Genomic DNA, 50,388 nt, shown 5'->3' on the forward strand with positions numbered 1-50,388 from the left:
GGACGTGCGTCCCGAGGGCGATGTCCCGGCGGATCGCCTTGACCGGGACGCCGCGGAACAGGCCGGTGATCTCGTCGCGGACGGTCATCACGCCCCCGCCAGTTGGCCGATGGGGACGCGGATGAAGTTGACGAGGATGCCCCACACGCCGCCTGCGGTGCCGTAGGTGACCGAGGCGGCGATGCCGAACAGGGCGGGCCAGATCATCCTCTTGCCGCGGCCGGCGAACGCGCACAGCGTGAGGAACAGGGCGATGCCGCCCTGCTTGGGGTCGCCGAGTCCGCTGGAGGCGGAGAAGGCGGAGGTGGGGAGGCTGTTGATGGTGGTGGCCAGGTCGGCCCAGGTGCCTTGTGCCGCCATGCACAAGGTGCCGGTGACGATGCCCCACCACGCGGCCTTGTCCCTCGTGTCGATCTTGATGCGGGTGGAACCGCGCAGGCCGAGGATGAGGGCGGTCACGGCGCCCAGGGCCAGGCCGGACACCGAGATGGTGCCGAGGAACTGTCCGCCGTTGATGCCCCCCACGGTGGCGGGTGCGGCGAGGATCGGGTGCACGGTGGGGCCTCTCAGACGGTGTTGCCGGGGGCGTACAGGGCGGTGGCCAGGACGACGGAGGCCAGGGGGATGCGGGCGAGCCAGCGGGCGCCCCACCACCAGTTGGCGGCGACGGTGCGGCGGTCGATCAGCCACCACAGGCCGAAGGCCAGGCCGCCGCAGGTGAGCAGCAGCGAGACGGCGTGGGCGTCGAGGCCGTACCGGGTGCCGTACCGGTCGGGGTAGGCGACGGCGACGGGGGCGAGGCGGCGGGCGATCTCGGCCGCCACGGCGGTGACGATCGGCCGGGTGACCTGGGCCATGGGCAGGTAGTCGCGGACGTACGGGATGCGGGTGAAGCGCCACACCGCGACGGCGGCGAGCAGCGCCAGGACGGCGGCGATCGTGCCGGTGGCGGACTGGGCCGAGGCGGGGAGGTAGCGCTCCAGCCGGGGCACCAGGCCGAGGGCGTACCCGGCCCCGGCGGCGGTGCCGTTGAAGAACAGGAACCGCAGGCGGCCGTCGTCGGCCAGGTCGGAGTGTGCCCACCGTGCGGCCACGCCGGGCCGCTTGGTCACGTTCACCGGCGCGCCCGGTGCCGCCTCGCCGTCGTCGTCGGCGGCCTCGTCGACCGCGAGCTCGGGCGGCAGCGGCGCGGAGGCCGGCACGGGCGCGGCCTTGAGCAGCCGCAGGCGTCGGCGGCTCTTCGCGGGTTGCTCCGGTCCGGCCGCGTCCGAGGTGTCCGCGACGGTGTCCGCCGTGTCCGGGGCCGCGACGTCCGCCATGTCCGCCGGGGTGTCCGTGGCGGGCGGAGGCGGGGCGTCGGTGGGGGCCGCAAGGGTGATGTCCGCGAGGTCGCCGCGGCGCCAGTCCGGGTACCGTCCGCCGCCGCGCTGGACGCCGTCCGGGCGGGCGGACGCCCGGCGGACACGGGCGGTTTCCAGGCGGCGGACGGTGGCCTGCCCGCCGTGTCCGGTGCCGGTGTCCGCCGCGGGGGCGGCAGGCGGCGCGGGAGCGGCCGCAGGGACAGTGTCCGCCCGGGTGTCCGCCGGGGTGTCCGGGTGCCCGGCCGCGTGTCCGCGTGCGGCGTCGTGCGCGGTCGGCCCGTCCACGAGGCGGCGCAGGCGGCGGCCGATGCGGCGCTCGTCGTCACCGAGGGGGGTCACGGGTTCCTCCGGGTGTACGGGGGCAGCAGGCGCTCGGCCTGTGCGGTGAGCTGGGGGTGAGGGACCGGGCCGGGGTCGGCGCCGAGGTCGCGCAGGAGCGAGCACAGCCGGTCGGCGGGGATGATCAGGACGCCGTCGTGGTGCAGCTCGCCGTACTCGACGGGCGCGCCGTCGATGACCGCGACGGGAACGACGGGGACGCCGAGGAGTTCGGCGACGGCGGCGGCCTCGTACCGCAGGCCGGCCAGGCGGCGGGTGACGTCGAGGTTGCCGTGCAGGACCCGGCCCCGGACGACCCGCACGCGGAACCGGGACGACCACCGCTTGGAGTCGGGGACGAACACGGCGCCGCCGGGGGCGATGGCGAGGTGGTCGACGTTGGCGCGCGAGGCGGGCAGGGCGCGGTCGTGGAGGATCGTCCACCCGTCGCGCTCCAGCTCGGCCAGGCGGACGGCGGTGCGGCGCTCGCCGTCCGCGCCCGCCCGGTACTGCGCGGCCTGGCGGCCCCGGGCGGTGTTGATGCCGGCCAGCTCGGCCAGCCGAACCAGCGGGGTCCGCAAGGCGCGGGCGCGGGCCGCCGCCGACGCGCCGGGACCGGGGCGGTTGGACAGGCGGCGGCGGACCAGGACGACGACCACGGCCACGGCGGCGAGTGCGAGCAGGGTCATGACGCGTTCCCCCGCCGGATGCGGCGCAGGGTGCGCGCGACGGTCTTGTCGAGGGTGTCGCTGTCGCCGTGGACCTCGCGGACGCGGGCGATGACGTCGGGCGTCTCGCTGATGCCGTGCGCGAGGCAGTCGCGGATGGTATCCGCGATGGACGGGCTGCCGGTGTCGAGCCGGGTCACGTTCGACGGCATCGGGCCGGGGGCCGGGGACGGCGGAACGACCGGCGGAGCCGGAGGCGCGACCGGTGGGGCCGGGGCTTCGATCGGCACGGGCTTGGCCGACGGGTCCAGGTCCGCGCCCGTGGTCGCCTGTGCAGCGGACGCGGCCAGGTCCCCGAACACCGCGCGCGAGTACGCCTCGTCGGCCGCCAGGCGCCGCAGCTCGCCCGACAGGGCGCGCTGTGCGGTGACCTCGCGGCGGCGCAGCAGCAGCCACCCGCCAACGCGCTCTCCCAGCGGCACCGAGTAGTGCCGCAGGACGACGACCCACAGCCCCTTGGCGATGACGGAGACGGCCGCGCCGACGCTGCCTCCGACCGAGTCGCCGACGTCGACGCCGTGTGCGACGACCGCAGCGACGGCGATCACCAGCGCGGCCCACCCCGCGCCGCGAGCGACGTTGGCCCGCTTGGGGTCGTACCGCTCCAGCCACTCCAGGGCCTGGCAGCACAGCCACGCCAGATCGAACACGCCGGCCACGCCGTAGGCGATGACGTCGGGGACGACCGGAGCGAGCAGCGCGCCGATCCCGGCCGTGGTCCACGCGACCGACAGGCCGGTCACGAGCACGGCCGCGCAGGTGACCGCGCGCAAGATGATCCGGTCCATGTCCCGGGGAGGCACGGGCACGTCGACCTGGTAGGTCTCGGGGACCAGCCGGGTCTCTCCGTTGACGGTCTCGGGCACCAGCCGCTCACGGGTCTCGGTGCGGTACCGGACCCCGGGGATTCGGGGCTGCGGGGTGTCCGGCGAGGTGCCGGGGGTGCTCATCGCGGTTCCTCCGTGACGGTTGCGGGCGGGTGGTCGAGCGGCCGGGGCCGGAGTCGATCCGGCGGCATCACGCCCGGGGCGCGGCCAGGTTGGGACCGGGCCCGCGAAGAGGCGCGGGCCCGGCCGGTCAACGGAAGGTCAGGAGCAGTCGGGGCAGCGCTGGGACGGCGTCTCGCTGGTGAACCAGGCGCCACACACCGAGCACTGCCAGTCGTTCGACGCGCGCGTCACCGCCCGGGCAACGGTGCGTGCGGCGCGGCGCAGGCGGGCGGTCATCGCGGCCCCCGGTTCGCCTGGGCGGCCTCGGCGCCGGACGCGCGGGCGTCCGCGTCGGGGCGGGCCTCGGTGGTCCGCTGGGCCGCGCCCCTGGCGTAGTCGTCGCGGGCCTTGGCCTGCTCGTCGGCGGCGCTCATCCGCGCCTCCCCGGCTGGTAGAACCCGCGGCACCGCGAGCACACCCACTGGACGCCGTCCCGGGTCATCGGCCGGCCGCAGCACTGCGGCACCTCCTCCGAGGCGCGCGGGCCGGGGATGACGGGGATGACGCGGTCGTTCGCGTCGTCGCCCCACATCACGCACCGCCCGTCTTCTGGGTCGGCAGCGGGTGCTCGGCGAGGTGGCGACGGGGCGCGGCCTGCGACGGGTGCCTCACCTGCGAGCACAGCGGGCACGTCTTCGGGTCGTGGACTCCGGGGCCGTTCATCGCGCACCGCCCGTGGTGGTGGTGACGCTGCGGCCGCCCTCGGGCGTGATCGTGACGGTGGTGGCGCGGCCGTCCGCCAACTTCCGGACGAAACCGATCACGGCGAGACGGCGCGTCGGGTCGCCGGACTGCGGCGAGGTCGAGGTGGAAAGATGCTGCACGGTCAGCCTCCTGGTAGCTCAGGTTTGTGCTGGCTGGCCCCGGTCGGTGTGTGAGAGCCCGGCCGGGGCCGTTGTGTCACAGGAGGCGGTTCCGTCGACCTCCCGTGTGGGGTACCCTACACGTGCAGGGTACCCCACACAAGCGTGTCGCGAAACCGCGCTCATGGTTCCGAAAGGTGCGAGCGTGGACAAATCGGGCAGCGAGAGAGACGAGGAGGTGGAGGCCTTGCTGGAAGCGATCAAGGCGCTCGGTTCGACCGAGCCGGCCGCCGTGCGAGCCCGTCAACTGACCCAGTTGCTCGACGAGTGGCCAACGCTGCACAGCGAAGTCCGCGCGCTGCGGCAGGAAGCCGTCGCGGAAATGAAGAACGATGGCATGAGCCTGCGGGCGATCGCCGCGGAGTTGGCGATCAGCTTCGGGCGCGTCCGGGACATCCTCCAAGGCGTGACCAAGCGGCCGAAGAAAGACGACGCGCAACAGCCCTGACGGCGGGGCGCGTTGCTCCCCGTGTGCCAATCTCGGCGTTCCGGCATCCTGGGCGGGACGCCTCGCTACCGTGGAAGCACAGCCCGCGCCGTCCGGCGTCGACGGACCTCGGCGGACGCAGCGATGTGCTCCCCGCACGGGCGGGGGTGAACCCATCAGCGGGATGACGCCGTGGAGCGCGGCCCCGTGCTCCCCGCGCGGGCGGGGATGATCCCGTGACGCCGAACGGAACGGTCATCCGGGCACTTTGCTCCCCGCGGTCGCGGGGATGAGCGTGCAGAAGCCCCACCCGTCAGAATCGGGTGGGGCTTCCTGCTGTGCCGTGGCCTGTCTCGCCGGGGTCGAAGCTACCTCGTGATCACGACCAGGACGACGACCAGCACGGCGAAGAACGCGATGGTGGCGAGGCGCTCGGCGCGGGCGTTGGCGGCCGAGGCGGCGCGGGCCTTGGCGTGCTGGCGGCGCTGGCCGGCGGCGGCGAGGTCGGCGAAGGCGCCGCGGGCGAGCTGGCCGAGCATGCCGGGGACGGCTTGGATCGAGTCGGCGGGGCCGTGGCCGAGGCCGCTGGGGGCGAGGCCGTGGTGGGCGCGGTCGCGGTGCGCGGTGCGGTCGCTGACGGCGTCGGCCCGGGTGATCCGGGGGTCGCCGATGACGCGGCAGTTGGGGCACTCGTAGACATGTCGCACGGCAGCAGGGTAGCGACTCAGCGCACCTTTTATGTGATTGATCAGTGATTGGTAGGTCAACGCTGAAGTCGTGGCGTCACGTTCGGAGTGATTCGACGCGAACCGATCACGAGGGGGCGGGGTGTTCCGCTACCTTCTGTGCCTCCTGGTTCGCTTCCTGGAGGTTTCGCGTGTCCCGTCCTGTTCGTCTCGCTTCCGTGCTCGCCGTTGTCGCGGCGGTGTCGCTGACCGCGTGTTCGTCGTCCGGTTCGTCGGGAGGGAAGGACGCCGGCGCGCCGCCGAAGGCCTCGGCGGTGTCGTCGGCGGCCCGGCCGAGTTCGCCGACCGGCCACGCCGCGCCGGGGGCGGCGGCGGACGTGCGGATCGTGAAGGCCGGGTTCGAGGACGATCCGTACTTGGGCCCGCACATGTACTTTGTGCACTACGCGATCACCAACCACGCGACGGCGGCGGCCGATTACTACGTCGAGGTGGAGCTCCTGGACGCCGACGGGGACCATCTGGGCACGATGACGTTGTCCGCAGAGAAGCTCTGGGTGGGCAAGACGAAAACCAGCGAGGAGCGGGCGACGGAGCTGAACGTCGAGAACGGGAAGATCGCCGACATCCGGTCGGTGCGCGTGTCGGAGGTTCAGCGGACCCCGGCGGCGTGACCGGTCGCGGTTGCCGGACCCGTCGGCCCCGCCTGCGGCGTGGGTACGGCCAGACCGCCCGGCCTGCGGGCGGCAGCAGCATGTTGGAGTGATCATGCGGAACGCCTTCGACCCCGGCTACACCGACTGTGGCGCCTGCACCGAGCAGGAGGTCGCCGGTATCGAGAACGAGGTCGAGACCGGGGCCATCAGCGAGACGGACGCCCGTTACCGGATCGCTCAGCTCACGGCCGACGACTGAGACAGTCCAGTACGGCCGTCCGGGCGCACATCGGTTCGGAGGCGGGGTCGTTGTGCCTGGTGAGCGAGAGGGGTGGTTCACGTGGCGGGTACGACGGCGTTCGTGTTCGTGCTGCTGGGGGCGGCGGTCGTGGCCGTCGTGGCGGTGATCGCGCGGGCCAAGGTGGAGATCGCGCGTATCAAGGCCGGGGCGAAGACCGGCAAGGCGTGAGGGGGATTGTGCGGCCGGTGCCTGGCGGGTGAGCTGGGCGCCGGCCGCCGTGGTGTCAGGGCTCGGGGTGGGCGTCGGCCAGGTGGCCGGTGATGGCTTCCTGGATCCGGGCGTGCAGTTGCTCGGCGCGGGCGTCGGCGCGGGCGGTGAGTGCAGCGGTGACGTCGTCGGGGGTCGGGTCGGCCGGGACCACGATCCGGAGCGGGGCGCCGTCGTCGGTGGGCTCGTCGTGGAACCAGCCGCATCCGCGCGGGCAGGCGTAGCGGGCGGCAGGGCACGCCAGCCACGGGCGCGAGGGGTCGCGGGGGAACGTGGGGGCCGGGATCACGTCCTCGGGCGGCTGCGGGGCGCTGGTGGCCGCGCGTTGGGCGGCGAGGAGCGCGGCCAGGTCGACCGGGGGAGCTGCGCGGTGGCGGCGTCCAGGAGGGCGTCGATGTCGTCGAGGCCGGGCGCGGCCGGGACGGCGGTCACGCGGCGCGTCCGGTGAGGACGAGGGACGTCGGCAGCGGCGGCCGGGCGAAGGCGCGGGCGAACTCGGCGACCATCGCGGCCACGGGCAGGCGGGCCTGGAGCTCGGCGCACTCGCGGACCCGAAGATCCGCACGAAGAACCGCCGGGCGCTCCTGGCCTGGTGGGCGGACGTGAAGGCGACCTCCAGCGTGCGGGACTGGCACTCGATGGCGCAGGGTGACCCGCAGCCGTCCGAAGGCGCGCTGGTCTCCCGCGACCTGCTGCGTCTCATCCGCGACCCCGGGGGCAGCGTCGAGCCGCAGAAGATCGCCGTCGCGATCGACCCGTCCGGTGGCGGCCGGGACGTCGCCGGCGTCATCGGTGGCTTCCTCGGCGATGACGGCCGCGTGTGGGTCACCCACGACGTGTCGAAGGCCATGTCGTCGGCCGAGTGGTCCACCGCGGCATGCCTCCTGGCGTACGAGACGAACGCCAGCGTGATCTACGTGGAGTGGAACTTCGGCCGCGACATGGCAGTCCTGGCGCTGGAAACGTCGTGGGAGGCGCTACAGCGCGACGGGGTGATCCCCAAGAAACACCTGATGCCGCTGATCGACCCGGTGCGCGCCAAGCAGGGCAAGTTGCTGCGTGCGGCGCCCGTTGCCCAGCAGATGGTCCAGGACAAGGTGCGGCTGCGCGGCGCTTTCGTGGACCTCGAAAACGAGTGGGCAACGTGGCAGGACACCGACCCCGACAGCCCCGGCCGGATCGACGCCTCCTGCATCCTCGTCTACGGCCTGATCCCGGGAGCCAATCAAGGTGCCATCGTCCACGCCCCGCTGCCGACGTCGCCGGCGTCCCGGCAGCCCCCGCCGTCGGCCGGACCGTACGGGCGGAGGATCGGGAAATGACGTACAGGGGCGGCCGGGCCCGCTATCATGGAGATCAGAAGCCGGGCTTCCCGGCGATCTCCACGCTGCTGGTTGCGGGCCGGGCGGGAGACAACTCCACGGAGCTGTCATGCCCCTTGATGTCCCCCTCGGCGGGTCTCACCGCGCCTACATCCGAGCCGTCGCCGCAGCACTCACCCAAGCCGGTATCTCCGTCGCCGACGTCGACTTCCTGGAAGACTTCTGGGACGACGGTGACCCGATCCGCTGCGCCCACATCGTCCTCGCCCGTCTCGCCACCATGCAGGTCTACGGCGACCGGCAGGTCTTCCTGTCGTGGACAGAGGAGAGCGGCTGGGATTTCCACGCCGACGCCCGCGACAGCCTCTTCGCCGGCCTGGCGTACCCGCTGTGCGACCAGCTGCTGCCCGCCCCGGCCGAGTTGCTCACCGACGTCCAGGCCGCGCTCGGCGAGCTGCCAGAGGCGACCGGCCGCCCTCGCCCGAGCTACCGGTTCTATGGTGACCACGACGAGACTCTTGAAGAGCAGCTCGATACCTACACGACACAGGAGGCCCGGCCATGACCGCTGGGCTTTGGACGATGCCCGAATCATCGGCAAGGCCATCCGGCTCGGCGGCTCCCGCGAAATCATCGCCGCCCTGGACGCTGCGCTCACCGAAGGCCCGCTCACCCCGGACCGGATCGAACGGCTCGCGCATCCCGACTGGGACCGCGTCGCGTTCGAGGAAGAGGCCAGCGAGCCGGTATCCGAGGGTGCCGAGGCGGTCGGCCTGGCCCGCCTGTACGGGCCCGAGCAGACCAGCGCCCGAGGGCGCATCGCCGGACGCCCGCCCTCGTGGGGCGTGGCCGCGTCCTGGTACGGATGGCTGCCCGGCATGTACGAGGACCGTACGGCGGCGCTCCTGGCGTACGGGTACGTCCTCGGCGGCGAGGGCGCGGGGCCGCTGGAGGAGCTGCGCAACCGGATCAACCGGGGCGAGCGCCGGCCGATCGGCACGAGCGACTTGGTCGTGTTCGCCGAGCGAGGTGCGCTAGACGCGTGAGCGATGCCTTCGACTACATGATGAAGACCGGTCTCTACAAGGAGATCGTCCACACGCTCGCCTGGGCGCAGACGCAGTCCTCCAGCGACGACATCGAGATCTTCCTCAACCCCGACGACGCCGCCCACCTCACAGAAGACGTCGAGGACATTTCCGGCTTCACCGTCCTCGGCAGGCCGCTGCACCGGTCCGTTGGCGTGCCGCTCGGGAAATGCATGCTCTTCGACCGGACGCGCGGAAAGTACATCCGCCGCGACGAACCGATCGCTGACTAGGCAGCGGCACCGTACGGGCAGAGGATCGGCAAATCCCGAGCGTCCTCGACCAGTGGCCGACTGACCCGGTTGCCCGGTCTGCTGTACGCGGCAGGCCGGGCTTCGTCACACTGGTTTGCGTGAAAATGCCCCGCGTCGAATGTCCGAACTGCACCCGGTCGATCGCGGCCGGCATGGTCGCCGGTCGCCTTAGCAAGGGCCGGATCTGGCGGCACGACGCCCCCGACGCCCGCCGCGACGCCCACGGGCACCTGCTGTCGTGCGCCGGATCGCTGGAGATCGTGGACCTGCCCAACGGGCAGATGGAGTTGCCCATCCCCGAGCCCGAGCCCGCCCCGGAGCCCGACCAGGAGCCGGCCGACGCGATGGCCCTGTTCTGACCCCGGCGTGTTTTTGATCTAAAACCGGCCCTGACCTGCACGGATCTCGCCGGACACGCGACGCGCCGGCCCGCCCCGCGGGTGCACACGGGCTGTCCGTCCTCGAGCGCATGGGCGTTGCGGGGGTGGTGGCACATTGGGCACGGGGCGATGCCGGGGTGACGGAAGATCTGGCGGCGGGCACGGTCGACGTCGAGGTGGTGGCGGCGCGGGCGGTAGCTCATAGCGGACATTCTGACGGGTGCGCGGCTATCGGTCGTCGCCGAACGGCGGCAGGTCGGCGGGCGACAGGTCGGGGCGCAGCCGGGTCCATCGCACGCTGTGGCGCCAGGTGTCGCCGGACAGGCGGGAGACGTCGACGCTGACCTCGGCGACCGTGTCGGGTTCCACCAGGCGGACCGTCAGCTTGTCCTTCGACCCCCAGGAGGCGGCGAAGGTCCAGCCTTCCCAGGGGTGGCCGGGCGAGGCCGGCCGGAGCGCGGCGGCCACGGATCGCGCCTGGTCTTCGGCGAGCCGCGCGGTGCGGCCGAGGTACCGCAGTTGTCCGGCCTCGTCCCAGCGGCCGAGAAGGACGATGCCGGGCCGTCCGGGTGGGCCGGTCACGGCGGCGATGATGGCTTCGCGGGAGTCCCGCAGCCTCCATTTCAGCCACCCGCCGCGGTGCCGTCCGGGGCGGTAGCTGCTCCGGGTGGGTTTCAGGACCAGGCCTTCGACGTTGTCGGGCCCCCACTGCTCCAGCCACCCGCTCGCGGTCGACTCGTCGGTGGTCGACGGGCACAGGTTCAGCGGGGGGCGGGCACGGCCGGAAGCGAACAGGGCCTCGATCACGGCGCGCCGGGCGCGGTACGGGCGGGCGTGATGCGGCGTGCCGTCCAGGTGGAGGACGTCGAAGACCATGAGGCTGGCCGGCTCGCGTTCGGCGAGCGCGGCGACGGTGCGGGGCGAGCGGTTCAGGCGGGCCGAGAGCCGGTCGAAGGAGATCCGGCCGCCGGACCACACCAGCAGCTCGCCGTCCAGCAGGCTGGCGGGCGCGAGCTGGGCGGCGAGGGCGGCGGCGATGTCGGGGAAGTACCGGGCGAGGTCGGTGCCGGTGCGGGAGCGGATCACGGGCGTGCCGTCGTCCAGGAGGCCGGCAAGGGCGCGGAACCCGTCCCACTTCGGCTCGGCGGCCACCGAGCCGTCCGGGGGCAGGGCCCAGGTGTGGGTGGGCGCGGCGAGCATCGGTTCGTCGGGGAGGTCCACGGGTCCAGCGTGGCCGGTGGGTTGCTCGTCGCGGTGGCCGCGTGGCCGTGGTGTGGGCCAGCTGGCGCACGCGACCGCGCCGCGCCCCGGGGGTGGGGGTGCGGCGCGCGGGGCGGGCCGGGTCAGGTGACGGTGTGGCGGGCGTTCCACAGCAGGTAGGCGGAGACGAGAAACCCGAGCCAGAAGCCGGGGCCGTTCATGGAGTCGCGGACGAGGTCGACCAGGTCGCGGAAACGGCGCATCGGGGGGCCTTTCAGTGGGTGTTGATGTGGGCGGTGGTGCAGGTCGGGCACGGCATGCCGTGGCAGTGCCAGCACCGGGACGGCGGGGAGTAGCGGGCGGTGGAGGGGAGGAATCCGCGGGTGCAGGTGCACGTGTGGAGGCAGGGTTCGGGCGGGGCGACGTACCCCGGTGGGGCGGGGATGATCGCCACGAGGGCGGCGGCGTCCTCGGGGACGTGCGGGAAGGTGACGACGGCCGGGCCGGTGTAGCCGTTCATCCACGCGGCGCACGGAGCGCAGTCGGGGCGGAACGGGCCGGGCTGGGCGACGTATGGGGCGGCGATCCAGTCGCCGTGGCGAAGGTGTCCGGCGCGGCCGGCGCGGGCGCCGAGGTCGCCGACGACCAGGTCTCCGGGGCGGAGCTCGGCGGCGGGGACGAAGGTAAGGCGGGCGGCGTCGTAGGGGGCGGGGATGGGGCGCATGCCGTCGACGGTGGGGCGGGTGGTGGCGACGGCCAGGGCGAGGGTCACGGGGGTGGGCACGGGTTGCCTCCGGGGCGGTAGGTCGGGGGTGGGGCCGCCCGGCGTGGGGCGGCCCCGGGGTGAGGGAGGGTCAGACCTTGTCGGCGCACACGGGGCCGATGCCGCGTTCGATGCTGGCGGGGTCGGTGAGGGTCTTGCCGCACACGCAGCACGCGCCGATGCGGCGGCTGTAGGCCTTGGCGTCCTCGGCGGACATGCGGTGCTCGGGGCGCAGGTGGCGGATGGCGCCGGGGGCGAACTCGAAGCTGGGCGGGGTGTCGTCGTCGCCTTCGGCCCAGACCTTGGCGTACAGGCGGCCGGCCTCGGAGAGCACGACGCGGTAGACGCGGCCGTCGCGGGCGTACATGCCAGGCTCCAGGGCCGCGGCGGCCTTGGCTGCGGCCTGGTCGTTGGCGGCGCGGGCGGCGGCGGCCTCGGCGCGCAGCGCGCGGGCGGCGGGGATGAGGCGGTCGAGGTACGTCGACGCGAGGCGGAACGTCATGTCGTGGTTGGCGAGCAGCAGGCGGGCGTTGTCGCGGTGCGTGGCGGCCTCGCCGGTGGCGTCGGCCAGCTCGTCCAGGAGCCGGGCGAGGGTGGTCATCTGGCCCACGGTGGGAAGGTCGCGGCGGGCGGCGTCGACGGCCTCGACGGTGTCGACTACGTCGTGCAGCGCGGCCATGAGCGGGGAGGCGCCCGCCAGGCTGATGGAGTACGCGCGGTCTTCGGCGGCGCGGATGCACCGGCCGCAGTGCTCGTAGCCGAGCGTGGCGGCCTCCTCGACGTCGGTGTAGCGGGTGATCGCCTTGCCGCACAGGGTGTCGTCGGTGGCGGAGTAATGGATGCGCTTGCCCTTGCCGACCACGGCGAGGCGGGTCTCGGCCCGGCGGTACAGGGGGGCCTCTTCGGTGGTGGCGGGGGCGGTGATGGTGGCGGTCATGTTGTGCTCCCTTGCTCCGGTGGGGCGGTTGGTTCGTCCCGACACCTCGTATATTACCCAAGAGAACTTGGCCAAACTGAATTGGCCAAGAAGGTCTTGAGGGTGTGTCGTGCCCTACTCCGATCGAGGCGAGGTTCGGCCAGCCGGGCTTGGCCAAGCCGTTTTGTGTCATGCTCTCGGTATGAGCACTGAGAACGCCGAGGAGGCGCCGGCCGCGTACGCGCCGAGCGAGCAGCTGCAGGACGCGCTGAAGGAACTGGGCAAGGCCGAGGAAGCAGTCGCGGCGGCCCGCACCGCAGTGCGGGCCGCCATCGCCGCGGATCTGCGCGCCTTCCCGTCGGTGACAACTGACGAGATGGCCGCGCACGTGCCGTACAGCAACGAGACGGTGCGCGGGATCGCGCGGGAGTACGACGTGCCGCGCAAGAGAAAACCCACCGTGCGGTCGATCGCGGAGCCGGAAAAGAAGTCATAGCGGCCTGGCCGGCCCGGACCGGGCAGTTTCACCTCTGCGGCGGCCTGTCTCAGCTCAGGTGCAGCGGCGAGCCAGGGCGACTAGGTCCGGCACCAGGTGTGGGTGGGCGCCGCGGCTGGCTGCCTGCAGCAGCTCGGTGGCCACGACGAGGAGGGCCTGTCGTCCGTCCGGGCTGTCGAGGATCTTGAACTCTTCGAAGATCCGCGCCGCTGTTTTCGGGGCGGTCAGGCTGTAGGCGTACAGCGTGGCGGCGTCGTAGCCGGCCGGCGCCATGCCGAAACCCTCCCAGTCCAGGATGGTGCCGTCTTGGGTCAGATTGGCCGGGTGGAAGTCGCCGTGCGCACACTGCCACGTGCGGATTTGCGGCGCCTCCTGGCTTGTCATCAGGGGGACCACGCGGTCGATCCACTGCTGCCGGACCGCGACGCGATCGGTCACGGCCTGGTTGACGGTCCGCACGTCGGCGTGCAGCTGCTCGAGGAACTCCGGCGCGAGATCGAGTTCGGCGCTGAGTACCGGATCGGGCGAGAGCACGGGGGAACTGGTGTAGGCGGTGAGTTCCGCGCGGTATGCGATGCCGTCCGTCTGGTGGTCGTAGACGGCGTGCAGTTCGGGCTTGTGGACGGGGAAGAGAGGCCGGCCAGGGCGTTGCCCTCCCACAACTTTCCGTTGGCCCGTTCCGGAGGGGCGGACAGCAACCGTAGCCAGCACTCCCCGTGCGTGGGGTGCACGGCGCGGCGGCCGACAGTACGGCCGTGCCAGCCCCAGGTCATCTGTCCTGTCGGGGCGACGCCAAGGGCGGATGCCGCCGCGGAGTGCGCGGCGATCATCCGCCTGGTGTCTGTGTCATTCGACGGTGGCGAGTACATCGAGCGTCTTTCGTAGGGCGGAAGCGGCGACCGGCTCATCGACGGCCGTCAGGGCTTCCGCCCAGTGTTTCGGATCTCCGGTCGACATCAGCACCTTGGAGAGTCCAGGGCAGTTCGCCACCGCCGTGATGCACGCCGCCGGGATGCTCGCGCCCGGCTGGATCAACTCGGCGAGTTCCGGGGTAGCGAGGGCCTTGAGCTCGCCGCCGTGCAGCGGCGCCGAAGCGTGGACTTCCCACCCCTGCCAGCCGGCCTGGACGATCGGGCCGGTCCCCCGCAGCGCCATGTCGAAGGCTTCGGCCATGACGAGGCTGACGGGGAGCTGGATGGCGCGAAGATGGTGGGTGTCGCTACCTGCGGCTTCCCGGGCGAGCCGATCGAGGACGGACACGCTGAACGCGCCCTCGCTGAAACCTGTCCAGGTGGCGATGCCGTACGCCGCGATGTGCCCGGCGTCCGCCTCCTCCTCCAGGACGGTGAAGGCGTCCCGCAGTTCTGCCCAGAGCTCGCCGGGGCGGGCGGTGCGCTCCGGGTTGTGGAGGAACAGCATGTCGAGGCAGTCACGGCCGAGGGCAGCGCGGTTGTCCTCCGTCTGCCACCGGACGTAGGCGGCCCCGATGCTGTGCCGGGCGATCGCGTCTCGGCTGTCGATGACGCCGGCAGCTTCGGCGACGCGTGCGCGGGCCGAGTCCATGTAGCCCACCTTCGTTGCTACTCGGAGAGCGGGGTACTCCGCCAGCGCGGGGGCGAGCAGGCGGTGCGCGCGGCCATAGCAGTAGTTCGGGGCCGTGTCGATCCAGGCCGCCGGGGAGCTGGCGGCGCGCCGTGCGGCGTCCGTCAGGTGCTCCCCGGCGATCCGGTAGGTGCCCAGTGCCAGCGTGGGTTTCACGCGGCCTCCGTCCGCACGGAGGCGGCTTTCGCCGCCAGAAGCTCCGTGACGACGGCGGCGGCCTGGCCGACGCTCACCTGCGAGGCGTGCGCGAGGTCGCCGAGACTCCACCAGCCTCCGCTCACCAGGCATTCCAGCATCGGCGCGGCGGCGGGGGCGAGATCCACCTCACTGCCGGCGGCGGCCAGGCGCACCAGATCGTGTCCTTCGTCGGTGACCGTCCGCAGCCTGGCACGCCCGCTGGTCAGCCGGACCTTCAGGTCCGGGTCGGCAGGCACGCCGTTGACGTACGGCAGGGACGGACGCAGCCGGCCGATGTCCTCCGCGTCGCGGGTCGCGGTGTACCAGTCCAGCGTGGCGGGGTCTTCGAGGACCCCGGCCACCTCGCCGGCCAGGCTGGCGAGGTACGCGCGCTTCTCGTCCGGTCCGGCGTGGATCGGGAGGTCGGAGCGGACGACGTCGCTGACGCGCAGCATCTCGGACATGAACCCGAGCAGGGCCGCTCCGGTGTGCGGGGTGATGCCGCACGTCAGGTGCAGGGAGTGCGTGCCCTGGTCCGCGGTGACGGCGTGCCACCAGCCGCGCGGCAGGTAAAGGATGTCGCCTGGGTCGAGGACGAGTTCGGCGACCGGGGTGTCCGGCGGGTCTTCCGGGGTTGCGACGTCCCGGAACATCGGCTTGTGCCGGGTCGGGCCGAAGATCTTCCAGCGCTTCGAGCCCTCGATCTGGACCACGATCACGTCGTGGTCGTCCCAGTGCGTGCCGAATCCCTCGGTTGCGGTCCAGGAGGCGTAGGCGTTGACCTGGACGCTGGTGCGGAGCCAGCCTTCCAGCTCGGCGGCCAGGTCGCCGATCGGCTCGTGCAGCTCGTCGATCGCGTCGACCACGAGGGACGCACCTTCGGCGAGGCGCTGGTGCAGGTCCTCGGGGTGGACGCGCTGCCACACGGTGTGGCGCCGGGTCGTGACCGGCGCGGCGTATCGGTAGGGCGGGATCGGGTCGCCGTTCTGGTGCAGCCGCAGCCGAGGCGACTCCAGGCGGGCGGTGCCGATCACGTCGTTGAGGGTGTCGAAGGACACCAAGGCCCCCGGGTCCTTCACGGCGCCGGGGACGTGCAGGTAATCGCGGTTGTACGTCTGGGCCAGGAACGTGTCCTGGCCCAGACGCTCCGCGATGATCACTCGGGTCATCGCAGCTTCACCAGGTTCCGACTAGTCGTTGCCGTCGCCCTTGCCGGTGGACCCGCCGTCGGACGGGGTCGCGCCGCGCGTGCGGGCCGCGGCGATCTGCCGCCGGGCGACGACCAGGCCGGAGTCCGGCCCGTTGGCGGAAGCGTTCTCGATCCGTTCGGTCATTGCTGCCTCCTGCGAGGTGATCCGAAGCACGGCCACGGCTGCGGCCGTAGGGCAATCTCAGCGCCTGCGCCGTTGCGCCGGAAGACGCGAACGGTTGCTCTCGGTTGCTCTCGGTTGCTCTCGGTTGCGGTGGGTTGCCGTGGTTGCTCCGGTTGCTCCGGTTGCCTTTCCCGTTCCGATCACGCCCCCGGGTCGACAACACTGTGATTCCAGCCGTTCGGAGGTTCTACGGATGCACAACACCCACCCGCTCACGGTGCTGCTGGCGCAACGCGGTTGGACGTCGGAGTCCTATCTGCGGAGAGTGCGGGCGGAGTACATCCGGAGGGGGTACGGGCAGAACTTCGCCACCCGCAAGGAGAAGGTCAGCCGGTGGACCGCAGATGCGCGCCCGCAAGTGCCCACCCGGCCGACCCAGCTCGCGATGGCCGCCGTCCTTGGGATCTCGCCACGCGAGGTCCAGGCGCAGGGGTGGCCGAACTGGCTGCTGGCCGGACTTCAACAGAACGACGGTTTATGGGAGTTGCCGTGGACAGCTGCGGGAACCATTCAGGCACTGGACCATGACGGAGGACCCGTGGACCGACGCCACATGCTGATCGCCTCGACCGGAACGGTCGCTGCGGTCATCGCCCAGTGGGCCACGGCTCACCCCTCGGATGCGCAGTCGGCCGGGCAGCGCATCGACGCGTCGTCGGCCGCCCGGATTGACGACAGGCTCACCGCGCTCCGGCATCTTGATGACGACCTGGGTGCCGACGTTGTCTACGACGCGGCCGTGGCCGAGATTCGTCTCGCCCGCCGTCTGCTCCGCGATTTCACGTACAGCGAGGACGTCGGCCGACGCCTGTTCGCCAGCGCAGCGGAGGCAGCGCGCCTCGCCGGGTGGTGCGCCTACGACAGCGGGAGGCTGCAGCAGGCCGAGCGCCACTACCACCAGTCGCTCCGGGCCGCTGGCAGCGCCGGAGACCGGACGGCGGGTGCGGTGGCCGCCGCGTTCTGGTCGATCGTCCGATACTCCGGGACCAGCCAGGACTCCAGCAGCGCCTTGGACATGCTCGACAACGCCCTGTCGTACCGGGGCTCGATCACCTCGCCGCGGGTCGTGACGCTGCTCTACATCAGGCAGGCCCGCGCGCATTCGGTCGCGGGGAATTCGGCGGCTGCGTACCGGGCGGTCGACGCCGCGCTGTCCGCGTACGACCGCGGCGGTCCTCCTTCCGAGGACCTGGAGCGGATGTACTGGGTCAACGCCGGGGAGATCTTCCAGGCCGCTGGGTCTGCCGCACTGACGGTGGGTGATCCGCGGCGAGCGCTGGACTACTTCGATGCGGCGCTGACCCACGCCGACCCGTACGACGCCGGGTTGGAGAGGCGGGGCACCGCAATCTACGAAGCACGCCGAGCGGCTGCCTACCTTGCGCTGGGCGACGTCGATGGCGCGGTGGAGACTGCCGAGCGGGCTGTAGAGCTGATGGGCGGGGTCTCTTCGGCTCGGGCCAGCGGCACGCTGGCCGGTCTGCGGAGGGACTTGGCCAGCCATCGGCGAACGCCGGTCGTCGCGGAATTTCTCGCTTCCACCGGCTGAGGAGCTGGCGGCCGGGTACCCCGCCGGATCAGCGCTCGCGTCAAGGGTGGGTGACGCGTAACGCGGGCCGCTTCGCCTTCCCCCGCTCCGGGGTGACGGTGTACCCGCGGGTGCGGAGGGCGACCGCGTACAGGTCGAGTTGCGCCTGCTCGTCAGGTCCGTCGTGCCAGCACCGCACGGTACGGGGGCTGGCCTGGACGGCACGGTGGCCGGGCGTCCAGGCGGGGCCTCGGGTGGCGTCGGAATGCCCGGCGGCGGTGAGGTCGTGGGCGACGTCGCAGGCTCGAATGCGTCGGGTAGCCATATCAGTCCAAACTTGATCGGATCGGTGCGGGGGCGTGTGGGGCGGCCGGACACGGGCCATTGCCCTTCAGCTGTCGTGCCCGCCGGCGACGATGGCCGCGGCGATGGCCACCCAGGTCTTGTGCCATGCCTGGTCGATCAGGGGCCGGCCTGGGGGTCGCGGGTGAGCCACCCGGTCTTGCCCGCCTTGTGGGCGGCGCGGACCAGCAGCGGGGCGTCCGGGCCGGTTTCGGCCCAGTGACCGGCGCACCGGTCCGCGACGTAGTGGGTGGCGGCGGACAGCGCAAGGCCGGCGAATGCGCGGCGCCGGTCCAGGCCGAGGCCGAGGTACCGGTCCGCCGCCCAGAGAGCCAGGGCCTGCGTTGCCGCGTATGAGGCGACATGTCGCGCGCATGCGGCGGCCCCTTGCGGGCCGGGGTCGCCCTTCTGTTTGGCGTCGGTGTCGCGCTGGACGAGGTAGTCACCAGCCTCGTGGGCGGCGGTGAGCGCGGCGTAGGCGGCGGCGAACCGGACGGCTGCGGCCAAGGTCACCTCGCCCCGGCGCGAGGTCAGGTGGGGAGTCATCGTGGCGGGTCCTCTCGATGGGGGGTGGCAGCGCCGAGCGCTTCGGTCACGGCGGCGCCAAGCTGGTCACGGGCAGGCGTGGTACGCAACGCGGTTCCACGGTGGGGCCAGGGGTGGGTGGTGGCCTGTAGCGGATTACTCACCTCGGCGGTGACATCGGTCACGGCCTGGCGCCAGTCGGTGAAGCGGATCGCACGGTCGTCCAGGTACACCCGAGCGGGGAGCTTGCGGTTGGTGACGAGCAGCTGGTCGCGCAGCTCCCAGAACGGCAGGAGGCGCGAGCCGTGGCAGGCCGGGCACGCGGGGTCGGCCGAGCGCAGGCAGGTGGCGCACCGCTCGTCGATCGTGACGTCGAAGCCGTAGGACTCCAGCCAAGGCATGACCTGTTCGGGCTCGCGGCTGGTGAGGATGAACACCGAGTCGAGGGCGAGCAGGGTCCGCAGGCCGGCCAGGGCGCCGGGCATGGGCGGGTCGTAGATCGTGCCGTCCGCCCACCCGCGGCCGTACCGGTGGAGGACGCCGTCGAAGTCCACGGAGATCGTCACCGGCTGCTCCCTCGGCGGGTGCGGGCGGGGCCGTGGGGAGACTGCCAGGCGGGCCGTTCGGGGGATGGCCGGGGCGCGGCTTGCATCGAGGCGGCGGCCCGGGTGGCGGCTTGGCCGAGGGTGGCGAAGGCGCGCGCGAGGGTGGCCAGGTGGTGGTTCACGGCGGTGGTGAACTCCAGCAGCAGGGCGTGGGCTTCGGCGTGCACCAGCTCGGTGTGTTCGTCGGGGATGCCGAGGGCGGCGCGGCGTACAGCGAAGTGGGCTTCGAGCAGTCCGAGGCCGTGGCGGTCGGCCAAGCCTCGGACGAGCAGGTTGTGCGCGCGGCTGGTGGGTGAGCAGTAGGACGGCACGGGTTACGACTCCTTGGGGTGGGTGGGGCGGTGGAACAGCGGAACGAGCGCGCCGGCCACGGCCGCGCAGCGGCGCGCGGCCAGGGCACGGAGGGTGGACACGAGGGGGACGGCGGCCTCGATGGCGGCGGTTGCTACCTGGCGGATCGGCCGAGGACGGTTGGGGCTGGCAGCGCTCATCGCGTCCCGTCCTTGTTCTCGGCGCCTTTGCGGATCGAGCGGGCCATTCCTTCGAAGGCGTCGAGTGCGCGGGAGTCGAAGCGTCCGAACCGGGCCTGGATGTCCTTGCCGAGCTGGTCATAGAGGTGGGTGGCCTCGCGGTATCGGCCCTGCTGTTCGGCTCGTTCGGCTTCTGCCATCCGGCGTTCGGCTTCTGCTGGCGTGAGGTCATGGGGGTCGGGCGTCTGGATCACGGGGTGTCCTGTCGTGGGTCGAGAGCGGCGGCGAGTTCGGCGAGGCGGACGTCCCACCACCGACTGATGCTGGTTCCGAGCGACGGGGGCCGGCGGCGAGCCAGCGGTTGAGCAGGTCGCGGACAGCGGCGGACGTGTCCGTGTCCGGGTTTCCGGGGGCGGGCATATCGAAGGCGCGACTGATGGCGTGGCGGACGCTGTTGCGCCTGGTCGCGGGGGTGTCCTCCGTGCCCGGACAGGTGCTGTCCGCGTGTCCGCCGGTGGTGTCCGGGTGGGGCAGGGCGCATCCGCCGGGGCCGGTCTCGCCGACGACCAGGCGGGAGCGGACGGTGCCGCCGGTCGCGAGCGGCCACAGGCTGGCGGCGCGCAGGGCTGTTTCGGCGGCGTCGGCTCGCTCGTAGACGCGGCCCCATGCCTGGATCGCGGGGTGCCGGGTGGCGAGGTGCTCGACGGCGTCGGCCGCCAGGTCCAGCGAGAGCGCCAGGCCCCACAGCTCGGCATCGTGGTGGTGCTTGACGGCGTCGGCGCGGGCCTTGAGGCGTTGGGCGGCGGTGCGGATCTGGTCGGGCAGCGAGCCGCGGGTGAGCGTGGGCGGGTCGGCTGCGGGCACGTCGGCAGTGACCAGGGCGCGCAGGGCGACGGTGGCCATGGCGGCGGAGTGCTGTTCCGGGGACGCCTCGATCCGTTCGCGGGCGCGGCGGTAGTGCTCGGTGGTGATGGCGAGGGTGACGTGTCGGTGCAGCACGTCGTCCGGGTGGTGCGGGCCGGGTGCGGGCGCGGCGAGTTCGAGCAGGGACGCGGCGGCGTCGGGTTCGGCGCAGTCGACGCGGCGGCACGTGAGGTAGCCGCCTTCGGCGACGAACAGGGAGTTGCCGCCGCAGGCGGGGCAGCGGCCCTTGACGTCCGGGTACGGCGCTGGGGGCCGGCCGGTGGTGGGGGTGGTGGTCATCGGGTGCCTTTCGGTGGTGGGGTGACGAGGTGCAGGCGGGCCAGGCCGAGGCGGACGCACCGCAGGGCGAGGGAGCGGGCGGCGCCGCGGGGGTGGGCGGCGTAGCCGGCGCAGATCGCGGGGGCCGGGGTGTCGAGCGTGGAGTGGCACACGATGTGCCCTTCGGCGTCGATGGCCGCGCCGAGGAGTTCGGCCAGGCGGCCGGTCATGGGCCGGGCCGGGGGACGGTGTCGAACCCGTCGGCGGCGAACACCGCGCGGACGTCGGCCATGGGCAGGCTCGCGAAGCGGAGCCAGCACGTGAGGCACGGCCCGTCGTCGGGGACGGGGGCGGCGCAGTACCGGCACGGGTCGCCGGGGGCTTCGGTGCCGTACGTGCACGGGCTGTCGTGGTCGGGGTGGCCGGGCAGGGCGCACCGGCCGTCGCGGAAGTTGGCGCAGGGGTGGCACAGGCCGGAGGCGTCGGGAGCGGCCCAGTGCGGTTGGTAGGTGTCGGTGCACCGGGGGCAGCGGAACGGCGCGGTCACGGGCGGGTTCCTCACAGGTAGTGGCCGGTTCGCGGGTCGGGGGCGGGACCGGTGGCGTCCTTGTCGGCCGCGTCGGCGAGACGTTCGGCGCGGGCGGCCAGGGCGCGGTACAGGTCGCGCTCGCGTTCGTCGGTGACCGCCTCGGTGTCGACGGGGATGCGGCGGCCGGCGCTCGTGACGTAGATCAGTGCCGGGCCGCGCTCGCGGTCGCGGACTTGTGGGCGGTTGGCGGGCGTCACGGGCGGGTGTCCGGGGTGTCGGTGTCATCGGGGCCGGGCTGGTAGGTGACGGCGAAGCCGGGCAGACCGAGGCCGAAATCGGGGTCGGAGCTCGCGGGCCGCAGCGGCGCGATGAGTTCGGTCTCGGTCAGGTTGCACGTCGGGTGGGCGGAGGATAGGCCTGCCCGTACGCCGGTCCACCGGAACGGTTCGGCGCAGGCGGAGCAGGCGACGGTGATGGTGGCGCTGAACGCGATCGGGGGGCCGTCGTCGGTGGCGGTGATGCGGGCGACGGATACGAAGGCGTCGAAGTCGGGGTGTGGGCACGGCAGGTCGGGGTTCATCGGTGGGTGTCCTTGAGCCGGGGTGGGGTCGGTACCGCAGGGAAGGGCGGTACTGGCGTCGAGGCGGGCCAGCGCCCGCCCGAGCAGGACGGCCAGGGCGGTTGCGCCGGTGAGCCAGGCGGCCAGTACGGCGGCGATGGCGGCGAACGTCATGGGCTCAGTCCTGGGGTCGGGCGGGCGCCGGGCTGGTCAGTGGCGCTTGCTGCTGCTGGACTTGGTCGACGTCTTCGGCGGCGCGGCTGCCTTCGGGGCGGGCGCGACCTTGACCAGCGAGTGCGCGGTCTTGGCCGGGGTCTTGGTTGGGGCCTTGGGCGCGGTCGCCGCCGGGGCCGGGGTCTTGGTCCAGTTCGGGCGCGAGGTGGGCGCCGCGTGGCCGGCGGCCGGGGTCGGCGTGGTGCGGCGCGGCACGGGTCGGCGAGTCGGGGCGGGGGTGGTGAGGATGCACGGGCGGTACCCGGCCGGGACGTAGGCGCCGCCGGTCCGGTAGTGGCTGACGTGCGCGCACACCGGCGTGCCGTGGCTGTGGCTGTGGGTGTGCTTGGTGCTGGCCGAGCAGCCAGCCAGGGCGAGGACGGCGGCCAGGGCGAGAGCGGCCGGGGCCAGGAGGCGGGGGTGGTTCATGGTGCGTTCCGTTCGGTTGAGGCTGGTCATGGGGTGATCGAGATGTCGGCCAGCGGCACGCCTGCGGCGAGGCTGGCGCGCAGCTCGCGGAGCCGGGCGAAGGCTTGGCCGTCGCGTCGGTCGAGTGCGTCGCGGGCGGCGGCGGGCAACTGGCGCCAGCAGGCGGGGCACAGGTAGTGCCGGACCGGCTTGGGGGTGCGGCACGACGGGCACGGGGTGGCGGTGTAGGCGCCGGCCGGGGTCACCGGGGCAGGCCCAGGTCGACGCGGAGCCGGTGAAGGCGGGGCGAGGGCCAGTGCCGGAATGTGGGCGCGGTGGCGGCCTTGCTCACGACGTCGTCGTACGTGCCGTACGCGGCGGCGAGCAGCCGCAGCACGTCGACGTGGGTCCACACGGTGTCGGCGTGGCCGTGGCACGTCTTGTTGTCCGGGTGCTGGAGGCGGGTCGGAGGGCATCCGACCTCGACCAGCGCGCCGGACACCCGGCCGAGCACCAGGTCACAGCCTTCGTGGCCCTCGACGCCTTCGGAGAGTTGGCCGATGACGTTGTCTGCGGAGCGGCCCCAGTCGGACACGAGGACGGCCGGGTCGTGGGACAGGCACAACAGGGTGTAGGTGCTGCTCACCGCTCCCCCTCGGTGGGCTCGCAGGTGTGGCCGTAGACCAGGCGGCGGGCGTCGGCTTCGCCGAACGGGCCCGAGCCGTGCAGGTCGTAGGCCAGGGAGGTGCGCAGGCCGCACGCGGGATGGACGAGGTGGTGGAGGGACCACCAGCCGGACGCCGGCTCGGCGTCCCAGTCCGCGGGGAGCTTCACCGGGCGGCCCCGTTCGCGTGGCCGGAGCGTGCCGGGTTGGGGCATTTTTGCGGGCGGGGGTGTCCGGGTTGGCGAGGTGCTTGACGGTGCGGCGGTTCACCGACCGGGCGAGGAACGCGTACGCCAAGCCGTGGCCGCAGTGGGCGGTGAGGGCGGTCGCGGGCACCGGGGGCTTGGCGGCGGACACCAGGAAGATCCGGCTGGTGCTGATCCACTTGTCGTCACCGGGCTCGGGGCGGAAGCCGCCGCCGCCGCGCTCGACGCGGATCTTGACCTTGCCTCGGCCGAGCTGGATCACGGGGCCGCTGATGGTGCCTTGGTAGCGGCCGGAGGTGGTCGCTCCGACGACGTCGCCGGAGTAGACGCGGCGGCCGACCGCGTCGAGGACGTGCGGCCGGTCCGGGTCGGCGGCCGGGTTCGCCGGGGAGAGCAGGCCGCGGGCGGCGAGTTCTTCGGCCATGGCCCAGTACAAGGCGGAGGGTCGGCGGCCGGCGGGGCTCCACGACAGGCCGACGTGGGCCAGGGCGCGGGCGACGTCGGCGAGGTGCTGTTCGTCGGCCGGGGTGCGGTCGGTGGTGGGGATAGTCATTCGTGGTTGCTCTTCCTCGAGGGGCCGCCCGGCCCGGGGTGGGGCCGGGACGGCTGTGACGGTGTGCGTTCGGGTGGTGCCTGGTTGTGACCGCCTGTGGCCGTCAGGGAGCCCGGTAGCGGATCGGTGGACCGTCCGGGCCCAGGCGGCGGGCAGGGCGCGGAGAGGGGCGCTCAGGGGCGTGCGCGGGGTCTATCCGTGGCGGGCCGGTCGTGCGTCGCGGCTGGTGGGCGGGGCGTCGACGGGCACCCATCGCATGACGGTCTCGGGCCGCTGCTCGACCTCGACGGTGGCGATGGCGTCGCCGTGCCAGCCGTGATCGTCCGGGCCGGGGCCGGTCTCGTAGTCCCCGGCGTCGACCGGGGCCTCGTACTGAACGCCGTACATACGGCCGTCGTCGGCGCGGAACACGCACCGGCGCGACTGGCTGTACTTCAGCGTGCACAGCGCCTCGTCCAGCAGGACGGTGTCGCCGTCGACGTCGCCGGGGCGGTCCGGCGGCACGCCGTACGCGGCGAGTTCGGCGCGGGTGAACGTGCGGTTGCTCATCTCGGTGTTCCTTGCGGTAGAGGGTGGGGGTGCACGGCCGCCCTGATTCGGACAGGGCGGCCGTGCGTCGTCACGAGCGGGCCGAGGCGTCGGTGAAGCCGAAGGCCTCGCCGAACACCCGGACCTTGGGCGCGCCGTACTCGGGGTACTCGGCGGCGTCCATCGCGGCCACGACGTCGTCGCGGCCGGCGAGCCAGGCGTATTCGCGGAGCTTGATCACGGACCGGTCGGCGGAGATGCCGCGCTGGTCGGCGATCTTGTCCAGGGCGAACAGGTAGTAGGCGCGGGCCGCGGACTCCAGGGCGGCGGCGTCGGACCGGGCGTCTGCCCAGTCCTGTTCGGTCGTCTCCGCCTTGAGGAACGGGCGGACGGCGTCGAATTCCAGGTACGGCAGCAGGACCTCCAGGGTCCAGCCGAACGGGTCGGCCGGGTTGGTGGCGCTGGCGCGGGCGGTGATCTCTTCGGCGGTGCGGGTCAGTTGCATCGGGTCTCCTCGGTTGGGGTGGTGCTCGGGTTGGGGTGGGGCTTGGCCGGTCGCGTGCGGTGGCCGAGGGCCAGGGCACGGGTGACGGCGTGGCCGCCGTACTGCTGGGTGGCGGCCTGTTCCCCACGGGCGTCGATCGCGGCGAGCACGACGGCGGCCGTGGGAGGTTCGAGGGAGCGGGCCGGGGCCGGGCGGCGGGTGCGGCACAGCAGGCACGTGCCGCCTCCGGCCGGGTCGACCGGCCCGCCGGGGTGGCGGGTGCACCGGTTGGCGGCGGCGTTGCCTCGTGCAGCGGCGACCAGCGCGCGGGCGCGGTCCAGCTCAGTGGCGATGTGCGCGAGCGTCGCGTCGGTGACGTCGCGCTGTGTGGTGAAGGCGCCCAGCTTCCGCAGCGCGGCGCCGAGCTCGGGCAGGAGGTCGCGGTTCACGTCGGGTCCCCGTCCTTGCGGGCGGCCTTGTCGGCGCGGGCTCGGGCGAGTGCGGCGGCGTGTGTGCGGTCCTGGTCGGCGCGGCGGTGCACGAGGATCGGGCTGTCCAGCACCGGGGGGTGCTGGGCGGCGGGCTCGCGCCACTCGGCGGCCTCGGGCGGCGAGGGTTCGCGGGCGGTCTCGACGCTGCGGCGCGGTCGGTTGATCTCGGCGGTGGCGCCGGTGAGGGGTTGGCCGTGGATCTCGCGGGCCTTGACCTGGCCGATGCGGCGGCGGGAGTTGCACAGCAGACACACGCCCCACCCCTCGGGCGCCTCGGGGTCGACGGGGCCATGGGGGTGCTCGCGGCACCCGGTGCGTGAGGCGCGGGACGCCAGGGCGGCGGCGATCCAATACGCCTCGTGCAACGCCTCCATGACCTCGGCAAAGTCGTCGGTGTCGGAGGTGAGTTCCAGGTGATAGGCCAGGTCGTTCGCGGTCGCCATGCGGGCACGGAGATCCGTCAGGCCGACGACGCGGCCCGCGGGTACGCGGTAGGTCTTCTGTCGGGTCATCGCAGGTCCTCGAACTGGGCGGTCTTGGCGGCGGCGTGGTCGGCGCGCCACTGGCGGTACTCGTCGTTGGGGGCCGTGGGCATGTACGGGTCGGCGTCGTCCTGGTTGTCCGGCTCGTCGACCGCGGGGATTCCGAGGAGGAAGGCCGCGCCCCGGTCGAGTTCGGCGCGGCACAGGCCGCACAGCCGGTCGTCGGGGACGTTGCCGGGGAACGGCCGGTCGCACACGTCGCACTGCTCGCGGTCGCGGTATAGGCGCGGCGGCCGGTGCGTCGGCACCACGCGCCCGGCCTTTCGGTCTCGCTTGCGGCGGGCGACGCGCTCCGAGCACGGGGTGCACGGCTGGCCGGTGAGCACGTGCATGCCGTCCTCGCACTCCGGGGCGGGGCAGTACGGCGTCGGCCGCAGCAGTTCCTCCACCACGCCGATCGGCGACCGCAGGACGCCGTCGAAGTGGTCGCGCTCGTAGCCGTACGAGATCCAGCGGCGCGCGGCCCGTTCGGCAAGCTGCTCCGGGGTCCGGGTCTGCAACGCCTGGGCGGTCACCTGGCGGTTCACGTTGGGCAGGTGGCCGTGCGGGAGGATCACCGCCAGCGCGGCCCGCAGCGGGGCGGGGAGAAGCGCCTCCGTGGCGTAAATCCGGTGCCGGACGTCCGCCGGGAACGGGTTCGGCTTCCGGCCGCCGCGCGGCCCTGGCACCTTCCCCCTCGGAGCGTCGGCGACCGGGCCGCCGTCGTGCCCCTGCTCACTCTCAGCAGCAACGGGATCAGGTGTTTCCGTCGCGGCGGAGCCGTTGAATTCGTCTCGCGCGCTACTACCTGTAGTGGTCCTACGGACGTCATCGGCGCTACGCGCCGGAGGCGCTGCCTGGTCTTCTGTCTTCTTGATCTTCTTAGAGTTGGTCTTCTTAGGTGGGGGATCTGCCCACGTAGGTTCGGCCAACGTAGGGAAATCCGACGTTGGGCCCGACGTGCTGTTTTCCGGCGTGTCGGGCTCGTCGGACTCTTCGGCCGGCCAGGGCGCAGCCTCTTGCAGGTCCAGGCCTTCCGGCATGTCCGAGACGAGGTACACGGCTTCGCCGAGACGCCCCGTCTCCAGGTCGCGCTCACGCCTGCGGTGCAGGTAGCCGTACCTCTCCAGTTCGGCGAGGGCCGCCCGGATCGCGTCCCGCCCCTCCGGGCCGCCTTCGATCAGTCGCTCGATCGACACGCCGTAGCCGTCGCGGTGCGACAGCAGTTCCACGAGCAACCCGCGCGCACGGCGGCTCAGGCGCCGGTCCCGCACCGCGGCGTTGAACACCTGGGTGAAGTTCCGGCCGAGCACGTCGGCCGCGATCGGCCCGCGTTTGATGCGGGCGGCCCGGCTCACCAGGCACCCCCGCAGATGCCCCGCGACGGCGCGGCGCGCACGTCGCGGCCCGTCCCCATGGCCGTGAGCAGCTGGGGTCCCTGGTGTGGGTCCCACGTCACTGCGTCGGTGGTCACGGCGCTCTCTTCTCTCGCGTCGGTCGGTCGGACAAGGGGCTGCGCCTCATCGGAAGGCGCGCAGGCACGGCAAGTTCGCTGGATCAGCGACGCCGGGCGTCCGTGATCTGCACCCTGCCGGAATCTTTAAAGATTGGCAAGAATGGTCAGTATGGAAAAACTGGTCATGTCTTACACTCTGACCATGCCTGCTGAGCCTGAGCCCCACATCGCCGAGGACGGCGTCCAGGAAGTGCCGCTGACCATCGCTCGCCGTCTGCTCACGACCCTCATCGAGCAGGCGCGGGAAAGGCAGTTGGTGAGTGCCTTCACGGTGCGCAAGCGACGGCGCGCCTACCTGGTGACGCCCGAGTTCTACGACCGCGCGGTTCTCGCCTTCAGCCAGACCTCGCCGACAGCCGGCGGCCAGCGGGACGCCTGATCTCCGCCTCACGCCGCGCCGTCCTCGGGGAGCACGGCCACGCCGACATGCCCGGCCGCCGGTTCGTCGCGCCGCGGGGTGAAGTCCATGACGCGCCCGATCTCCTCGATGAGCGACGCCGTCGAGTAGCAGTCCACGCACAGCGCCCGCACCAACGCGTCCCGGCGCGAGCGGTGCGCGAACAGGTGCCGGTCCCGGCGGCACACCAGGCACCGGCCCACGGCGCGGCCACCGGCTCATGACCGGCCCTCGTGCCACGACGTCTTGGACCGGAACACCGTGCCCGCCTCGGCAAGCAGCTGGTGCACGGTGCCGTATGCCCGCCCGTCTTCCTCGACCAGGTCGCGGATGCTCGCGCCCGCGTCGTACTTCTTCCGCAGCGCCGCCGCGTGCGCCTCGCGCTCCGCGCCCTCCAGCCGGGGCGTGTAGTGGCGGGTCACTGGGCCACCACCTCGTCAGCGATGAGGCTGATGCTGGCGACCGCACCGAGCAGCGTGCAGGCGGCGGCCAGGACCTCGCTCCGGCCGCGCTCCCACATCACCGCGAACAACGTCCGGGTCATCGTGCTGTCGGCGTTGGCGTGCGCGACGAGGAACCAGATCGACCACAGCAACAGCGGGTCGTCGGTGTGGCCGCCCGGCGCCCACAACTCGCCGGCCGCCGGGTCCGGCTTCACGCCGCCGTGCGCGCGGACCGTCGCCACCGTCCCGGCCTCGGCCATCGCCTTGCACACCCGGTAGGAGTCCGGCTCGGTCAGGTACGGGAACGCGTCCCGCAAGATGTCCACCGCGGTCCCGCACCGGTCGTGCTTGGCCGCATACAGGGCGTCCTCGACCAGCAACGTCAAGGGCGAGTCGTCGTACATGAAGGTCACTCCGTGCATGAGGTGATCAGCGAAAAAGGGCTTGGGAGGGGCCGCGCGCCGGCGTCAGGGAGGGGCGGCAGCGCGCGGCCCCGTGGCCCGGCCCGGGGCGACTGGCAGTGCGCCGGGGCCGGGCCGGTCAGGGGGTCACCGGGCGGCGTTGTGCATGTCCCGCGTCCGCTTGGCGCTCTCGGCCCGCCGGAACTCCGCATCGGTCGGATACGCCGCGAAGTCCTCATCGAGCAGCAGCGCGGCCTGCCTCGGGCCGCCGCCGACTTCGTCGAGCGTTCCGTCCATCCGGCGCGCCCGCCACATCGCGGCCTTGGCGCGCAACAGCGCGTCCTCTTCCTGCTTGGTCTGTGCCGGCTCGGCCGCGGTGACCCGCAACTTCACCCGAGGCGGCTTGTCCTCGCTCTCGGCGTGGCCGGTGTAACTGACGCTGGTCAGCTCCATGATCGCCACGACCGTCCGCCCCGGGTACTCGAACAAGTCCCGGCGCTGGGCCAGCGTCAGCACGTGCTCGAACAGCGAGGCGGCGCTGTCGAGACGGACCTCGATCTCGGAGTCAGCGGGCAACTTCGGCATCCGTGATGTCCTTCCGGTAGGCATCGGCCAGAGCGGGCGAAGACGGCCGCCCTGGGGGTCGGTGGGGGGCGCCGGGCCGGGTCATGCCGCCCCGCTTTCCGCGGCGGCGGCAGCGGCCTTCTTGGCGGCGCGCCGCGCGGCCTGCCGCAACCGGTTCGCCTCGCGGCACTCGTCGTCCACCGGCTCACCGCGCTTGATATGCCGGTCGTACGCGGCCTGTGTCCCGCATGGCTTGACCTGGCGTTCCATCCGCACCGGCTTGACGCCCTGGTGGCGCCGGTCGGCCGCGCTCGTCCCGCCCCACACGCCGTACTCGACGCCGACCTGCATGGCCCACGCCCGGCACTCGGCCTCGACTGGGCACGTCGCACAGACCGCCTTGGCGTCGCGGGCCTGCTGGCCCCCCGAGTGCTCGGGGAAAAACAGCTCGGGGTCCTCGTCGGCGCACGCGGCTTGCAACCGCCAATGCGTGGTCGCGCTCATCCCAACCTCCCCGCGTCATAGGTCGAGGTCACGGACCGCAGACGGGTGGCGAGCTTGAGTTCGGCGCACACCTTGCACGACGGCCGCCCGTCGTCATCCCGCAGGTGAACAGGGTTGTGGCAGTGTCTGCACGGCTTCGGCGTCCAGGACCAGTGCGCGGGGCTGCGCCAGTCCAGTAGCAGCGTTGGACAGTTCGTCACAGCTCGCTCACGCCCCAGTCGGGCCAGCGCTCCCCGGGCTCCAGGCCACGCAGGATCAGCACAGCCTGGCCGTGCTTGACCTTCCGCCCCAACCGCATGTCCGGGCCGTCGACCCGGGTGTGGTCGTCGTCCTCCAACACGCCAGCGTCCACGACGCCATCGAGCATCGCTTTGAACGTCGGGTACCAGTTCGCCGGGTCACGTCGGCCCTTGGTCGCCGGCCGCAACACCCCAAGGACGTGAGCACGGTGGAACACCGGCCCCGGCCGGGCCGCGTCCAACGCCGCCGCCAGCTCGCGCGACTCGACCACCGCCGCGGCGGCAGCCTCGCGCAGATCAGCGGTGATCACACCCTTGGGCCGATGGTGAAGTCGCTCGTTCGCGTTGAGCAGCCGCATCCCCGGCGGCAACTCGATGACGTACAACGGCCCGTTTCCGCCACGCCCCGCGGGGGCCGCCGGCCCGGCCGGAGCCGGGTCGGCGGGAACGACGCGGGGCGCCGCCGCGCCCGGCCGGGTGGCCGGGGCGGCGGGCTCCACATCGAACAGGGCGAGAGCGCCGGTCACGTCACCACGTCCCGCGCCGCGAGGTACTTCCGGCCCGCCTCGGTCACCAGCAGACTCGCGCCGTCCGTCGTGACGTACCGCCACGTCTGAAGCAGTTGCAGCGCGTTGCGGCTGAAATCCTCCGCCGCCCCGGCCGCGACGCTGCGCAACAGGAACTCCGCAGTGCCCGCGAGGGGACGTTCCACGGCGTGGCGCTCGGCCCGCAGCAGGGCCGCCGCGTGCGAGGCGGTCCCCGGCGTGGTGTCGGCCGAACACGGGCACCCCCGCACCAGCACTTTGGCCTCGGCGTTGGCGAATCCCTCGCACTCGAACGGGTGGGCACGGCCCTTCTCGCACAACCGGGCCGTACAGCACGAACAGTCGGGGCACTCGATCTGAGCAGGCCGAAGGTGCTCGGCGTTCATGGCCGGATAGGTCACGACCGCTTACCCCCGCCCGCGCCTGCCGCTGTCTCGGCGTCGGGCAGGCGCCGCATGGCGTACGCGAGATCCGGCCCGAACCCGGCCTTGACGATCACCTCGTGCAGCGTCGACGTCGGCGCCTGGCGGGCGATGTGCTCGGCGAGCGCGCTCATGAGCACGGCCTGTCGCTGGGCGGTACGGGCGTTGCGCCCGGTCGCCTCCGCCACGGTTCCCCGCAACAGGTCGATCTGCCGCGCCCGCGAGAACGCCAGCCGTTCCAGCCGGTCGTTGTCGGCCCGCAGCCGCAACCATCGCCGGATCACGCGGGCACCCCCTCGGCCCGGAACGGCACGAGCGGCCAGTCCCGCAGCACGCCGGCCGCGCGGTGCTCCTTGCCCGGAGTCCGGGCGAAGTACGCGGCCCGGTCGTCGGCCAGGACGCGCGCCCAATCGGCTTGCCGGTCGTGCAGGAACTCCGGCGTCGCGGTGCCGATCACGGGCTCGCGCTTGACGATCGCGCGGACGACGTCGACGGCCGCGACCGCGTCGGCCGCCGCGTCGTGCGCCTTGCCCAACGGCACGCGGTAGTGGCGGCACAGGTCTTCCAGCGTGCGGCCACCGCGCCGGTACCGGTCCAACTTGCGGTCCAACACCCACGGGTCGACTACCCACAGCCGGTCGCCGACCAGGTCGACCAACGGCGTGATCCCGTGGCGGCGTGCCTCGCGGTCCAACACGGTGAAGTCATAAGTCGCGTTCATCGCCACCACCGGCACGCCCTCATCGGCGTACGTGGCCAGCAGCGCCACCAGTTCCCCGACGACTTCCTCGGGCGAGATGCCCTCGGCCCGCGCCCGTTCCGTGGTGTACCCGTGGAGCTTCGCGGCCCCGGCCGGGATCTCCACCCCCGGGTCGGCCACCCACGTCACCGGCCGCGCCGGGATCGGGCCACGGTCGACCAGCGCGGCCGTCACGATCCGCGCCGACTCCACGTCAACGCCGGTCGTCTCCAGGTCGAACCCGGCCAGGTGCTCGTGCCACGCGCCCCTCACGCGATACCCCCCACCGGGACCTCCAGCAGATCCGCGATGCCGGCCAGCGAGCGCAGCCCCTCCAGGTGCGCCAGCTCCCCGGCGTGCCACCCTTCGGCCACAGCGGCGGCGTCCAGGCTCCGCACCGAGTGCGACCCGCCCCGCGCCGACCGCAGCTCCACCCCGGCAACCGTGATCGGCCGGGTGCGATCACCCACGATCGCCCGCGTCGACCCGGCCTCCGTGAGCTGGCCGAGCAAGGCCTTGGTGTACGCCGGGCGCACCGTCACCGTCGTGACGGTGTTGTGCGGCACGTGCTTGGCCGCCCACTTCGAGAACCGGGCCTCATCCGTCACGACGGCCGCAGGCTTGGACGGCTCCGAGCGCGAGATCACCGCGACCTTCCGGCCGCCCATCATCGCGTCGACCCGGCCGACGCCGGTCTTCTGCAGCTCGGCCCGCAGCTGCTTGTTCACCTCGGCCCGACGCTCGGTGACCAGCTTCAGCCGGGCCTTGACCATCTCCTCGATGGCCTTCAACGCGGCCTCTTCGAGTGCGAGTTCTTGCAGGTTCATCGCGCTTCTCCTCGGTGCCGGGGCCGCCCGCCGCGCACGGGGGCGGCCCCAAGTCGGTGCAGTGGTCAGGCGGCGGTGCCGCGCAGCTCTTCGGTCAGGCGGCGGATCGAGTCGGCCGACGCGTCGTCCAGCGGCAACCCCCACCGCGCGAAGGCCTCGGCGTCGATGTCCGCGATGCCTCGGTCCGCGGCGGCGGCCGTCAGCTCCTTCACGGCCGCCGCGTGGTCGCTGTCCGCGTACGCCTCGCCGCCCGCATCCCCGTCCGGAGCCGGACCGCCGGGGGGCGGTGACGCCCACGGGTCGGTACCGGGCTCAGCCGCCCACGACGCACCGGGCGCGGCGTCCCACCCGGGGGCGGGCTCGCCGTCGACGTCCTCTCCACCCGCCACCGGCCCGGACACGTCGCCGGACACGTCCGGGGCGGACACTGGGGGTGCGGACACGTCCGGCGCGGACGTGTCCCCCCACGGTGACCTGGTGTCCTGCGGCCCGGCGTCCGCCGTGTCCGCCCCGGCGTCCGCCGTGTCCGCCGGGGCGTCCGGCAGGGCGGACGCGTCAGCGCCCGTGTCCGCCGGGTGTCCGGCCACGGTGTCCGTGTCCGCCGGAGCACCCACGGCCGGGTCGGCGGGCGGGGCCACCTTGGGCTTGGTCCGCGCGACGGCCGCCAGCTCGTCCAGGTACGGCCGCGCCGCCCCGGCCTTGCTCGCCTCACGCCGGATGCCCCATGCCGTCGCCGCGTCCGGCGCGTCCCGGATCTCCGCCAGGAAGTCCCGCTGCGGGGCCTCGGCTTCCGACGGCGGTTCACCCCCTGCGGCGGGGGCCGGGGCCGAGGTCTGCGGCGCGCTGGCCGGCGCGGGCACCGCCGCCTCGTCGCCGCCCTCGTACCGGATCTCGTACGGCGCGGCGTACCGCACCACCGGTCGGATCGACCCCTGGTCGTACAACGACAGCCCGAACTGGTCGCCCAAGTTCACCGCCGCCCGCTTGAGCGACTGGGAGTCGGCTTCCTTCACCGCGTTGTCGTGCGCTTCGGCCAACGACGCGACGTTGAGCGCCGCCCCGGTCGCTACGCCGTCGTGCGACGACAGCGGCGCCCCATGGATGTCCTTGACCGTGAGGCGCTGGTGCACCCGGTAGATCACCGAGAACGAACGCGGGCCGTGCGGCCCGGCCGGAACGGTGCCCTCGCGGACGACGTCCACCGCCAAGATCTCGGTGTCGAACCCGCCGAACCCGAACACCCGCAGCAGGGTCCGGCGCACGTCCCACTGCTGGAGGTGAGAGAACCCCTCGGGGGTCTTGCTCACCCGGTCCCATGCCAGCGCGCCGAACAGCTCGTGCAGCTGCCGGTCGGTCAGTCGCCGGGAAAGCCCAGGATGGGCCGTCTGCGTCATCACGGCCGCCGCGTCGGGTGTCGGGTCGGCGGGGGCGGCCGGGGCCGCCTGTGCCGTCTTCGCGGCCCGCTTCGCCGGTGTCTTCGCCGCCGCCTTGCGGGCGGTCTTCGGGGCGGTCATGCCCGCGCCTCCCAACTCGACAGCGCGGCGTCGAACTCGCCGGCCTCGGACCACCGGACCTCGCTGGACAGCGGGTCGAACCCGTCGAGCAACAGGGCAACGCACGTGGCCACGGCCGCCGGAGACGCCGCTCGGTCCAGGTCCAGGGCGCCGCCGGAGTGCGGCGCGTCGTGCTTCCACCCGTCCAGGTGCGACCACTGGACCGTCACGTCCGGCCACTCGAACCGGGCCAGCAGCTCGCGGCCGTCCGTCGACGTCGCCTCGACCCGGGCCGGGGGCTGCCCGGCCGCCGCGAGCGTGGCGTGGACCGCGTCCACGTACCGCAGGTGCGGGTAACCCGTGGTGGTCATCGGCCCTCACCGCCGCGTGCGATCAGGCGGGTGATCGCGCCCGGGGCCGTCCCGGTTACCGCGTCGTCCAACGACCGCGTCCACACCTGCCGCGCGTGGTCGGCGTCGGTGTCGATCCAGTCCCACCCTTCGGTGTGCGCCTCGCTGCGGGCGAAGTCGTCGCACAGCTCGCGCGCCGCTTCCTTGGTGGCGAACAGCTCGGGCTCGGCGCCCTCGTACTCCGCCAGCCACCACGACGACCCCGGCCCGGCCGACAACCGCGCCTCCGCCTCGGCCAGCCGGATGCGCAGCTCCCGGTTCTTCTCCTCGGCCTCCCGGCACCGCTTCGACCACGCCGTGATCGACTCGTCCCGACGGCCGACCTCGCCGGCCAGCTCCTCGACCCGCGCCCGCGCCCGGTCCCGGTCGGCCATCAGCACCCGCGACACCGGGTCACGCCGCGCCCGATGGGTGAACCACGCCCCGTTCAGGGCGTCGCGGTTCTCGTCCACCTCCAGCCACGCCGCCACGGCGGCGCGGGCCTCGGCCGAGGCGGTGTCCGACACCCACCCGCCGGACGCCTTGACCGCCGCGTCCAGCACGTCGTTCCACTCGGCGTCGCGTAGCTCCTCGTACCGGCCGACGTCCAGCAGGTACGACACCCGCGCCACGTCCGGAATCTCCGCGATCACCTGGCACTGCTGCTCGCCCGGGTGCGCGAGGTCGTACGACCCGCGCCGGACCTGCACGTTGAGCGTCATGCCGCGCCCGCCTCTCGCTGCGACGGGAGCGCCACGACGACCCCGTTGTTGGCCTCGACCGCCGCCTCACGGGCGAGTCGCTGTACGTCTTCCGCCGACAGCGCCACCACGGGCGCGTTCATGTGCGCGGTGCTCTCGATGTCCGCGACCAGCTCGTCAACCACCCGGCCTTCGCAGTCGTCCGGGTCGCGCACCTCGTGGATCAGTGCGTCGAGCGCGTTGCGCACGTGGGAGTCGGGGTCGTCCCGCAGCGCGGCCGCAAGCTGCGTCAAGGTGTCGCGGCGGATGCGTTCGGCCTTGAGCGCCGCGCGCCGTCCCAGGACGCCGGGGATGATCTCGGGGCGGCTCACTGGTCCTCACCGCCGACCGGCCGCATCGGCGCGCCGAAGGTGGCTTCCAGCTCCGCGCGGGTCGACATGACCCACGACGGGCACGACGCCGGGGCGCCGTCGATGTAGTACACGGGCTCGCCCGCACGGTCGGTGTCCGACCGGTGCCAGACGGTTCCCTTGGGGTCCAACAGGTCCCCGTCTCGCCGGGGCTGGGTAGGCTGTGGAGTCACGTGCCTGCCTCGCTTTCTGCGTGTCTCGGTAGGTGCTCCAAGGGGTCGCCCGGCCGGCTAGCTGGGGCGGCCCCGCGGTTTGGGTCAGATGGCGCCCGGAGCGTCGGCGAGCTGGAGTGCTCGCAGGACGTCGGCGCGGTTGACCTTCCGGCTGCGGCCGACCGTGAAGGTCGGCACCGGCAAGTCCTTCTCGGCCAACAGGCGGTAGTACGTCGCGGGGCTGATCCCCCACACCGCGCAGATGGTCCGCTCCGCCGGGAGGACCGCTGGCAGGGCCCGAATTTCCTCGGGCGTCAGCGTCCGGCGCTTTACGGCGGTCCCGGTCGTCACGCCGGTTCCCGGGCCGGGTCCGGCGCGACGACCGGGACCGCCGTGGGCCTCACGGTCGGCAACAGGTCGTTGACCTCCAGCCCGTACGCCCGCGCCAGCTTCAGCAAGGTCCCCGCAGATGGGGATCCCTTGCCATGGCGCAGCCGGAACAGAACGGATTGAGACAACCCGGTGCGCTTCGACATCGCGTACCGGCTGCGGTCGCCGCACGCGGCCGCAGCTTCTTCAAGTCGGTCCCACTGGATCACTGCGGGGTCCACGACATGCACTTCCTTCCTTGGAAGGTGACAGGGCTTCCTTCCTGCGAAGGAGAGTACAGACCTCTGTTACTTCCCGCAAAGGAAGTTTCACACGCCGGCGTGTCTCAGTTGTCCATGTCTGAAAGAAGTAGGGGCGTCCACCCGTGCTTCCTAGGGCGGAAGCAAAGCGCTACCTTGGGCCCTATGAGCACCGGCGAGCACCGCACCCAAGGCGACGACACCGACGCCCGCGCCCGCCGGGCGCGGAAGTTCGGCGAGGTCACCACCACCGCTGCACGGGCGGCCGGCTGACGACGTCGACCGCCCCCGCGGCGGCGGCAAGAAGAAGCTCGCCGATGCGGCCGGCATGTCCTTCGCCTCCACCAGCCGCATGCTCGCGGGCAAGGCCGTCCCCGACCCCGAGTTCTTCCCCGGGCTCGCGAAAGCTTTGGGGATACCGCTGCGGCAGCTGCTGATCGAGGCCGAACTCGCCACTGCCGAAACCCTCATCCCCGACACGCCCCCCGCGACCGCATGCCGCTAACCGAGGCCGCCGCCCGCATCGGCCTCCGCAACCCCACCAACGTCCGCCTGTTCGTCGCCTTCGCCCAAAGCCTCCTGGCCGAAGAGCACAACCCCCCTGACCGACAACGGGCCGCGCTGCCCGGAAAGGACTGACCGTGGTCCAGGCTCGACGCGCCGGAAGCGTCTCCCGCCGCTGCGAGTGCCGCGGCCCCGACGGCAAACGCCTCAGCCAGAACTGCCCCGACCTCGCTAAACGCACCCACGGGACCTACCAAGTCCGCCAGGAACTACCCCCGGATGCCGAGGGCCACCGCCGCACCTTCCGCCGTACCGGCTACACCACCGTCACCAAGGCGAACAGCGACCTGGCCAACGTCCAGGCCGTCCTCGACCTGGCGCAAGAAGACGAGGCCGACCTGCAGCGCGTCGGCGACTTCCTCGCCGCCATCTCCCGCGACCGCAGCAAGGCGATCCCCGCGCCGGCCGACGTCGCCAAGAAGCTCGGCCTGGGCGTGCCGCTCGACGGCAAGATGACCGTGGCCCAGTGGCTCGACCGCTGGCTCGGCCGCAAGAAGACCCGCGCCACGACCAACCACGGCTACCGCTCCCACGTCGAGTACCACCTCAAGCCGCGCATCGGTCACTACCGCCTGGACCGCCTCAGCGTCGGCCACCTCGTCGCGATGTTCGACGCCATCGCCGACGACTCGGACGTGATCCGCGCCGAGAACCGCGCGCGCCGCGAGCAGGAAGCACGGTGCCGGTGGACCCTGCCCGGCCGCCCGCCGGCCAGCCAGGCCGAGCGCCTGAAGGCCGAGCGGGAGAAGCTGGCCGCGATGCCGCCCTACCGCAAGACCAATGGCCACGCGACCCGCCAGGCGATCCGCCGCACCCTGCGCACCGCGCTCAACGCCGCCATCTCCGAGCAACTGATCACCTTCAACGCCGCAGCCCACGTCGAACTCACCGCCTCCCCCGCCCCAAGGGCCTGCTGTGGACGGACGAGCGCGTCGCACGCTGGCGCAAGACCGGCGAGATCCCCGGCAGCGTCATGGTGTGGACCCCCGCCCAGCTCGGCAGGTTCCTCGACGCCGCCGAGTCGCACAGGCTGTACGTCGGCTTCCACCTCATCTCCCACCACGGCCTGCGCCGCGGCGAGGGCTGCGGACAAGGCTGGGACGACACCCACCTCAACGCCAAGCCCCCGCGGTTGGACGTGCTCCGTGAGCTGGTGGTCGACGGATACACGCCGATCGAGACCGCGCCCAAGACCGACAGCTCGATGGCCGCCGTCGTCATCGACCGCGGCACCGTGGCAGTCCTGCGCGAGCACAAGAAGCGCCAGAACGCGGAGCGCAAGGCGTGGAACGCCGAGGCCGCCGAGCGCCGCGCCCGCGGAGAGGAAGCCCACGACTGGATCGAGACGGGCAAGATCCTCACCGCCCAAGACGGAAGCTGGCTGCACCCCGACGTGCTCAGCCGGGAATTCGTGAAGCTCTACGAACAGGCCGACCTGCCGCCGATCAACCTCCGCGACCTGCGCCATGTCGCAGCGGCATTGGTAAAGGCTGGCGGTGGCGATATTCACGATGCGAAGGCGAAACTCAGGCACGCCAATATCGCATTGACCTCGAATACGTATATGTCGCTGTTCGAGGAATACGAGGAGGATCTGGCGGAGCGGTCGGCGGCGGCCGTACCTCGGGCGGGGAAGAAGACGCCCGGCCCCGAGGACACGCCCGAGGAGGCGGAGGAAGCCGTACAGGACGGCGAGGACGGCGCCGAGGGCGCCGAGGAGAGCGCAGCGTGAGGCGATCTGGGACCATCGTTGAGGCCCTGCTGACCTGCGAGTTGAGGGGCCGTCTGCTCGCCCGGTGCTCGCCCGAGAGCGTGAAAGTCACTGAGAGTTGCCGAGAGTCGGCGGGAGGAACGGCGCTCCGCGCGGACTCCCAAAGACCCGCTGACCAGGGCTAATGAGAGCGCGTGAGAGTAGCTGATAGAATGTGACAACGCAAGAAAGTACGCGGGCCGTTAGCTCAATTGGCAGAGCAGTGGACTTTTAATCCATTGGTTGTGGGTTCGAGTCCCACAGGGCCTACCTACTGGAGCCCTGGTCAGGGCACATCTGACCAGGGCTCCGGGTCATTTATAAACGTATACATGACCGTGCTCGCTCACTGCTCGCTCATCTGCACACCACCCACCGGCCCATGATGCCCCGCCGGACGCCCCCTCACCCTCCCTCTACCGCTCCGCATAGCTCCGCCCACCTCTCACCCGCCATCCCTCACCGGGGTGAAATGCCCCTTTACTGTCCACCCGGATTGTCCTCACACTGGCGACTCTGCTCGTCGCGGTTGGCTGTGCTCTCGGCTTCATCGGCCTCCATCCCGCCGTACAGAACCCCGCCCTGGTCCGCCTCGGCATCCTTCTGGAGCTGAGTTCCCTGCCACCTTGGATCGCCATTCTGGGCTGGCACAACCGGCAGGTCAGCGACGCTCAGCTGCGCGACGCCCGACTGTCCGGCTACGCCACCGCCATGGGCCAGAAGCGCGAAGACCTCCGGATCAGCGCCGACATCGTCATCCGCGTCCCACAGCAAGGCCGGCGCAAGCCGCGCTTCCCGTGGGCCACCAAGACCGCTCCCGCCTCGCCGACGGCCCCGGACCCCAACAGCTCCCCGGAGCGCCATACGCCCCCGCGGGGGCCCTCCCGCATTTCCCCTACGCTCGCTTCGGCCGCGCACACACCGCCGGGCGGCAGCGCCCGCTCCGTCCAGGCGCTCCCGGAACCGCCGCGGCGCGTCCGGGGTGATGGTGGCCAGCGCGACCATGCTGCTCATGATCACGTCGCACAGCTCGGCCTCGACGTCCTCCCACGTATGGCTGTGGCCCCTGCACTGGTTGGCGTTGACGGCGCCCATCGTCGCCTGCGCGACCTCCCCGACCTTTTCCTGCACCTTGAGCAGCCGCAGTAGCAGCGCCTGGTCCGGCGTCGCGTTGTCCTTCTCGTCCAGCCAGACCTTCAGCCGTTCAATCGTTGCCCAAGTGCCCTGCTCGCGGTCCGGTTCGGGGTCATGCGGGAGTGGCTCTTTGCGACGGGTTCGACGGACCGCGGTAGTGGCTGTTACCGACCCCGGCGAGTGCGGCAGACGTGATCTGCTCGGAGGCCGCGGCCGGGGAGGCGCCGCCGGCGTCGATGACGAGGACGGGCACGCCCATGCCGCGCAGCAGCTCCGCTGCTGCCCCGTACAGCGCGACGTTCCGGGCCGGGAAGGACGGGTCGCGGTTGAAGCGGTGCGTCGCGCCGCGACCAAGTTCGCTTTCCGGCGGCTGTCGTCGGCTAGGTACGGTCTTGCGGCAGGAAGCGCCGGTCCAGGGACAGGGCGTTGATGTCGGGCTCAGCCAGTGCCGGCGCGTGGCGTCATCCGGCTCGATGCCCTCGGCGACGGTGCCGAGCTCCGGTCCCGCCACCGGTCCCCGGCAGCTCGGTGCGCCGGTTGACGCCGTCCAGCAGGGCGGCTACGCGGGTCTCGCCCTCGCTCACACCCAGATTCCGGGAGAAGTAGCCGAGAGGTACCGCAGGTCACGGGGTTGGGTGCGACACCCGTCCGTCAGGCCCCTGCGCCGGCCCCTGGCCGAGGACCAGCACCATGGCCGCGTGATCGGTCAGGCCGAGCTTCACCGGCCCATGCTCGTACGCGCGCAGGCGCACCAGAGCCTCATGCCGCGCGGTGACGAAGGCGTAGGCAGGTGCGTCTCCGGCCTGGCCGGCGGTGAGGACGAACGGCAGCGGCCGACACCGGCCGTCGGCCGCGAAGTGGATCTTCGTGGTCAGTCCGCCGCGGGACCGGCCGATGGCGTGGTCGTCCGGCTCGCCGGCCGGGGCGGGCCCCGGCAGCGTGCTGGTGCGCGCGCACGATGGTGGAGTCGACGGACACGACCCAGCTGATGTCTTCGTCCGCGTCGGCCTGGGCCATCAAGGCAGTGAACACCCGCTCCCACGTGCCGTCGACGGCCCCATCCGCGGCCGGTTGAAGACGCCTCGCCAGTTGCCGTACTTCTCCGGCAGGTGCGCCCACTCGGTAGCGGTCCGGGACTTGAAGGCGATTGCGTCGAGCACCTCACGATGGTCATGCCAGCGGCCACCCCGCTTCGGCGTCCGGTCCGGGAGCAACGGCTCGATCCTCGCCCACTGCGCATCAGTCAACGACACACCCGGACCAACGACCGGCTGACTCATACGAAACCGCCTAGCGGTCAGGGGCACCAACCTTCCCCGATAGGCGGAGTCCCCAAGTCGACCAGGCCACCGCCATAGACGGTCTGCGCGCAGAAGTTGACCGGCGTTGTCGGGGTGGGCGGCGTGCAGTTCAGGCCGGCGTATGTACCGGGGGGAGCCACGATTCCCAAGAGCCCAAGGAGAAGTGATATCGCTGGGGTGTCGGTCGTTCCTACCGAGGCGCAATGCACGGGTGTGGAGGTCGCGGCGTGCGCGGGAGCGGCGATAGCCACAGTTCCCGCGAGAGCCAGGGCACCAGCGCAGGCCAGCGGTGTGAGACGGGCGAGAACGGTTGTCATGGTGCTCCTGTCCACGAGGGTGGCCGAAGACGAAATGGTCTTCTCCGGTTGCCCCAACCTCCATGTAGGAGCAACCGGACGACAGGGCGCAGGGGCGGCGTACTTGTGCTCCGCGGGGGCGCTCACGGCGCACTCAGGGAGCCACGGCGACGGCGTGGACGGTGACCCCGGTGCGGCCACGCCAGGGCCGAAAACGCTGATCCCGAGCACAGTGACGCCCGTGGTGACCAGGACCTCGAACGTCGTCGCCGCCGGGTCGTAGGCCGCGCCGTCCCCGGCGGAGAAGCACGTCCAGACGTCGGCGCACTCACGTCCCGTAGACGTCGTACGGGTCCGCGCTCGTGCCGGTACCGGTCAGGGTGAGGTTGACAGTGAAGGTGTCGGTGACGCCGGGCGGCGTGCGCTCTGTTAGTGCGGACGATGGGGGCAGTGAGGCGAAGAGCCCCGCCGGACGACGGGAGTTTGCAGAAAGACCGGGTACCGCAGGCACTGGACGGAACAGCAGAGTGCGTGATCATCCGATATACACTCCGCCGAAACGTGCCACTGCGCGGTTTGTTGACCGTCGTGCGCGACCACCAGGCGCTGGGCCGAGAGATGGTGAGGACCGCTGGTGAATGACCCGATCATTGTTGTGGGAGCCGGTCCGGTCGGACTGACCGTCGCGGGTGAGCTGGCGCGCCGGGGCGTGCCCGTGCGGGTCATCGATAAGCTGGAGGAGCCGACCGATGAGTCGCGGGCGATCCTTGTGCACGCACGGAGTCTGGAGATGTTCGAGACGATCGGGGTGGTCGAGGAACTCATCGCGGCGGGCGTCCGTACCGACGCGATGGAACTGCGCTCCGAAGGGCGGACGGTCGCTCGCGTCGGCTTCGGCGTGGTGGACAGTCCGTTCCCGTACTCGGTGACCATCGCACAGACCGATACCGAGCGGATCCTCACCGAGGCGCTGGCGCGGCACGGCGTCACGGTGGACCGGGGTGTCACCCTGACTGGGCTCGACCAGGACGCTTCGGGGGTCCGGGCGCGGGTGCGGCGACCTGACGGGTCCGAGGATGTGCTCGCCGGCTCGTGGCTGGTGGGCGCGGACGGCGCGCACAGCGACGTGCGGCACCTGGTCGGCAGCGCGCTGGCCGGGTCGTTCACGGGTGAACGGTTCCTGATGGGCGACGTGCACGCGGCCCACGACCTCGATCCGCACACCATGTACACGTACTTCTCGCGGCACGACGGTCCCCTGCTGGCCTTCCCGATGAAGGGTGACCGGATGCGGCTGATCGCGCAGGTCCCGTCGGACGCAGTGGGCCCGGCGACTCAGGAGTGGCTGCAGGAGGTCGTCGACCAGCGCTCCGACCGGCGCCTGCGGATCAAGGACTCCCTGTGGCTCACGACCTTCGAGGTCCACCACGCGCAGGTGCCGCAGTACCGTGTGGGGCGGGTGTTCCTGGCCGGGGACGCCGCGCACGTGCACAGTCCGGCGGGCGGTCAGGGCATGAACACCGGCACGCAGGACGCGTTCAACCTCGGATGGAAACTCGCACTCGCGGCCGGCACCCAGGCAGCCGAAGGGCGGGCTCTGCTGGACAGTTACCACGCGGAACGCCACCCGGTCGGCGCCAAGGTGATCGAGTTCACCACCGACCTCACCCGCGTCGGAGCCTTCACCAGCCCGGTCGCGCAGAAACTTCGCAACGGAGCGATGCACGCGATGACCGCACTCGCACCGGTGCGCCTGGCGCTGGCGGACAAAGTCGAGGAGACCGCGCTTTCGTACCGGGACAGTCCGCTCGTCGTCCCCTCCGGCGACCGTGCACATCTGGCCGCCGGCGATCACCTGCCCACCCACCACCCCGGAGTGCGCGCCGCACTCGCAGACGGGAAGGACCACGTGCTGCTCACCCTTGCACCCGGCAGCGAGACCCCGGCGGCAGCCGCGTCGGGCTTCCGGCAGATCCTCGTCACCGCCGACGACGCGGAGCGTGACGGCTACGACACCGTGGTTGCCGACCCGGCCGCTGTCGTCGCCATCCACCTCGGGCTGACGGGCGGCGGACGCGTCCTGGTCCGGCCGGACGGCTACGTCGGGGCGGTCATCACCCTCGGCAACGACGCACCGCTGCGGGTGTACGAAGCGCTGTTGCTGTCGTAGGCCGCAGGCCGAAGGGCTGCTCTTCAGCGGAGCCGTCGCCGGGGAGCGCGGTCGGCTGCGCCGCGTCCGAGCTGACGATGCAGGGGTTGGTCGGGCTGCCGTTGCCGTCAACCGTGATGCCAGGACCGGCGGCCACGGCGCACGTGCAGCCGTTCGCGCCGCAGCACTTGGCCATGGGGGGCGCGAGAATGCTGCTGCTCGCCGACATCGTTCCCCCGCCCCGCGGGGGCGCCACCCCATGAGGCCCACCCCAGCCGGCCCGGAAGCCTGGAACGCCTACCTCGCCGAGGGCAACGCCATGCAGGCCCGCAAGCGCGTCTCCGCGGACGTCCTGCTGCGCGACGAGGAGGGCCGCGTACTGCTGGTCAAGCCGACGTACAAACCGGGCTGGGACCTGCCCGGCGGCATGGCCGAGGCCAACGAGTCGCCCGACGACGCCGCCCGCCGCGAGCTGAAGGAGGAACTCGGCCTCGATGCCGTCCTGCGCGGCCTCCTCGTGGTGGACTGGGTTCCGCCGCACGGTCCCTGGGACGACCAACTCGCCTTCATCTTCGACGGCGGCACGCTCACGTCGATTCAGGCCGCCGGGCTGCGGCCGCAGGACGGTGAGCTCGCCGAGGCGCGATTCGTCCCGCCCGATCAGGCGGCCGACGCCCTCCGCGAGCGCCTGCGGAAGCGCCTCCGCGCCGCACTGTCCTCGTGCGCGGACTCGATCCCCCGATACCTGAACGACGGCAGAAGCTGAAATCGGCGTCGTCCCAGGCGCCCGACCGGCGCTTACGGGCTCCCGGCGGGCCGACACTCTCCTCCACCGACCGCACTCCGAGAGGAAGCCGAACCCTTGACCGTCCTCGCCGTCACCGGCCATATGGATCTCACCGTGGACTCGGTGAGCTTGGTCCGAGAGGCGCTGCGCGAGGTGGTGGCGCGGTACCGCGGCCCCGAACTCGTCGGTGTCTCCTGCCTGGCAGCGGGTGCGGACACCCTCTTCGCGGAAGAAGTCCTAGCGGCCGGGGGCGAGTTGGTCGCGGTCATTCCGTCCCGCGACTACCGGGCGGAGAAAGTGAAGCCCGACCACGCTCCCGCGTTCGACCGTTTGGTGCGGGATGCCACCGAGGTGGTGACCGCGCCGTTCACCACGGCCGGGCGAGAGGCATACGAAGCGGCGAACCGCGTGCTCCTGGACCGCGCGGACCGCTTGGTCGCCGTGTGGAACGGCCAACCGCCGGGCGGCAAGGGCGGCGGCACCACTGACGTGGCCCTGCGAGCGCGCGCGGCAGCCATTCCGGTGGACGTGGTGTGGCCGCCCGGCGCCGAGCGCGCCGCGGCGTAGGACGCCTGCACGTGGGCATCCGGGACCTGACCGCTTGCGCCCCCAGAGCGCCGCGCCCGCGGGTCAGGTGGTGATGAATGCGCGGACAGGGCGTTGCTCCCCCGTGCCGGTGCAGGCGCGGCATGTGGTCCCGCGTTGAAGCCCAGTCCCGGTGCAGGGCTCGCACGCCGAGGATTGAGCTGCGGCCTGCGCCCGGCGGAAGCGGGCAAGCGTCCGCGCGTGGCGCGGGTCGGTCCACTCGGTCATGAGCGCCTCCTTCGTCACCGGCAGGCTACGCCGCCCCGTCACCGCCCGAGGTGCAGTGCGACGCACAGCCACCCGGGTTGATGGGGCCGCAGCCGCCCGGCTTGGGAGTGTGGGAGCAGTCGGCCGCGACGCCCACGATCATCTCCAGGGGGCGGGTCCACAGCTCCAGGTCGGGGGCGTGGCCGGCTTCACGAATGAGGGCGAGGGTGCGGTCCATGACGCCGTCCTTGTGCCGGGTGGGGTCCGGCCGCTCGGGGTAGTGGTGCACGAACCGTCCAAGGCGTTCGCACAGGCGGGCGTAGAGGGCCGTGTGCAGGATGAGGGCGTGCCAGCCCTCGTCGACGGTCCGGGACGGGGAGAGGTACACCCCGGGGTTGCGCGCCGCGGCGGTGACGTAGGCCAGGGCGTCGATGACGATCCGCTCGGCGGTCGCCTGTTCCATGCCCGGGTTGTTGCCCAGGACGGTGGCGCTGACGTCGGCCATCTCATGGTTGGTGAGTAAGCCTCGGACATCGATGAGGGTCGCGTTCACGAGTGGTGCCTTCCAGTCGTTAGGGCGTGGCCACCGCGCGCCGACGCTGAGGCGTTCAGTGCTCACAACGAGAGCGCCCCCATCGTGTGAGCAGTCGGGGCGCTTCTCTGCCGACGCTACGAGCAATGCGCGCACGCCAACTAGTCGTGTGCAGATTTGTGCTTGATATGCGGTCACACCTCATGGGTGCCGTAGACGCGCCTTGACGCTGCCTCCCAGAGGAGCGACAGTGCTGCACACAACTGCACGCCCATCTAAGGGGAGATCGACGTGTCACTACGATTCATCGGCATCGACCCCAACACCGGCGACGAGGAAAGTCCCACCGTGTGGGTGGACGAAGAAAAGCTCGACATCGTCTTCCAGGGCTGGGAGGACGAGGCGACGTCCGCGGAGGCCGGTGCCTTCACTGTTCCGGGGCATGCCGTCGGTGTCCCGGCGGGCGAGGCCGTGATCCGTATCCCGGCCCGTATGGTGCCGATGATCAGGGAGGCGTGTGATGTCGTCGAGCAGCGTGCCCGGCTTCGCTGAACTTCTCAGCCAGGCCCAGCACTCCGCCGTGCACCTGGAGATGCGCGACGCCTACTCCGTCGACCGCGAGAGGGAGAGCTTCGCCAGGTGGCGGGCGGGACACCGGCTCGACCCGGACGACCGCGCCTCGTGGTGGCGGCCGTGGCTCGACCTGATCTCCGAGACCGTGGCCCGCAACGTTGTCGTCCGCCGGGCGCGCATCGTGTCCGAGCCCGTCAGCGAGTACATCCGCTACGAGCACTCGGGGACCTTCACCAACGTCGCCGCAGGCGAACAGGTCCGTTGGCTGCCCCGGCGCCGCGCCTCCGACATCGCCCTGCCAGGAAACGACTTCTGGCTGTTCGATGGCGCCCTCGTGCGCTGGAACCACTTCACCGGTGATGGCGCATCCGCCGGCCCCGAACTCACCGACGCCCCCGCCGCAGTCAAGCTCTGCGCGACCGCCTTCGAGTCAGTGTGGGAAAGAGCCGTCCCGCACGACCAGTACGAGATCCACTAGCCAGGAGCACCGGCCGGTTCATGCCCGTGTCCCCGTCGTCATCCGCCCAGGCCGCCCGCATAGCAGTCGCCCATCGTCTGCGAGAGCTGCGCAGGAGCGCCGGACTGACGATCGTAGAGCTGGCCGACCGGTGCGGCTGGTCCCATCCGAAGACGTCCCGCATCGAAAACGCCAAGACCGCGCCGAACGCGAAGGACATCCGGGCCTGGTGCAGTGCCGTCGGCGCACAGGACCAGGCAGAGGACCTCGTAGCACAGTCTCTGCACGCCGAGTCGCTGTACGCGGAGTGGCGACACGAGGCGCGCCGCGGCCTGCGGGAGCTGCAGAGCAACTCGGCGAAGCTGTTCCGGGAGACGGCCCTTTACCGCGTTTATTCCTCGTCGCTCGTCCCCGGTCTGCTCCAGACCGAGGGCTACGCCGCGGCGGTCCTGCGCGTCAGCGCGAAGTTCAGGAACCTGCCGATCGACGACAGCGCGGACGCCGCCCGGGCCCGCGTGGAGCGCTCGCGCATCATCTATGAGCAGGGACGGCGCTTCCTCCTGCTCGTCGAGGAGGGCGTGCTCTACCACCAGATGGGCGATGCCGACGCGATGGCCGCCCAGCTCGGATTCCTGTTGACCGCCGGCGCGCTGCCCGCGGTATCGCTGGGCATCATCCCGAAGGCGACCGCGGACCGCGCGCAGTGGCCACGCGAGACGTTCCACGTCTACGACGACAGACTGGTGTCGGTCGAGCTGGTGAGCGCGCGGGTGCGGATCAACCAGCCCAGCGAGACCGCTCTCTACGTGGCGGCGTTCGAGCAGCTGCGCGGCATGGCCGTGTACGGCGCGGACGCCCGCGCGCTGATCGTGCGGGCGATCGAGGCTTTGCGCTGATCCCCATCGTCCGCACCGGGGGTTGTCCCCACCCAGGAGGGGCGGGGTTACCGGCTGGGGGTGTGGGGTGGGGCGGCCCAGCGTCGGCGGGGTGAACAGGAAAATGATCCTTCCGGCCGTCGCGCTCGCCTCCGCGGGGCTCCTCGGGTCCGGATGCGCGAGCACGCACTCCGCGGCGTCCGCGGCCCACGCGGCGCACACAGGCGGGGGCGTCGGTGCGACGCCCGCCGCGTCCAGGGGGTCGAGGGCGCGGGCGGCGCTCGCGCCGACCGGGGCCAGGTCGTCTCCGCGCAGCGCGTCGCGCACATGTCCGCCGCGGCCACCGGCCGCTATCTGAGCGACGGCGGCTACGACGCGCCCGCGCCGCGCTACGGCGTCGACCAGTACCGCCTCGTCTACCGCACGGTCGACGCGGACGGGCGGGCGACCACCGCGAGCGGGCTGGTCGTGCTGCCGGACAGCGGCGCCCGCACGCTGCACACCGTCGCCTACGAGCACGGGACGCTCGTCGCGAAGTCCGACGCGCCGTCCGTGGACGAGAGCGACGCGCGGGTGTCCCCGACGCTGTTCGCCGGGCGCGGGTACGCCGCCGTCGCCCCCGACTACCTCGGCCTGGGCGAGGGCCCCGGCGTCCACCCGTACATGGACACCGCGACGGAGACGACCGCCTCGGTGGACATGCTGCGCGCCGCCCGCGCGTTCGCCGCCGGCCGCGGCCGGACGCTCGACGGCCGGGTCCTGGTCACCGGCTTCTCCCAGGGCGGCACGGCGGCCACGGCGCTGGCCCGCGCCCTGCAGAGCGGCGTCGACCCGCACTTCGAGCCGGCCGCGCTGGCCCCGGTCAGCGGCCCGTACGACGTCCAGCACGCCGAGATCCCCGCCGCGTTCGGCGACGACCCCACGCTCGATCCGAAGGAGGCGGCCTTCTACTTCGCGTACTGGACCGTCGCGATGAACCGCCTGCACCACTTCTACGACGCGCCGTCGCAGGTGTTCGCGCCGCCTACGACACCACCGTGGAGGCGCTGTTCGACGGGCTGCACAGCCAGCAGCAGGTCTTCGCCCGCCTGCCCGCGACACCCGAGCAGGTGCTCACCCCGGAGTTCGTCCGCCGGCTCCGACACCCCACCGGGCCCCTGCTGGAGGCCATGCGGGTCAACGACACCACCTGCTCGGGCTGGACCCCGCGGGCCCCCGTCCACCTCTACGCGGCGCGCGGCGACAAGGACGTCGCGATCGCCAACTCCCGCCACTGCCAAGCGGAGTTCGCCGCCTCCGGCACCACCGCGGCGCTCACCGACGTGGGCGACGTCGGCCATTTCGTCTCCCCGCTGCGGTCCATGCCGCTGATCGCCGCGTGGTTCGAACACCTCCTGCCGGCGTAGCGGCCCCGGGCGCCGCGCCGGACATCGCTCCCGCCCGGACAGGGCTCCCACCCGGACAGGGCTCCCACCCGCGGCCCGGGTCGCGCTGCCAAGCCGCGCGCCCGCGCGCCCGCGCGCCCGTACGCCCGTACGCCCGTACGGCACGGCGGCCCGTGCCGGCACAGCGGCCCGCGCCGGCGCGGACGGCCGCCCGCTCGCGTGTCCGGAGCGGCCCCCGGGGTCTGCTACGCTGATCCAGCGACATCGGCCCGCCGAAATGTCCGCCTGATCCGCAGAACCGCAGGTCGGGGGCAGCACGGCGCGGAGGTCGCGCAAACCCGTGTGAGACCGGTGTCCGACATGTGCGACACTTGTCCCGCGCGGAGCGCACGAGCAAGGTCCTGTGGAGCAGTTTGGAGTGCTCGCCACCCTGTCAAGGTGGAGGCCGCGGGTTCAAATCCCGTCAGGACCGCTGCGGCTGGGTAGCTCAGTTGGTACGAGCGACCGCCTGAAAAGCGGTAGGTCGCCGGTTCGACCCCGGCCCCAGCCACCGCACGACGCGGGGCCCGTCTCATCGAGGCGGGCCCCGCGTCGTTCTCCGGCGGAACGACTGCCGCGCACGGCGGCAGGGGCCGCGTCCCCCGCGCGGCTCAGCGGCCCCCCGGATGGCGGTGCCGCCAGACCCAGAACACCGACGTCGCCACCGCCGCCCACGCCGCGAGCACCGCGAACGGGAAGACGTGCTGGTGGCCGCCGAAGTACACCGCCGTGTGCTGCGCGTTCACCGAGGCGCCCGGCGGCAGCCACTGCCCGATCCGGCCGAGCAGCGACGGCAGCAGCGGCCAGGACACCGCGCCGCCGGACGAGGGGTTGCCCAGGAGCACCATCAGGCCCCAGGTCGGCAGCATCGCCCAGCGGCCGAAGAGCGTGTTGAACATCGTGAAGACCATGCCGGACGTGAACATGGTGAACGCCAGGATCGCCCACGACTCCGCGAACGGCAGGTCGAGCGCGCCGAGCCCCCAGTCGACCACCGCGGCGATCGAGAACGCGCCGAGCATGGACATGGCCAGGATGAAGCAGATCCGCTCCCACGGGAGCAGCCCGCGCGCGTGCACGCTGAGCTGGATCGCGCCGACGAAGCCGAGGATCACCGCGGCCAGCGAGATGTAGAAGATCGCCAGGCCGCGCGGGTCGCCCTTCTGCAGCGGGTTGATGTCCCGCACGGTGACCCGTACGCCGATCGAGGCGCCCACCCGGGGCGCGGTCTCCGCGAGCAGCTGTGCGACGCTCGCGCCCGAGGCGGAGGAGATGTAGAGCCGGGGGCCGGGCTCGGGGCCGGGCTCCTGGAGGATCGCGAACACCTTCTGCGCCTCGACGGCGTCCCGCGCGGAGGCGTAGTCGTCGTAGTGGTGCAGCTTCAGCGACGCGCCGAGGGCCTGCTCCATGCCGGCGACGAACTGCGCCCGCTTGACCTGCGAGGTCGGGATGCCGGTCACCGCGGTGG

General features: G+C 72.3%; 81 protein-coding genes and 3 tRNA genes (2 of these 84 cut by a window edge). 25 read left to right on the plus strand and 59 right to left on the minus strand.

The window, feature by feature from the left end:
- The 7 genes from VSR01_RS16330 to VSR01_RS16360 form a co-directional block, all read right to left on the minus strand.
- Positions 1 to 88 carry the start of a hypothetical protein gene (locus VSR01_RS16330; protein WP_326449938.1) on the minus strand. 905 nt of this gene lie to the left of the window's left edge, so only the first 88 of its 993 coding nucleotides appear in the window; its start codon is at positions 86 to 88; its stop codon lies off the left edge, out of view.
- On the minus strand, positions 88 to 555 hold the full coding sequence (locus VSR01_RS16335) for a hypothetical protein (RefSeq protein ID WP_326449939.1): 468 nt from the start codon (positions 553 to 555) through the stop codon (positions 88 to 90). Before VSR01_RS16335 ends, VSR01_RS16330 begins: the two co-directional genes overlap by 1 nt.
- An 11-nt stretch (positions 556 to 566) precedes the next feature.
- Positions 567 to 1,700: a hypothetical protein gene (locus VSR01_RS16340; protein WP_326449940.1), complete on the minus strand. Its 1,134-nt coding sequence runs from the start codon at positions 1,698 to 1,700 to the stop codon at positions 567 to 569.
- Positions 1,697 to 2,368, minus strand: a complete 672-nt coding sequence (locus VSR01_RS16345; RefSeq protein ID WP_326449941.1) for a nuclease-related domain-containing protein — start codon at positions 2,366 to 2,368, stop codon at positions 1,697 to 1,699. The genes VSR01_RS16340 and VSR01_RS16345 overlap by 4 nt, the downstream gene beginning before the upstream one ends.
- A complete protein-coding gene (locus VSR01_RS16350) occupies positions 2,365 to 3,357 on the minus strand; it encodes a protein transporter Sec31 (RefSeq protein ID WP_326449942.1) in 993 nt (330 codons plus the stop codon). The genes VSR01_RS16345 and VSR01_RS16350 overlap by 4 nt, the downstream gene beginning before the upstream one ends.
- A gap of 272 nt (positions 3,358 to 3,629) precedes the next feature.
- Positions 3,630 to 3,770: a hypothetical protein gene (locus VSR01_RS16355; RefSeq protein ID WP_326449943.1), complete on the minus strand. Its 141-nt coding sequence runs from the start codon at positions 3,768 to 3,770 to the stop codon at positions 3,630 to 3,632.
- 285 nt (positions 3,771 to 4,055) lie between these two features.
- Positions 4,056 to 4,220, minus strand: coding sequence for a hypothetical protein (locus VSR01_RS16360; RefSeq protein ID WP_326449944.1), 165 nt, complete (start codon positions 4,218 to 4,220; stop codon positions 4,056 to 4,058).
- A gap of 184 nt (positions 4,221 to 4,404) precedes the next feature.
- Between VSR01_RS16360 and VSR01_RS16365 the strand changes: the two genes are divergently transcribed.
- The gene (locus VSR01_RS16365) at positions 4,405 to 4,707 is read left to right on the plus strand and encodes a hypothetical protein (protein WP_326449945.1); all 303 of its coding nucleotides are present in this window, start codon (positions 4,405 to 4,407) and stop codon (positions 4,705 to 4,707) included.
- Positions 4,708 to 5,054: 347 nt separating this feature from the next.
- Here the strand turns inward: VSR01_RS16365 and VSR01_RS16370 are convergent, their stop codons facing one another.
- Positions 5,055 to 5,393 carry a hypothetical protein gene (locus VSR01_RS16370; RefSeq protein ID WP_326449946.1) on the minus strand — a complete coding sequence of 113 codons (339 nt, stop codon included), beginning with the start codon at positions 5,391 to 5,393 and terminating at the stop codon, positions 5,055 to 5,057.
- Between the two features lie 197 nt (positions 5,394 to 5,590).
- Between VSR01_RS16370 and VSR01_RS16375 the strand changes: the two genes are divergently transcribed.
- From VSR01_RS16375 to VSR01_RS16385, 3 genes are all read left to right on the plus strand, one after another.
- Positions 5,591 to 6,046 carry a hypothetical protein gene (locus VSR01_RS16375; RefSeq protein WP_326449947.1) on the plus strand — a complete coding sequence of 152 codons (456 nt, stop codon included), beginning with the start codon at positions 5,591 to 5,593 and terminating at the stop codon, positions 6,044 to 6,046.
- A 94-nt stretch (positions 6,047 to 6,140) separates the two neighbouring features.
- On the plus strand, positions 6,141 to 6,287 hold the full coding sequence (locus VSR01_RS16380; RefSeq protein ID WP_326449948.1) for a hypothetical protein: 147 nt from the start codon (positions 6,141 to 6,143) through the stop codon (positions 6,285 to 6,287).
- Positions 6,288 to 6,368: 81 nt separating this feature from the next.
- Positions 6,369 to 6,497, plus strand: coding sequence for a hypothetical protein (locus tag VSR01_RS16385; protein ID WP_326449949.1), 129 nt, complete (start codon positions 6,369 to 6,371; stop codon positions 6,495 to 6,497).
- 55 nt (positions 6,498 to 6,552) lie between these two features.
- On the opposite strand, the gene VSR01_RS16390 is transcribed toward VSR01_RS16385, so the two are convergent.
- Together VSR01_RS16390 and VSR01_RS16395 are read right to left on the minus strand one after the other, a co-directional pair.
- Positions 6,553 to 6,825, minus strand: a complete 273-nt coding sequence (locus VSR01_RS16390) for a hypothetical protein (RefSeq protein WP_326449950.1) — start codon at positions 6,823 to 6,825, stop codon at positions 6,553 to 6,555.
- Positions 6,822 to 6,968 (minus strand): hypothetical protein, encoded by a 147-nt coding sequence (locus VSR01_RS16395; RefSeq protein WP_326449951.1) that lies wholly within the window; start codon positions 6,966 to 6,968, stop codon positions 6,822 to 6,824. The genes VSR01_RS16390 and VSR01_RS16395 overlap by 4 nt, the downstream gene beginning before the upstream one ends.
- 170 nt (positions 6,969 to 7,138) lie before the next feature.
- Between VSR01_RS16395 and VSR01_RS16400 the strand changes: the two genes are divergently transcribed.
- The 5 genes from VSR01_RS16400 (at position 7,139) to VSR01_RS16420 (ending at position 9,559) form a co-directional block, all read left to right on the plus strand.
- Positions 7,139 to 7,858: a hypothetical protein gene (locus VSR01_RS16400; protein WP_326449952.1), complete on the plus strand. Its 720-nt coding sequence runs from the start codon at positions 7,139 to 7,141 to the stop codon at positions 7,856 to 7,858.
- Positions 7,859 to 7,967: 109 nt separating this feature from the next.
- Positions 7,968 to 8,423, plus strand: a complete 456-nt coding sequence (locus VSR01_RS16405; protein WP_326449953.1) for a DUF6292 family protein — start codon at positions 7,968 to 7,970, stop codon at positions 8,421 to 8,423.
- 10 nt (positions 8,424 to 8,433) lie between these two features.
- Complete coding sequence (locus tag VSR01_RS16410) at positions 8,434 to 8,904, plus strand: hypothetical protein (protein WP_326449954.1); 471 nt, start codon at positions 8,434 to 8,436, stop codon at positions 8,902 to 8,904.
- The gene (locus tag VSR01_RS16415) at positions 8,901 to 9,179 is read left to right on the plus strand and encodes a hypothetical protein (RefSeq protein ID WP_326449955.1); all 279 of its coding nucleotides are present in this window, start codon (positions 8,901 to 8,903) and stop codon (positions 9,177 to 9,179) included. The genes VSR01_RS16410 and VSR01_RS16415 overlap by 4 nt, the downstream gene beginning before the upstream one ends.
- A 119-nt stretch (positions 9,180 to 9,298) precedes the next feature.
- On the plus strand, positions 9,299 to 9,559 hold the full coding sequence (locus VSR01_RS16420; RefSeq protein WP_326449956.1) for a hypothetical protein: 261 nt from the start codon (positions 9,299 to 9,301) through the stop codon (positions 9,557 to 9,559).
- Positions 9,560 to 9,808: 249 nt separating this feature from the next.
- Here VSR01_RS16420 and VSR01_RS16425 read toward each other — a convergent pair whose 3' ends face one another.
- From VSR01_RS16425 to VSR01_RS16435, 3 genes are all read right to left on the minus strand, one after another.
- A complete protein-coding gene (locus tag VSR01_RS16425; protein ID WP_326449957.1) occupies positions 9,809 to 10,801 on the minus strand; it encodes an ATP-dependent DNA ligase in 993 nt (330 codons plus the stop codon).
- A gap of 253 nt (positions 10,802 to 11,054) precedes the next feature.
- Entirely contained in the window at positions 11,055 to 11,564 is a 510-nt protein-coding gene (locus VSR01_RS16430; protein WP_326449958.1) for a hypothetical protein, read from the minus strand.
- 70 nt (positions 11,565 to 11,634) lie between these two features.
- On the minus strand, positions 11,635 to 12,480 hold the full coding sequence (locus VSR01_RS16435) for a DUF6011 domain-containing protein (RefSeq protein ID WP_326449959.1): 846 nt from the start codon (positions 12,478 to 12,480) through the stop codon (positions 11,635 to 11,637).
- 181 nt (positions 12,481 to 12,661) lie between these two features.
- On the opposite strand from VSR01_RS16435, the gene VSR01_RS16440 reads away from it, so the two are divergent.
- Positions 12,662 to 12,955 carry a hypothetical protein gene (locus tag VSR01_RS16440; RefSeq protein WP_326449960.1) on the plus strand — a complete coding sequence of 98 codons (294 nt, stop codon included), beginning with the start codon at positions 12,662 to 12,664 and terminating at the stop codon, positions 12,953 to 12,955.
- Between the two features lie 54 nt (positions 12,956 to 13,009).
- Here VSR01_RS16440 and VSR01_RS16445 read toward each other — a convergent pair whose 3' ends face one another.
- From VSR01_RS16445 to VSR01_RS16460, 4 genes are all read right to left on the minus strand, one after another.
- The gene (locus VSR01_RS16445) at positions 13,010 to 13,615 is read right to left on the minus strand and encodes a phosphotransferase (protein ID WP_326449961.1); all 606 of its coding nucleotides are present in this window, start codon (positions 13,613 to 13,615) and stop codon (positions 13,010 to 13,012) included.
- Positions 13,616 to 13,801: 186 nt separating this feature from the next.
- The gene (locus tag VSR01_RS16450; protein ID WP_326449962.1) at positions 13,802 to 14,713 is read right to left on the minus strand and encodes an aldo/keto reductase; all 912 of its coding nucleotides are present in this window, start codon (positions 14,711 to 14,713) and stop codon (positions 13,802 to 13,804) included.
- Positions 14,710 to 15,903, minus strand: coding sequence for a cupin domain-containing protein (locus VSR01_RS16455; RefSeq protein WP_326449963.1), 1,194 nt, complete (start codon positions 15,901 to 15,903; stop codon positions 14,710 to 14,712). Before VSR01_RS16455 ends, VSR01_RS16450 begins: the two co-directional genes overlap by 4 nt.
- Before the next feature lie 21 nt (positions 15,904 to 15,924).
- Positions 15,925 to 16,068 carry a hypothetical protein gene (locus tag VSR01_RS16460; protein WP_326449964.1) on the minus strand — a complete coding sequence of 48 codons (144 nt, stop codon included), beginning with the start codon at positions 16,066 to 16,068 and terminating at the stop codon, positions 15,925 to 15,927.
- 232 nt (positions 16,069 to 16,300) lie between these two features.
- Between VSR01_RS16460 and VSR01_RS16465 the strand changes: the two genes are divergently transcribed.
- Positions 16,301 to 17,656, plus strand: a complete 1,356-nt coding sequence (locus VSR01_RS16465; RefSeq protein ID WP_326449965.1) for a transcriptional regulator — start codon at positions 16,301 to 16,303, stop codon at positions 17,654 to 17,656.
- A 40-nt stretch (positions 17,657 to 17,696) separates the two neighbouring features.
- Here VSR01_RS16465 and VSR01_RS16470 read toward each other — a convergent pair whose 3' ends face one another.
- From VSR01_RS16470 to VSR01_RS16560, 19 genes are all read right to left on the minus strand, one after another.
- Positions 17,697 to 17,960, minus strand: coding sequence for a hypothetical protein (locus VSR01_RS16470; RefSeq protein WP_326449966.1), 264 nt, complete (start codon positions 17,958 to 17,960; stop codon positions 17,697 to 17,699).
- A 137-nt stretch (positions 17,961 to 18,097) separates the two neighbouring features.
- The gene (locus VSR01_RS16475) at positions 18,098 to 18,523 is read right to left on the minus strand and encodes a hypothetical protein (protein ID WP_326449967.1); all 426 of its coding nucleotides are present in this window, start codon (positions 18,521 to 18,523) and stop codon (positions 18,098 to 18,100) included.
- Entirely contained in the window at positions 18,520 to 19,068 is a 549-nt protein-coding gene (locus VSR01_RS16480) for a hypothetical protein (RefSeq protein WP_326449968.1), read from the minus strand. Before VSR01_RS16480 ends, VSR01_RS16475 begins: the two co-directional genes overlap by 4 nt.
- On the minus strand, positions 19,065 to 19,418 hold the full coding sequence (locus tag VSR01_RS16485) for a hypothetical protein (protein ID WP_326449969.1): 354 nt from the start codon (positions 19,416 to 19,418) through the stop codon (positions 19,065 to 19,067). The genes VSR01_RS16480 and VSR01_RS16485 overlap by 4 nt, the downstream gene beginning before the upstream one ends.
- Before the next feature lie 3 nt (positions 19,419 to 19,421).
- Complete coding sequence (locus tag VSR01_RS16490; RefSeq protein WP_326449970.1) at positions 19,422 to 19,598, minus strand: hypothetical protein; 177 nt, start codon at positions 19,596 to 19,598, stop codon at positions 19,422 to 19,424.
- Entirely contained in the window at positions 19,595 to 19,831 is a 237-nt protein-coding gene (locus tag VSR01_RS16495) for a hypothetical protein (protein ID WP_326449971.1), read from the minus strand. Before VSR01_RS16495 ends, VSR01_RS16490 begins: the two co-directional genes overlap by 4 nt.
- Positions 19,806 to 20,780 (minus strand): hypothetical protein, encoded by a 975-nt coding sequence (locus tag VSR01_RS16500; protein ID WP_326449972.1) that lies wholly within the window; start codon positions 20,778 to 20,780, stop codon positions 19,806 to 19,808. The genes VSR01_RS16495 and VSR01_RS16500 overlap by 26 nt, the downstream gene beginning before the upstream one ends.
- Entirely contained in the window at positions 20,777 to 20,989 is a 213-nt protein-coding gene (locus tag VSR01_RS16505; RefSeq protein ID WP_326449973.1) for a hypothetical protein, read from the minus strand. Before VSR01_RS16505 ends, VSR01_RS16500 begins: the two co-directional genes overlap by 4 nt.
- Positions 20,986 to 21,306 carry a hypothetical protein gene (locus tag VSR01_RS16510; protein ID WP_326449974.1) on the minus strand — a complete coding sequence of 107 codons (321 nt, stop codon included), beginning with the start codon at positions 21,304 to 21,306 and terminating at the stop codon, positions 20,986 to 20,988. Before VSR01_RS16510 ends, VSR01_RS16505 begins: the two co-directional genes overlap by 4 nt.
- 11 nt (positions 21,307 to 21,317) lie before the next feature.
- The gene (locus VSR01_RS16515) at positions 21,318 to 21,545 is read right to left on the minus strand and encodes a hypothetical protein (protein WP_326449975.1); all 228 of its coding nucleotides are present in this window, start codon (positions 21,543 to 21,545) and stop codon (positions 21,318 to 21,320) included.
- The gene (locus VSR01_RS16520; RefSeq protein WP_326449976.1) at positions 21,542 to 22,021 is read right to left on the minus strand and encodes a hypothetical protein; all 480 of its coding nucleotides are present in this window, start codon (positions 22,019 to 22,021) and stop codon (positions 21,542 to 21,544) included. The genes VSR01_RS16515 and VSR01_RS16520 overlap by 4 nt, the downstream gene beginning before the upstream one ends.
- 36 nt (positions 22,022 to 22,057) lie before the next feature.
- On the minus strand, positions 22,058 to 22,519 hold the full coding sequence (locus VSR01_RS16525) for a hypothetical protein (protein WP_326449977.1): 462 nt from the start codon (positions 22,517 to 22,519) through the stop codon (positions 22,058 to 22,060).
- The gene (locus VSR01_RS16530; RefSeq protein WP_326449978.1) at positions 22,516 to 22,734 is read right to left on the minus strand and encodes a hypothetical protein; all 219 of its coding nucleotides are present in this window, start codon (positions 22,732 to 22,734) and stop codon (positions 22,516 to 22,518) included. The genes VSR01_RS16525 and VSR01_RS16530 overlap by 4 nt, the downstream gene beginning before the upstream one ends.
- Complete coding sequence (locus tag VSR01_RS16535) at positions 22,731 to 23,891, minus strand: hypothetical protein (RefSeq protein ID WP_326449979.1); 1,161 nt, start codon at positions 23,889 to 23,891, stop codon at positions 22,731 to 22,733. Before VSR01_RS16535 ends, VSR01_RS16530 begins: the two co-directional genes overlap by 4 nt.
- 192 nt (positions 23,892 to 24,083) lie before the next feature.
- Positions 24,084 to 24,440 (minus strand): hypothetical protein, encoded by a 357-nt coding sequence (locus tag VSR01_RS16540; protein WP_326449980.1) that lies wholly within the window; start codon positions 24,438 to 24,440, stop codon positions 24,084 to 24,086.
- 70 nt (positions 24,441 to 24,510) lie between these two features.
- Positions 24,511 to 24,924 carry a hypothetical protein gene (locus VSR01_RS16545; protein WP_326449981.1) on the minus strand — a complete coding sequence of 138 codons (414 nt, stop codon included), beginning with the start codon at positions 24,922 to 24,924 and terminating at the stop codon, positions 24,511 to 24,513.
- Complete coding sequence (locus VSR01_RS16550) at positions 24,915 to 25,352, minus strand: hypothetical protein (protein WP_326449982.1); 438 nt, start codon at positions 25,350 to 25,352, stop codon at positions 24,915 to 24,917. The genes VSR01_RS16545 and VSR01_RS16550 overlap by 10 nt, the downstream gene beginning before the upstream one ends.
- On the minus strand, positions 25,349 to 25,906 hold the full coding sequence (locus VSR01_RS16555; RefSeq protein WP_326449983.1) for a hypothetical protein: 558 nt from the start codon (positions 25,904 to 25,906) through the stop codon (positions 25,349 to 25,351). Before VSR01_RS16555 ends, VSR01_RS16550 begins: the two co-directional genes overlap by 4 nt.
- Positions 25,903 to 27,273 (minus strand): hypothetical protein, encoded by a 1,371-nt coding sequence (locus tag VSR01_RS16560; RefSeq protein WP_326449984.1) that lies wholly within the window; start codon positions 27,271 to 27,273, stop codon positions 25,903 to 25,905. The genes VSR01_RS16555 and VSR01_RS16560 overlap by 4 nt, the downstream gene beginning before the upstream one ends.
- A 300-nt stretch (positions 27,274 to 27,573) precedes the next feature.
- Here VSR01_RS16560 and VSR01_RS16565 point away from each other — a divergent pair, with 300 nt between their 5' ends.
- Positions 27,574 to 27,810, plus strand: a complete 237-nt coding sequence (locus VSR01_RS16565; RefSeq protein WP_326449985.1) for a hypothetical protein — start codon at positions 27,574 to 27,576, stop codon at positions 27,808 to 27,810.
- 8 nt (positions 27,811 to 27,818) lie between these two features.
- Here the strand turns inward: VSR01_RS16565 and VSR01_RS16570 are convergent, their stop codons facing one another.
- From VSR01_RS16570 to VSR01_RS16650, 17 genes are all read right to left on the minus strand, one after another.
- A complete protein-coding gene (locus tag VSR01_RS16570) occupies positions 27,819 to 28,031 on the minus strand; it encodes a hypothetical protein (RefSeq protein WP_326449986.1) in 213 nt (70 codons plus the stop codon).
- Positions 28,032 to 28,046: 15 nt separating this feature from the next.
- A complete protein-coding gene (locus VSR01_RS16575) occupies positions 28,047 to 28,250 on the minus strand; it encodes a helix-turn-helix domain-containing protein (RefSeq protein WP_326449987.1) in 204 nt (67 codons plus the stop codon).
- Positions 28,247 to 28,693, minus strand: a complete 447-nt coding sequence (locus VSR01_RS16580; RefSeq protein ID WP_326449988.1) for a hypothetical protein — start codon at positions 28,691 to 28,693, stop codon at positions 28,247 to 28,249. Before VSR01_RS16580 ends, VSR01_RS16575 begins: the two co-directional genes overlap by 4 nt.
- 126 nt (positions 28,694 to 28,819) lie before the next feature.
- Positions 28,820 to 29,257 carry a hypothetical protein gene (locus VSR01_RS16585; protein WP_326449989.1) on the minus strand — a complete coding sequence of 146 codons (438 nt, stop codon included), beginning with the start codon at positions 29,255 to 29,257 and terminating at the stop codon, positions 28,820 to 28,822.
- A gap of 81 nt (positions 29,258 to 29,338) precedes the next feature.
- Positions 29,339 to 29,740 (minus strand): WhiB family transcriptional regulator, encoded by a 402-nt coding sequence (locus VSR01_RS16590; protein WP_326449990.1) that lies wholly within the window; start codon positions 29,738 to 29,740, stop codon positions 29,339 to 29,341.
- 196 nt (positions 29,741 to 29,936) lie between these two features.
- A complete protein-coding gene (locus VSR01_RS16595) occupies positions 29,937 to 30,506 on the minus strand; it encodes a hypothetical protein (protein ID WP_326449991.1) in 570 nt (189 codons plus the stop codon).
- Complete coding sequence (locus tag VSR01_RS16600) at positions 30,503 to 30,925, minus strand: hypothetical protein (RefSeq protein WP_326449992.1); 423 nt, start codon at positions 30,923 to 30,925, stop codon at positions 30,503 to 30,505. Before VSR01_RS16600 ends, VSR01_RS16595 begins: the two co-directional genes overlap by 4 nt.
- The gene (locus tag VSR01_RS16605) at positions 30,922 to 31,230 is read right to left on the minus strand and encodes a hypothetical protein (protein WP_326449993.1); all 309 of its coding nucleotides are present in this window, start codon (positions 31,228 to 31,230) and stop codon (positions 30,922 to 30,924) included. Before VSR01_RS16605 ends, VSR01_RS16600 begins: the two co-directional genes overlap by 4 nt.
- Positions 31,227 to 31,958, minus strand: coding sequence for an exonuclease domain-containing protein (locus VSR01_RS16610; RefSeq protein WP_326449994.1), 732 nt, complete (start codon positions 31,956 to 31,958; stop codon positions 31,227 to 31,229). The genes VSR01_RS16605 and VSR01_RS16610 overlap by 4 nt, the downstream gene beginning before the upstream one ends.
- Entirely contained in the window at positions 31,955 to 32,512 is a 558-nt protein-coding gene (locus tag VSR01_RS16615) for a hypothetical protein (RefSeq protein ID WP_326449995.1), read from the minus strand. Before VSR01_RS16615 ends, VSR01_RS16610 begins: the two co-directional genes overlap by 4 nt.
- 65 nt (positions 32,513 to 32,577) lie before the next feature.
- Positions 32,578 to 34,026 carry a Rad52/Rad22 family DNA repair protein gene (locus VSR01_RS16620; RefSeq protein WP_326449996.1) on the minus strand — a complete coding sequence of 483 codons (1,449 nt, stop codon included), beginning with the start codon at positions 34,024 to 34,026 and terminating at the stop codon, positions 32,578 to 32,580.
- Positions 34,023 to 34,376, minus strand: a complete 354-nt coding sequence (locus tag VSR01_RS16625; RefSeq protein ID WP_326449997.1) for a hypothetical protein — start codon at positions 34,374 to 34,376, stop codon at positions 34,023 to 34,025. Before VSR01_RS16625 ends, VSR01_RS16620 begins: the two co-directional genes overlap by 4 nt.
- Entirely contained in the window at positions 34,373 to 35,116 is a 744-nt protein-coding gene (locus tag VSR01_RS16630) for a hypothetical protein (protein WP_326449998.1), read from the minus strand. The genes VSR01_RS16625 and VSR01_RS16630 overlap by 4 nt, the downstream gene beginning before the upstream one ends.
- Positions 35,113 to 35,466, minus strand: a complete 354-nt coding sequence (locus VSR01_RS16635; RefSeq protein ID WP_326449999.1) for a hypothetical protein — start codon at positions 35,464 to 35,466, stop codon at positions 35,113 to 35,115. The genes VSR01_RS16630 and VSR01_RS16635 overlap by 4 nt, the downstream gene beginning before the upstream one ends.
- Positions 35,463 to 35,636, minus strand: coding sequence for a hypothetical protein (locus VSR01_RS16640; protein WP_326450000.1), 174 nt, complete (start codon positions 35,634 to 35,636; stop codon positions 35,463 to 35,465). Before VSR01_RS16640 ends, VSR01_RS16635 begins: the two co-directional genes overlap by 4 nt.
- A gap of 126 nt (positions 35,637 to 35,762) precedes the next feature.
- Positions 35,763 to 36,008: a DNA-binding protein gene (locus VSR01_RS16645; RefSeq protein WP_326450001.1), complete on the minus strand. Its 246-nt coding sequence runs from the start codon at positions 36,006 to 36,008 to the stop codon at positions 35,763 to 35,765.
- Complete coding sequence (locus VSR01_RS16650; protein WP_326450002.1) at positions 36,005 to 36,268, minus strand: helix-turn-helix domain-containing protein; 264 nt, start codon at positions 36,266 to 36,268, stop codon at positions 36,005 to 36,007. Before VSR01_RS16650 ends, VSR01_RS16645 begins: the two co-directional genes overlap by 4 nt.
- 346 nt (positions 36,269 to 36,614) lie before the next feature.
- Between VSR01_RS16650 and VSR01_RS16655 the strand changes: the two genes are divergently transcribed.
- Complete coding sequence (locus tag VSR01_RS16655) at positions 36,615 to 36,791, plus strand: hypothetical protein (protein ID WP_326450003.1); 177 nt, start codon at positions 36,615 to 36,617, stop codon at positions 36,789 to 36,791.
- Entirely contained in the window at positions 36,782 to 36,925 is a 144-nt protein-coding gene (locus VSR01_RS16660) for a hypothetical protein (protein ID WP_326450004.1), read from the plus strand. Before VSR01_RS16655 ends, VSR01_RS16660 begins: the two co-directional genes overlap by 10 nt.
- A 134-nt stretch (positions 36,926 to 37,059) precedes the next feature.
- On the opposite strand, the gene VSR01_RS16665 is transcribed toward VSR01_RS16660, so the two are convergent.
- On the minus strand, positions 37,060 to 37,701 hold the full coding sequence (locus VSR01_RS16665; protein ID WP_326450005.1) for a hypothetical protein: 642 nt from the start codon (positions 37,699 to 37,701) through the stop codon (positions 37,060 to 37,062).
- Between the two features lie 122 nt (positions 37,702 to 37,823).
- Between VSR01_RS16665 and VSR01_RS16670 the strand changes: the two genes are divergently transcribed.
- Positions 37,824 to 38,582, plus strand: a complete 759-nt coding sequence (locus VSR01_RS16670; protein WP_326450006.1) for a tyrosine-type recombinase/integrase — start codon at positions 37,824 to 37,826, stop codon at positions 38,580 to 38,582.
- Between the two features lie 215 nt (positions 38,583 to 38,797).
- Positions 38,798 to 38,870: transfer RNA gene (locus VSR01_RS16675), tRNA-Lys, on the plus strand.
- A 210-nt stretch (positions 38,871 to 39,080) separates the two neighbouring features.
- Here the strand turns inward: VSR01_RS16675 and VSR01_RS16680 are convergent.
- The 3 genes from VSR01_RS16680 to VSR01_RS37790 form a co-directional block, all read right to left on the minus strand.
- A complete protein-coding gene (locus tag VSR01_RS16680) occupies positions 39,081 to 39,731 on the minus strand; it encodes a MazG-like family protein (protein WP_326450007.1) in 651 nt (216 codons plus the stop codon).
- 115 nt (positions 39,732 to 39,846) lie between these two features.
- On the minus strand, positions 39,847 to 40,245 hold the full coding sequence (locus VSR01_RS16685) for a hypothetical protein (protein ID WP_326450008.1): 399 nt from the start codon (positions 40,243 to 40,245) through the stop codon (positions 39,847 to 39,849).
- A 505-nt stretch (positions 40,246 to 40,750) separates the two neighbouring features.
- The gene (locus tag VSR01_RS37790) at positions 40,751 to 41,416 is read right to left on the minus strand and encodes a transposase (protein ID WP_442785479.1); all 666 of its coding nucleotides are present in this window, start codon (positions 41,414 to 41,416) and stop codon (positions 40,751 to 40,753) included.
- Between the two features lie 549 nt (positions 41,417 to 41,965).
- Here VSR01_RS37790 and VSR01_RS16690 point away from each other — a divergent pair.
- The 3 genes from VSR01_RS16690 to VSR01_RS16700 all read left to right on the plus strand — a co-directional run bounded on the left by VSR01_RS16690 (position 41,966) and on the right by VSR01_RS16700 (position 44,834).
- Positions 41,966 to 43,501 (plus strand): FAD-dependent monooxygenase, encoded by a 1,536-nt coding sequence (locus tag VSR01_RS16690; RefSeq protein WP_326450009.1) that lies wholly within the window; start codon positions 41,966 to 41,968, stop codon positions 43,499 to 43,501.
- Between the two features lie 238 nt (positions 43,502 to 43,739).
- The gene (locus tag VSR01_RS16695; protein ID WP_326450010.1) at positions 43,740 to 44,246 is read left to right on the plus strand and encodes an NUDIX hydrolase; all 507 of its coding nucleotides are present in this window, start codon (positions 43,740 to 43,742) and stop codon (positions 44,244 to 44,246) included.
- 96 nt (positions 44,247 to 44,342) lie between these two features.
- The gene (locus tag VSR01_RS16700) at positions 44,343 to 44,834 is read left to right on the plus strand and encodes a hypothetical protein (RefSeq protein WP_326450011.1); all 492 of its coding nucleotides are present in this window, start codon (positions 44,343 to 44,345) and stop codon (positions 44,832 to 44,834) included.
- 271 nt (positions 44,835 to 45,105) lie between these two features.
- On the opposite strand, the gene VSR01_RS16705 is transcribed toward VSR01_RS16700, so the two are convergent.
- Positions 45,106 to 45,564 (minus strand): glycine-rich domain-containing protein, encoded by a 459-nt coding sequence (locus VSR01_RS16705; protein ID WP_326450012.1) that lies wholly within the window; start codon positions 45,562 to 45,564, stop codon positions 45,106 to 45,108.
- 318 nt (positions 45,565 to 45,882) lie between these two features.
- Between VSR01_RS16705 and VSR01_RS16710 the strand changes: the two genes are divergently transcribed.
- The 6 genes from VSR01_RS16710 to VSR01_RS16735 all read left to right on the plus strand — a co-directional run bounded on the left by VSR01_RS16710 (position 45,883) and on the right by VSR01_RS16735 (position 49,431).
- Positions 45,883 to 46,143, plus strand: a complete 261-nt coding sequence (locus VSR01_RS16710; RefSeq protein ID WP_326450013.1) for a hypothetical protein — start codon at positions 45,883 to 45,885, stop codon at positions 46,141 to 46,143.
- Complete coding sequence (locus VSR01_RS16715; protein WP_326450014.1) at positions 46,112 to 46,642, plus strand: DUF6879 family protein; 531 nt, start codon at positions 46,112 to 46,114, stop codon at positions 46,640 to 46,642. Before VSR01_RS16710 ends, VSR01_RS16715 begins: the two co-directional genes overlap by 32 nt.
- A gap of 20 nt (positions 46,643 to 46,662) precedes the next feature.
- Complete coding sequence (locus VSR01_RS16720; RefSeq protein WP_326450015.1) at positions 46,663 to 47,517, plus strand: helix-turn-helix domain-containing protein; 855 nt, start codon at positions 46,663 to 46,665, stop codon at positions 47,515 to 47,517.
- Between the two features lie 306 nt (positions 47,518 to 47,823).
- Positions 47,824 to 48,867, plus strand: a complete 1,044-nt coding sequence (locus tag VSR01_RS16725; RefSeq protein WP_326450016.1) for a lipase family protein — start codon at positions 47,824 to 47,826, stop codon at positions 48,865 to 48,867.
- 411 nt (positions 48,868 to 49,278) lie between these two features.
- Positions 49,279 to 49,353, plus strand: a tRNA-Asp gene (locus VSR01_RS16730).
- A 4-nt stretch (positions 49,354 to 49,357) separates the two neighbouring features.
- Positions 49,358 to 49,431: transfer RNA gene (locus tag VSR01_RS16735), tRNA-Phe, on the plus strand.
- A 100-nt stretch (positions 49,432 to 49,531) separates the two neighbouring features.
- On the opposite strand, the gene VSR01_RS16740 is transcribed toward VSR01_RS16735, so the two are convergent.
- A protein-coding gene (locus tag VSR01_RS16740; protein ID WP_326450017.1) for an ABC transporter permease crosses the window boundary here: on the minus strand, positions 49,532 to 50,388 show its 3' portion. The gene runs 166 nt beyond the window's last position; the window shows 857 of its 1,023 coding nt (coding positions 167-1,023); the start codon falls outside the window, past its right edge; it ends in the stop codon at positions 49,532 to 49,534.

The sequence above is a fragment of the Actinacidiphila sp. DG2A-62 genome, assembly GCF_035825295.1.
Taxonomy (GTDB): Bacteria; Actinomycetota; Actinomycetes; order Streptomycetales; family Streptomycetaceae; genus Actinacidiphila.

What these genes read in the sequence shown, in the direction of transcription:
- VSR01_RS16475 (WP_326449967.1), bottom strand. Translation starts at nt 18,523, where the DNA reads ATGACTCCCCACCTGACCTCGCGCCGGGGCGAGGTGACCTTGGCCGCA.
- VSR01_RS16565 (WP_326449985.1), top strand. Translation starts at nt 27,574, where the DNA reads ATGCCTGCTGAGCCTGAGCCCCACATCGCCGAGGACGGCGTCCAGGAA.
- VSR01_RS16540 (WP_326449980.1), bottom strand. Translation starts at nt 24,440, where the DNA reads ATGAGCAACCGCACGTTCACCCGCGCCGAACTCGCCGCGTACGGCGTG.
- VSR01_RS16670 (WP_326450006.1), top strand. Translation starts at nt 37,824, where the DNA reads ATGGTGTGGACCCCCGCCCAGCTCGGCAGGTTCCTCGACGCCGCCGAG.
- VSR01_RS16345 (WP_326449941.1), bottom strand. Translation starts at nt 2,368, where the DNA reads ATGACCCTGCTCGCACTCGCCGCCGTGGCCGTGGTCGTCGTCCTGGTC.
- VSR01_RS16405 (WP_326449953.1), top strand. Translation starts at nt 7,968, where the DNA reads ATGCCCCTTGATGTCCCCCTCGGCGGGTCTCACCGCGCCTACATCCGA.
- VSR01_RS16660 (WP_326450004.1), top strand. Translation starts at nt 36,782, where the DNA reads ATGCCGCTAACCGAGGCCGCCGCCCGCATCGGCCTCCGCAACCCCACC.
- VSR01_RS16585 (WP_326449989.1), bottom strand. Translation starts at nt 29,257, where the DNA reads ATGCCGAAGTTGCCCGCTGACTCCGAGATCGAGGTCCGTCTCGACAGC.
- VSR01_RS16505 (WP_326449973.1), bottom strand. Translation starts at nt 20,989, where the DNA reads ATGACCGGCCGCCTGGCCGAACTCCTCGGCGCGGCCATCGACGCCGAA.
- VSR01_RS16615 (WP_326449995.1), bottom strand. Translation starts at nt 32,512, where the DNA reads ATGAACCTGCAAGAACTCGCACTCGAAGAGGCCGCGTTGAAGGCCATC.
- VSR01_RS16655 (WP_326450003.1), top strand. Translation starts at nt 36,615, where the DNA reads ATGTCCTTCGCCTCCACCAGCCGCATGCTCGCGGGCAAGGCCGTCCCC.
- VSR01_RS37790 (WP_442785479.1), bottom strand. Translation starts at nt 41,416, where the DNA reads ATGGAGGTTGGGGCAACCGGAGAAGACCATTTCGTCTTCGGCCACCCT.
- VSR01_RS16500 (WP_326449972.1), bottom strand. Translation starts at nt 20,780, where the DNA reads ATGACCACCACCCCCACCACCGGCCGGCCCCCAGCGCCGTACCCGGAC.
- VSR01_RS16715 (WP_326450014.1), top strand. Translation starts at nt 46,112, where the DNA reads ATGTCGTCGAGCAGCGTGCCCGGCTTCGCTGAACTTCTCAGCCAGGCC.
- VSR01_RS16630 (WP_326449998.1), bottom strand. Translation starts at nt 35,116, where the DNA reads ATGACGCTCAACGTGCAGGTCCGGCGCGGGTCGTACGACCTCGCGCAC.
- VSR01_RS16725 (WP_326450016.1), top strand. Translation starts at nt 47,824, where the DNA reads ATGTCCGCCGCGGCCACCGGCCGCTATCTGAGCGACGGCGGCTACGAC.
- VSR01_RS16580 (WP_326449988.1), bottom strand. Translation starts at nt 28,693, where the DNA reads ATGCACGGAGTGACCTTCATGTACGACGACTCGCCCTTGACGTTGCTG.
- VSR01_RS16695 (WP_326450010.1), top strand. Translation starts at nt 43,740, where the DNA reads ATGAGGCCCACCCCAGCCGGCCCGGAAGCCTGGAACGCCTACCTCGCC.
- VSR01_RS16455 (WP_326449963.1), bottom strand. Translation starts at nt 15,903, where the DNA reads ATGACCCGAGTGATCATCGCGGAGCGTCTGGGCCAGGACACGTTCCTG.
- VSR01_RS16490 (WP_326449970.1), bottom strand. Translation starts at nt 19,598, where the DNA reads ATGAGCGCTGCCAGCCCCAACCGTCCTCGGCCGATCCGCCAGGTAGCA.
- VSR01_RS16705 (WP_326450012.1), bottom strand. Translation starts at nt 45,564, where the DNA reads ATGGCCGACGTCAGCGCCACCGTCCTGGGCAACAACCCGGGCATGGAA.
- VSR01_RS16460 (WP_326449964.1), bottom strand. Translation starts at nt 16,068, where the DNA reads ATGACCGAACGGATCGAGAACGCTTCCGCCAACGGGCCGGACTCCGGC.
- VSR01_RS16720 (WP_326450015.1), top strand. Translation starts at nt 46,663, where the DNA reads ATGCCCGTGTCCCCGTCGTCATCCGCCCAGGCCGCCCGCATAGCAGTC.
- VSR01_RS16355 (WP_326449943.1), bottom strand. Translation starts at nt 3,770, where the DNA reads ATGAGCGCCGCCGACGAGCAGGCCAAGGCCCGCGACGACTACGCCAGG.
- VSR01_RS16350 (WP_326449942.1), bottom strand. Translation starts at nt 3,357, where the DNA reads ATGAGCACCCCCGGCACCTCGCCGGACACCCCGCAGCCCCGAATCCCC.
- VSR01_RS16625 (WP_326449997.1), bottom strand. Translation starts at nt 34,376, where the DNA reads ATGACCACCACGGGTTACCCGCACCTGCGGTACGTGGACGCGGTCCAC.
- VSR01_RS16620 (WP_326449996.1), bottom strand. Translation starts at nt 34,026, where the DNA reads ATGACCGCCCCGAAGACCGCCCGCAAGGCGGCGGCGAAGACACCGGCG.
- VSR01_RS16470 (WP_326449966.1), bottom strand. Translation starts at nt 17,960, where the DNA reads ATGGCTACCCGACGCATTCGAGCCTGCGACGTCGCCCACGACCTCACC.
- VSR01_RS16440 (WP_326449960.1), top strand. Translation starts at nt 12,662, where the DNA reads ATGAGCACTGAGAACGCCGAGGAGGCGCCGGCCGCGTACGCGCCGAGC.
- VSR01_RS16545 (WP_326449981.1), bottom strand. Translation starts at nt 24,924, where the DNA reads ATGCAACTGACCCGCACCGCCGAAGAGATCACCGCCCGCGCCAGCGCC.
- VSR01_RS16465 (WP_326449965.1), top strand. Translation starts at nt 16,301, where the DNA reads ATGCACAACACCCACCCGCTCACGGTGCTGCTGGCGCAACGCGGTTGG.
- VSR01_RS16435 (WP_326449959.1), bottom strand. Translation starts at nt 12,480, where the DNA reads ATGACCGCCACCATCACCGCCCCCGCCACCACCGAAGAGGCCCCCCTG.
- VSR01_RS16535 (WP_326449979.1), bottom strand. Translation starts at nt 23,891, where the DNA reads ATGACTATCCCCACCACCGACCGCACCCCGGCCGACGAACAGCACCTC.
- VSR01_RS16380 (WP_326449948.1), top strand. Translation starts at nt 6,141, where the DNA reads ATGCGGAACGCCTTCGACCCCGGCTACACCGACTGTGGCGCCTGCACC.
- VSR01_RS16520 (WP_326449976.1), bottom strand. Translation starts at nt 22,021, where the DNA reads ATGACGTTCGCCGCCATCGCCGCCGTACTGGCCGCCTGGCTCACCGGC.
- VSR01_RS16525 (WP_326449977.1), bottom strand. Translation starts at nt 22,519, where the DNA reads ATGACCAGCCTCAACCGAACGGAACGCACCATGAACCACCCCCGCCTC.
- VSR01_RS16555 (WP_326449983.1), bottom strand. Translation starts at nt 25,906, where the DNA reads ATGACCCGACAGAAGACCTACCGCGTACCCGCGGGCCGCGTCGTCGGC.
- VSR01_RS16590 (WP_326449990.1), bottom strand. Translation starts at nt 29,740, where the DNA reads ATGAGCGCGACCACGCATTGGCGGTTGCAAGCCGCGTGCGCCGACGAG.